The sequence below is a fragment of the Sporosarcina sp. AD_1 genome (assembly GCF_057373025.1).
Genome location: NZ_JBPVIR010000002.1, coordinates 115,344 through 173,014 on the forward strand (window position 1 = coordinate 115,344; position 57,671 = coordinate 173,014).

The 57,671-nt window shown below is 45.0% G+C and carries 59 protein-coding genes and 2 pseudogenes (2 of these 61 cut by a window edge); 59 read left to right on the forward strand and 2 right to left on the reverse strand.

Annotated elements, in window-relative coordinates:
- The 59 genes from topA to ACSW3C_RS04080 form a co-directional block, all read left to right on the forward strand.
- Positions 1 to 1,673 carry the 3' portion of a type I DNA topoisomerase gene (gene topA / locus ACSW3C_RS03790; RefSeq protein WP_486561001.1) on the forward strand. The gene continues 406 nt to the left of window position 1, outside the view, so the window shows 1,673 of its 2,079 coding nt (coding positions 407-2,079); its start codon lies off the left edge, out of view; its stop codon occupies positions 1,671 to 1,673.
- A 20-nt stretch (positions 1,674 to 1,693) separates the two neighbouring features.
- The gene (trmFO, locus tag ACSW3C_RS03795) at positions 1,694 to 3,013 is read left to right on the forward strand and encodes an FADH(2)-oxidizing methylenetetrahydrofolate--tRNA-(uracil(54)-C(5))-methyltransferase TrmFO (protein ID WP_486561002.1); all 1,320 of its coding nucleotides are present in this window, start codon (positions 1,694 to 1,696) and stop codon (positions 3,011 to 3,013) included.
- A gap of 346 nt (positions 3,014 to 3,359) precedes the next feature.
- Positions 3,360 to 4,259: a tyrosine recombinase XerC gene (gene xerC / locus ACSW3C_RS03800; RefSeq protein WP_486561003.1), complete on the forward strand. Its 900-nt coding sequence runs from the start codon at positions 3,360 to 3,362 to the stop codon at positions 4,257 to 4,259.
- Positions 4,260 to 4,272: 13 nt separating this feature from the next.
- Positions 4,273 to 4,818, forward strand: a complete 546-nt coding sequence (gene hslV, locus ACSW3C_RS03805) for an ATP-dependent protease subunit HslV (protein WP_238084092.1) — start codon at positions 4,273 to 4,275, stop codon at positions 4,816 to 4,818.
- Positions 4,818 to 6,218, forward strand: a complete 1,401-nt coding sequence (hslU, locus tag ACSW3C_RS03810; protein ID WP_486561495.1) for an ATP-dependent protease ATPase subunit HslU — start codon at positions 4,818 to 4,820, stop codon at positions 6,216 to 6,218. The genes hslV and hslU overlap by 1 nt, the downstream gene beginning before the upstream one ends.
- 86 nt (positions 6,219 to 6,304) lie before the next feature.
- Entirely contained in the window at positions 6,305 to 7,081 is a 777-nt protein-coding gene (gene codY, locus ACSW3C_RS03815; RefSeq protein WP_184206761.1) for a GTP-sensing pleiotropic transcriptional regulator CodY, read from the forward strand.
- A 295-nt stretch (positions 7,082 to 7,376) separates the two neighbouring features.
- Positions 7,377 to 7,769: a flagellar basal body rod protein FlgB gene (flgB, locus tag ACSW3C_RS03820; RefSeq protein ID WP_486561004.1), complete on the forward strand. Its 393-nt coding sequence runs from the start codon at positions 7,377 to 7,379 to the stop codon at positions 7,767 to 7,769.
- Between the two features lie 2 nt (positions 7,770 to 7,771).
- The gene (gene flgC, locus ACSW3C_RS03825) at positions 7,772 to 8,233 is read left to right on the forward strand and encodes a flagellar basal body rod protein FlgC (protein ID WP_486561005.1); all 462 of its coding nucleotides are present in this window, start codon (positions 7,772 to 7,774) and stop codon (positions 8,231 to 8,233) included.
- A gap of 70 nt (positions 8,234 to 8,303) precedes the next feature.
- Positions 8,304 to 8,561, forward strand: coding sequence for a flagellar hook-basal body complex protein FliE (gene fliE, locus ACSW3C_RS03830; RefSeq protein ID WP_486561496.1), 258 nt, complete (start codon positions 8,304 to 8,306; stop codon positions 8,559 to 8,561).
- A gap of 56 nt (positions 8,562 to 8,617) precedes the next feature.
- Positions 8,618 to 10,210: a flagellar basal-body MS-ring/collar protein FliF gene (gene fliF, locus ACSW3C_RS03835; protein ID WP_486561006.1), complete on the forward strand. Its 1,593-nt coding sequence runs from the start codon at positions 8,618 to 8,620 to the stop codon at positions 10,208 to 10,210.
- A 14-nt stretch (positions 10,211 to 10,224) separates the two neighbouring features.
- Positions 10,225 to 11,238 (forward strand): flagellar motor switch protein FliG, encoded by a 1,014-nt coding sequence (gene fliG, locus ACSW3C_RS03840; protein WP_238084082.1) that lies wholly within the window; start codon positions 10,225 to 10,227, stop codon positions 11,236 to 11,238.
- Positions 11,222 to 12,001: a flagellar assembly protein FliH gene (fliH, locus tag ACSW3C_RS03845; RefSeq protein WP_486561007.1), complete on the forward strand. Its 780-nt coding sequence runs from the start codon at positions 11,222 to 11,224 to the stop codon at positions 11,999 to 12,001. Before fliG ends, fliH begins: the two co-directional genes overlap by 17 nt.
- Before the next feature lies 1 nt (position 12,002).
- Entirely contained in the window at positions 12,003 to 13,331 is a 1,329-nt protein-coding gene (fliI, locus tag ACSW3C_RS03850; RefSeq protein ID WP_486561008.1) for a flagellar protein export ATPase FliI, read from the forward strand.
- Complete coding sequence (gene fliJ / locus ACSW3C_RS03855; protein ID WP_486561009.1) at positions 13,331 to 13,783, forward strand: flagellar export protein FliJ; 453 nt, start codon at positions 13,331 to 13,333, stop codon at positions 13,781 to 13,783. Before fliI ends, fliJ begins: the two co-directional genes overlap by 1 nt.
- Before the next feature lies 1 nt (position 13,784).
- On the forward strand, positions 13,785 to 14,390 hold the full coding sequence (locus tag ACSW3C_RS03860; RefSeq protein ID WP_486561010.1) for a MotE family protein: 606 nt from the start codon (positions 13,785 to 13,787) through the stop codon (positions 14,388 to 14,390).
- A 40-nt stretch (positions 14,391 to 14,430) separates the two neighbouring features.
- Entirely contained in the window at positions 14,431 to 15,717 is a 1,287-nt protein-coding gene (locus ACSW3C_RS03865; RefSeq protein ID WP_486561011.1) for a flagellar hook-length control protein FliK, read from the forward strand.
- Between the two features lie 2 nt (positions 15,718 to 15,719).
- A complete protein-coding gene (flgD, locus tag ACSW3C_RS03870) occupies positions 15,720 to 16,364 on the forward strand; it encodes a flagellar hook assembly protein FlgD (RefSeq protein WP_486561012.1) in 645 nt (214 codons plus the stop codon).
- Between the two features lie 15 nt (positions 16,365 to 16,379).
- Positions 16,380 to 16,760 carry a TIGR02530 family flagellar biosynthesis protein gene (locus ACSW3C_RS03875; RefSeq protein WP_238084070.1) on the forward strand — a complete coding sequence of 127 codons (381 nt, stop codon included), beginning with the start codon at positions 16,380 to 16,382 and terminating at the stop codon, positions 16,758 to 16,760.
- A gap of 84 nt (positions 16,761 to 16,844) precedes the next feature.
- Entirely contained in the window at positions 16,845 to 17,771 is a 927-nt protein-coding gene (flgG, locus tag ACSW3C_RS03880; protein ID WP_486561013.1) for a flagellar basal body rod protein FlgG, read from the forward strand.
- Positions 17,772 to 18,088: 317 nt separating this feature from the next.
- A complete protein-coding gene (locus tag ACSW3C_RS03885; protein ID WP_184207140.1) occupies positions 18,089 to 18,310 on the forward strand; it encodes a flagellar FlbD family protein in 222 nt (73 codons plus the stop codon).
- Complete coding sequence (fliL, locus tag ACSW3C_RS03890) at positions 18,300 to 18,728, forward strand: flagellar basal body-associated protein FliL (protein WP_486561014.1); 429 nt, start codon at positions 18,300 to 18,302, stop codon at positions 18,726 to 18,728. The genes ACSW3C_RS03885 and fliL overlap by 11 nt, the downstream gene beginning before the upstream one ends.
- A gap of 45 nt (positions 18,729 to 18,773) precedes the next feature.
- Positions 18,774 to 19,772: a flagellar motor switch protein FliM gene (fliM, locus tag ACSW3C_RS03895; protein ID WP_248511273.1), complete on the forward strand. Its 999-nt coding sequence runs from the start codon at positions 18,774 to 18,776 to the stop codon at positions 19,770 to 19,772.
- The gene (fliY, locus tag ACSW3C_RS03900; protein ID WP_486561015.1) at positions 19,765 to 20,973 is read left to right on the forward strand and encodes a flagellar motor switch phosphatase FliY; all 1,209 of its coding nucleotides are present in this window, start codon (positions 19,765 to 19,767) and stop codon (positions 20,971 to 20,973) included. The genes fliM and fliY overlap by 8 nt, the downstream gene beginning before the upstream one ends.
- 20 nt (positions 20,974 to 20,993) lie before the next feature.
- Positions 20,994 to 21,356, forward strand: coding sequence for a response regulator (locus tag ACSW3C_RS03905; RefSeq protein ID WP_238084060.1), 363 nt, complete (start codon positions 20,994 to 20,996; stop codon positions 21,354 to 21,356).
- 4 nt (positions 21,357 to 21,360) lie between these two features.
- Positions 21,361 to 22,050 carry a flagellar biosynthetic protein FliO gene (locus ACSW3C_RS03910; protein ID WP_486561016.1) on the forward strand — a complete coding sequence of 230 codons (690 nt, stop codon included), beginning with the start codon at positions 21,361 to 21,363 and terminating at the stop codon, positions 22,048 to 22,050.
- On the forward strand, positions 22,043 to 22,708 hold the full coding sequence (gene fliP / locus ACSW3C_RS03915; protein WP_238084056.1) for a flagellar type III secretion system pore protein FliP: 666 nt from the start codon (positions 22,043 to 22,045) through the stop codon (positions 22,706 to 22,708). Before ACSW3C_RS03910 ends, fliP begins: the two co-directional genes overlap by 8 nt.
- Positions 22,709 to 22,749: 41 nt before the next feature.
- A complete protein-coding gene (gene fliQ, locus ACSW3C_RS03920; RefSeq protein ID WP_238084055.1) occupies positions 22,750 to 23,019 on the forward strand; it encodes a flagellar biosynthesis protein FliQ in 270 nt (89 codons plus the stop codon).
- A gap of 4 nt (positions 23,020 to 23,023) precedes the next feature.
- Entirely contained in the window at positions 23,024 to 23,800 is a 777-nt protein-coding gene (gene fliR / locus ACSW3C_RS03925) for a flagellar biosynthetic protein FliR (RefSeq protein ID WP_238084053.1), read from the forward strand.
- A complete protein-coding gene (gene flhB / locus ACSW3C_RS03930) occupies positions 23,793 to 24,884 on the forward strand; it encodes a flagellar biosynthesis protein FlhB (protein ID WP_486561017.1) in 1,092 nt (363 codons plus the stop codon). Before fliR ends, flhB begins: the two co-directional genes overlap by 8 nt.
- Before the next feature lie 26 nt (positions 24,885 to 24,910).
- Entirely contained in the window at positions 24,911 to 26,941 is a 2,031-nt protein-coding gene (gene flhA, locus ACSW3C_RS03935) for a flagellar biosynthesis protein FlhA (RefSeq protein WP_486561018.1), read from the forward strand.
- Positions 26,941 to 28,056 carry a flagellar biosynthesis GTPase FlhF gene (gene flhF / locus ACSW3C_RS03940; RefSeq protein WP_486561019.1) on the forward strand — a complete coding sequence of 372 codons (1,116 nt, stop codon included), beginning with the start codon at positions 26,941 to 26,943 and terminating at the stop codon, positions 28,054 to 28,056. The genes flhA and flhF overlap by 1 nt, the downstream gene beginning before the upstream one ends.
- Positions 28,049 to 28,915 carry a MinD/ParA family protein gene (locus tag ACSW3C_RS03945; RefSeq protein ID WP_486561020.1) on the forward strand — a complete coding sequence of 289 codons (867 nt, stop codon included), beginning with the start codon at positions 28,049 to 28,051 and terminating at the stop codon, positions 28,913 to 28,915. The genes flhF and ACSW3C_RS03945 overlap by 8 nt, the downstream gene beginning before the upstream one ends.
- Position 28,916: 1 nt before the next feature.
- A complete protein-coding gene (locus ACSW3C_RS03950; protein WP_486561021.1) occupies positions 28,917 to 30,041 on the forward strand; it encodes a protein-glutamate methylesterase/protein-glutamine glutaminase in 1,125 nt (374 codons plus the stop codon).
- Positions 30,042 to 30,055: 14 nt separating this feature from the next.
- The gene (locus tag ACSW3C_RS03955) at positions 30,056 to 32,119 is read left to right on the forward strand and encodes a chemotaxis protein CheW (protein ID WP_486561022.1); all 2,064 of its coding nucleotides are present in this window, start codon (positions 30,056 to 30,058) and stop codon (positions 32,117 to 32,119) included.
- A 15-nt stretch (positions 32,120 to 32,134) separates the two neighbouring features.
- Positions 32,135 to 32,602, forward strand: coding sequence for a chemotaxis protein CheW (locus tag ACSW3C_RS03960; RefSeq protein WP_486561023.1), 468 nt, complete (start codon positions 32,135 to 32,137; stop codon positions 32,600 to 32,602).
- The gene (locus tag ACSW3C_RS03965) at positions 32,592 to 33,224 is read left to right on the forward strand and encodes a chemotaxis protein CheC (RefSeq protein WP_486561024.1); all 633 of its coding nucleotides are present in this window, start codon (positions 32,592 to 32,594) and stop codon (positions 33,222 to 33,224) included. The genes ACSW3C_RS03960 and ACSW3C_RS03965 overlap by 11 nt, the downstream gene beginning before the upstream one ends.
- 1 nt (position 33,225) lies before the next feature.
- Positions 33,226 to 33,720 carry a chemotaxis protein CheD gene (locus ACSW3C_RS03970; protein ID WP_486561025.1) on the forward strand — a complete coding sequence of 165 codons (495 nt, stop codon included), beginning with the start codon at positions 33,226 to 33,228 and terminating at the stop codon, positions 33,718 to 33,720.
- Positions 33,721 to 33,847: 127 nt separating this feature from the next.
- Positions 33,848 to 34,627 (forward strand): FliA/WhiG family RNA polymerase sigma factor, encoded by a 780-nt coding sequence (locus ACSW3C_RS03975; RefSeq protein ID WP_486561026.1) that lies wholly within the window; start codon positions 33,848 to 33,850, stop codon positions 34,625 to 34,627.
- Positions 34,624 to 34,932, forward strand: coding sequence for a hypothetical protein (locus ACSW3C_RS03980; RefSeq protein ID WP_486561027.1), 309 nt, complete (start codon positions 34,624 to 34,626; stop codon positions 34,930 to 34,932). The genes ACSW3C_RS03975 and ACSW3C_RS03980 overlap by 4 nt, the downstream gene beginning before the upstream one ends.
- A gap of 6 nt (positions 34,933 to 34,938) precedes the next feature.
- A complete protein-coding gene (locus ACSW3C_RS03985) occupies positions 34,939 to 35,430 on the forward strand; it encodes a helix-turn-helix domain-containing protein (RefSeq protein ID WP_486561028.1) in 492 nt (163 codons plus the stop codon).
- A 143-nt stretch (positions 35,431 to 35,573) separates the two neighbouring features.
- The gene (gene rpsB / locus ACSW3C_RS03990) at positions 35,574 to 36,308 is read left to right on the forward strand and encodes a 30S ribosomal protein S2 (RefSeq protein WP_238084021.1); all 735 of its coding nucleotides are present in this window, start codon (positions 35,574 to 35,576) and stop codon (positions 36,306 to 36,308) included.
- A 94-nt stretch (positions 36,309 to 36,402) separates the two neighbouring features.
- The gene (tsf, locus tag ACSW3C_RS03995; protein WP_238084019.1) at positions 36,403 to 37,287 is read left to right on the forward strand and encodes a translation elongation factor Ts; all 885 of its coding nucleotides are present in this window, start codon (positions 36,403 to 36,405) and stop codon (positions 37,285 to 37,287) included.
- 101 nt (positions 37,288 to 37,388) lie between these two features.
- Positions 37,389 to 38,114 (forward strand): UMP kinase, encoded by a 726-nt coding sequence (gene pyrH, locus ACSW3C_RS04000; protein WP_238084016.1) that lies wholly within the window; start codon positions 37,389 to 37,391, stop codon positions 38,112 to 38,114.
- On the forward strand, positions 38,114 to 38,671 hold the full coding sequence (gene frr, locus ACSW3C_RS04005; RefSeq protein ID WP_486561029.1) for a ribosome recycling factor: 558 nt from the start codon (positions 38,114 to 38,116) through the stop codon (positions 38,669 to 38,671). The genes pyrH and frr overlap by 1 nt, the downstream gene beginning before the upstream one ends.
- 379 nt (positions 38,672 to 39,050) lie before the next feature.
- The gene (uppS, locus tag ACSW3C_RS04010) at positions 39,051 to 39,845 is read left to right on the forward strand and encodes an undecaprenyl pyrophosphate synthase (RefSeq protein WP_486561030.1); all 795 of its coding nucleotides are present in this window, start codon (positions 39,051 to 39,053) and stop codon (positions 39,843 to 39,845) included.
- The gene (locus tag ACSW3C_RS04015; RefSeq protein WP_486561031.1) at positions 39,842 to 40,636 is read left to right on the forward strand and encodes a phosphatidate cytidylyltransferase; all 795 of its coding nucleotides are present in this window, start codon (positions 39,842 to 39,844) and stop codon (positions 40,634 to 40,636) included. The genes uppS and ACSW3C_RS04015 overlap by 4 nt, the downstream gene beginning before the upstream one ends.
- Positions 40,637 to 40,658: 22 nt before the next feature.
- Positions 40,659 to 41,816 (forward strand): 1-deoxy-D-xylulose-5-phosphate reductoisomerase, encoded by a 1,158-nt coding sequence (locus ACSW3C_RS04020; RefSeq protein ID WP_486561032.1) that lies wholly within the window; start codon positions 40,659 to 40,661, stop codon positions 41,814 to 41,816.
- 100 nt (positions 41,817 to 41,916) lie between these two features.
- The gene (rseP, locus tag ACSW3C_RS04025; protein WP_486561033.1) at positions 41,917 to 43,179 is read left to right on the forward strand and encodes an RIP metalloprotease RseP; all 1,263 of its coding nucleotides are present in this window, start codon (positions 41,917 to 41,919) and stop codon (positions 43,177 to 43,179) included.
- A gap of 132 nt (positions 43,180 to 43,311) precedes the next feature.
- Positions 43,312 to 44,994 (forward strand): proline--tRNA ligase, encoded by a 1,683-nt coding sequence (locus ACSW3C_RS04030; RefSeq protein WP_486561034.1) that lies wholly within the window; start codon positions 43,312 to 43,314, stop codon positions 44,992 to 44,994.
- A 278-nt stretch (positions 44,995 to 45,272) separates the two neighbouring features.
- Positions 45,273 to 49,583 carry a PolC-type DNA polymerase III gene (locus ACSW3C_RS04035; protein ID WP_486561035.1) on the forward strand — a complete coding sequence of 1,437 codons (4,311 nt, stop codon included), beginning with the start codon at positions 45,273 to 45,275 and terminating at the stop codon, positions 49,581 to 49,583.
- A gap of 260 nt (positions 49,584 to 49,843) precedes the next feature.
- The gene (rimP, locus tag ACSW3C_RS04040; RefSeq protein WP_486561036.1) at positions 49,844 to 50,320 is read left to right on the forward strand and encodes a ribosome maturation factor RimP; all 477 of its coding nucleotides are present in this window, start codon (positions 49,844 to 49,846) and stop codon (positions 50,318 to 50,320) included.
- 24 nt (positions 50,321 to 50,344) lie between these two features.
- Positions 50,345 to 51,550 carry a transcription termination factor NusA gene (nusA, locus tag ACSW3C_RS04045; protein WP_486561037.1) on the forward strand — a complete coding sequence of 402 codons (1,206 nt, stop codon included), beginning with the start codon at positions 50,345 to 50,347 and terminating at the stop codon, positions 51,548 to 51,550.
- A 19-nt stretch (positions 51,551 to 51,569) separates the two neighbouring features.
- A complete protein-coding gene (gene rnpM / locus ACSW3C_RS04050; protein ID WP_238083996.1) occupies positions 51,570 to 51,848 on the forward strand; it encodes an RNase P modulator RnpM in 279 nt (92 codons plus the stop codon).
- Positions 51,845 to 52,222: a YlxQ family RNA-binding protein gene (locus ACSW3C_RS04055; protein ID WP_486561038.1), complete on the forward strand. Its 378-nt coding sequence runs from the start codon at positions 51,845 to 51,847 to the stop codon at positions 52,220 to 52,222. Before rnpM ends, ACSW3C_RS04055 begins: the two co-directional genes overlap by 4 nt.
- Positions 52,170 to 54,614: a translation initiation factor IF-2 gene (infB, locus tag ACSW3C_RS04060; protein WP_486561039.1), complete on the forward strand. Its 2,445-nt coding sequence runs from the start codon at positions 52,170 to 52,172 to the stop codon at positions 54,612 to 54,614. Before ACSW3C_RS04055 ends, infB begins: the two co-directional genes overlap by 53 nt.
- Positions 54,611 to 54,889, forward strand: a complete 279-nt coding sequence (locus ACSW3C_RS04065; RefSeq protein ID WP_238083987.1) for a DUF503 domain-containing protein — start codon at positions 54,611 to 54,613, stop codon at positions 54,887 to 54,889. The genes infB and ACSW3C_RS04065 overlap by 4 nt, the downstream gene beginning before the upstream one ends.
- 23 nt (positions 54,890 to 54,912) lie before the next feature.
- Positions 54,913 to 55,260, forward strand: a complete 348-nt coding sequence (rbfA, locus tag ACSW3C_RS04070; RefSeq protein ID WP_238083986.1) for a 30S ribosome-binding factor RbfA — start codon at positions 54,913 to 54,915, stop codon at positions 55,258 to 55,260.
- 81 nt (positions 55,261 to 55,341) lie between these two features.
- Positions 55,342 to 56,253, forward strand: coding sequence for a tRNA pseudouridine(55) synthase TruB (truB, locus tag ACSW3C_RS04075; protein WP_486561040.1), 912 nt, complete (start codon positions 55,342 to 55,344; stop codon positions 56,251 to 56,253).
- 25 nt (positions 56,254 to 56,278) lie between these two features.
- Complete coding sequence (locus ACSW3C_RS04080) at positions 56,279 to 57,229, forward strand: bifunctional riboflavin kinase/FAD synthetase (RefSeq protein ID WP_486561041.1); 951 nt, start codon at positions 56,279 to 56,281, stop codon at positions 57,227 to 57,229.
- Positions 57,230 to 57,346: 117 nt separating this feature from the next.
- Here ACSW3C_RS04080 and ACSW3C_RS04085 read toward each other — a convergent pair.
- Both ACSW3C_RS04085 and ACSW3C_RS04090 read right to left on the reverse strand, forming a co-directional pair.
- Positions 57,347 to 57,519: pseudogene (locus ACSW3C_RS04085) on the reverse strand (transposase); the annotation flags it as partial.
- Between the two features lie 102 nt (positions 57,520 to 57,621).
- Positions 57,622 to 57,671 (reverse strand): annotated as a pseudogene (locus ACSW3C_RS04090) (transposase) (its annotated part continues 145 nt past the right edge of the window); the annotation flags it as partial.

Consider the following 57,671-nt stretch of genomic DNA (forward strand, 5'->3'; position numbering starts at 1 on the left):
AGCAGGCAAGGCGTGTATTGGATCGTCTGGTCGGTTATAACATCAGCCCGATCCTTTGGAAAAAAGTTAAAAAGGGACTATCAGCAGGTAGGGTTCAATCTGTTGCTCTCCGTTTGATTGTTGACCGGGAGAAAGAAATAAAAGCTTTCCAGCCTGAAGAGTATTGGTCCATCGGAGGTAAATTCCAAAAAGACGGCAGTTCATTTGAGGCTGCCTACTATGGCAACACCGAAGGAAAAGTTAAACTATCGACAAAGGAACAAGTCGAAGAGGCACTGAAGACTTTGAACGGGGACATTTTTGAAGTTGTAAACGTTATCAAAAAGGAACGGAAAAGAAATCCTTCGCCACCTTTTACCACATCTTCATTGCAGCAAGAGGCCGCCCGGAAATTGAACTTCCGTGCACGGAAAACGATGATGCTTGCCCAGCAGCTCTATGAAGGGATTAATGTTGGCAAGGAAGGTAGTGTCGGTCTGATCAGTTATATGCGTACGGACTCTACCCGTATTTCCGATACAGCGAGATCTGAGGCAGTTTCATTTGTTGAGACGATGTACGGCAAGGAGTTTGTCTCTGTGCCTGGAAAGCCGAAGGGCAAAGAATCAGCAAATACCCAAGATGCCCACGAGGCGGTACGTCCGACTTCTGTCATGAGGACTCCTCAATCCATGAAGGAATACCTCTCAAGAGATCAGCTTCGTCTGTATAAATTAATTTGGGAACGGTTCGTTGCCAGCCAGATGTCTCCCGCTATTTTGGATACAGTCACTGCAGACTTGCTAAACGGAGATGTGAAGTTCCGGGCGACTGGATCGGAAGTGAAATTTCCGGGGTTTATGAAAGTGTACATTGAAAGCGACGAAGACCAGGAGGAAGAGAAGGAGTCTATTCTCCCGCCGTTGGACACGGGTGAAAAGGTAAAAAGTCTCGAAATTGAGCCGAAACAACATTTTACCCAACCGCCTCCACGCTATTCAGAGGCAAGGCTCGTCAAGACGCTGGAAGAACTAGGAATAGGCAGACCATCGACATATGCGCCAACTCTTGATACAATTCAAAAGCGAGGTTACGTCACATTAGATGCCAAACGCTTCGTTCCTACCGAGTTAGGTGAGATTGTCCATCAGGCGGTCAATCAGTACTTCCCGGATATTATCGATATTGAGTTTACTGCTGAAATGGAAAAGAGCCTGGACGATGTTGAAGAAGGCGAGGTTCCGTGGAAGCAAGTCATCGATGAATTCTATCGGGATTTCGAAAAGCACGTCCAAGTGGCTGACGAAGAGATGGAGAAAATCGAAATAAAAGACGAGCCTGCCGGGGAAGATTGCGAAAAGTGCGGCTCTCCGATGGTATTTAAGATGGGTCGCTTCGGGAAATTTATGGCTTGTTCCAATTTCCCGGATTGCAGAAATACGAAAGCGATTGTTAAACCGATCGGAGTTACATGTCCTTCCTGTAAAGAAGGCCAGGTCGTTGAACGAAAGAGCAAAACAAAACGGATTTTCTATGGCTGTGACCGTTACCCTGAATGCGAATATGTATCATGGGATAAACCGATTGCACGTCCATGCCCGAAATGTCAAAATACATTAGTTGAAAAAAGATTGAAAAAAGGCATTCAGATACAATGTACGGAATGTGATTATAAAGAAAACGTGCAAGAATGATGCAGGAAAAGAGTGAGGAAATGCGACCAGTCGTAAACGTAATAGGAGCCGGCCTGGCAGGAAGTGAAGCGGCATGGCAGATTGCATCCCGGGGTGTAAATGTCCGTTTGTATGAGATGCGTCCTGTCAAACAGACACCCGCACATCATACGGATAAGTTTGCAGAACTAGTATGCAGCAATTCACTGCGTGCCAACAATTTAACGAACGCTGTCGGGATTATCAAAGAAGAGATGAGACGGCTGGGCTCCCTCATCATCGAGTCCGCCGATCAATGCGCAGTACCTGCTGGCGGGGCACTTGCTGTAGACCGACATGAATTTGCAGGCAATGTGACCGGGCAAATTAAGAATCACCCGCTGATTGAGGTGATTAACGAAGAAGTGACAGATCTCACACAACTGCTGGAAGGGATCACGGTGATTGCGACGGGGCCTCTGACATCTCCTGCATTAGCAGAGAAGATCAAGGAGCTGACCGGGGAAGAATACTTATACTTTTACGATGCGGCTGCGCCGATCATTGAAAAGGATTCCATTGATATGGAAAAGGTGTATTTGAAATCCCGGTACGATAAAGGAGAAGCGGCCTATTTAAATTGTCCTATGGACGATGAGGAATTTAAAAGGTTTTACGATGCACTCGTATCTGCTGAAGTAGCTCCATTGAAAGAGTTCGAGAAAGAAGTGTATTTTGAAGCGTGTATGCCGGTGGAAGTACTCGCCCAGCGTGGAGAAAAGACATTGTTGTTTGGGCCGCTAAAACCAGTTGGCCTGGAAGATCCTAAAACAGGGAAACGTCCAAGAGCGGTCGTCCAGCTAAGGCAGGATGATGCGGCAGGAACTCTGTACAACATCGTCGGCTTCCAGACGCACATGAAATGGGGAGCACAGAAAGAAGTCATTCAATTGATTCCCGGATTGGAGAACGTGGAGATTGTTCGTTACGGTGTCATGCATCGCAATACTTTCATCAATTCTCCAAAGGTGCTAAAATCGACATATCAATTGAGAACAAGAGAGAATTTGTTCTTCGCTGGTCAGATGACTGGTGTGGAAGGATATGTGGAATCTGCCGGTTCCGGGTTAATTGCCGGAATCAATGCCGCCATGCTGGCGCTAGGCAAGGAACCGATTCTTTTTCCTAAGGAAACGGCACTTGGTAGCATGGCACGATACATTACAGAAGCCGATCCGAGGAATTTCCAGCCGATGAATGTCAATTTTGGACTGTTTCCTGACTTGGGTGAACGCGTCAAGTCAAAAGTGGAGAGAGCTGAGAAACATGCCGGAAGGGCGCTGGAAGCGCTAGAAAGTTTCCGTGCATCCGTTACATTGTGATAGCGGGCTGCCCCTGATTACTGGGGCAGCTCTTTCCTATTGTGGAAAATTAAACAGTACAGCTTCCAGTAACAGGAAAAGGGAATTTGAATAAATTGTGACGATCCGGTGAATATGTAACATAATCCTTTTTTACTCAATACGAATTGATTGCGGCGGGAGTATTGATTGCTGTATAGTGAATCGTGGATGACTTTTGAATAGAGTAAGTAGTCGACATTTTCGAGTATTCATGTAAAAAGTTGGATTCTAAAGATTACCACAAATTACTATTTAAAAACTATTCAAATCTTTACAAACTTTGTTATAATGTATATGAGAGTGATTCATTCTGGAGGTGAATTGCTTGACCGATGTAACCAAAGAAGCTTTTGCTGCGTATATTTCCTACATTCGACTTGAGAAAAACTTTTCATCTTTCACTGTTTCGGAGTATGAAAGGGATGTCACCGAGTTTTTTGCATTCATGGATGCGGAAGGGATTTCTAATCTTTCGGATGTTACTTATCCAGTAGCGCGGTTATACGTAACGAAACTGTATGATAACGGATTTTCACGGACGACCATATCCAGAAAGATCTCCTCGCTGCGCTCGTTCTACAAGTTTGCCAATGCTCGTTACGGGGTAAACGATAATGCATTCCGATTGTTGCATCATCCGAAGAAGGAAGAGCGACTTCCGGCTTTTTTTTATGAGGAGGAAATGGGGGAACTTTTGGCTGCCTGTGGTCAGGATGACAAAAAATCATTACGCGACCGGGCGCTATTAGAGCTGCTCTATGCGACTGGAATGCGTGTCAGTGAATTGGTCGCCTTAAAAATAAAGGATATCGACCTGTCGCTTGGGATTGTTCTCGTAATGGGGAAAGGAAGAAAAGAGCGGTACATACCTTTTGGCAGTTTTGCTTTATCGGCTTTGGAAACGTATCTCGCTGATGGCAGGCCGCTGCTGATGAAAAACAGGCAGCATGAAGCTTTGTTTGTCAATATGCGAGGCGAACCGTTAACCGATCGGGGCGTACGACATGTATTGAATGAATTGATGAAGCGTGCCTCCCTCCATACGAAGATTCATCCACATATGATCCGCCACTCGTTTGCGACACATTTGCTGGCCAATGGGGCGGATATGAGAACAGTCCAAGAATTGCTTGGGCATAGCCATATATCTTCAACTCAAGTGTATACACATATTACGAAAGAGCACTTGCGGAAAACGTATATGAATACACATCCGCGTGCATAGGAGGGTGAGTGAAGTGATGGAATTCCATTCAACGACCATTTTTGCAATACGGCACAAAGGAGTATGTGCCATGTCAGGAGATGGACAAGTGACAATGGGGGAATCCGTTGTCATGAAGCATACGGCCAAAAAAGTGAGAAGGCTGTTTGGGGGCAAAATCCTGGCTGGATTTGCCGGGTCTGTCGCTGATGCATTTACGCTGTTCGATCTTTTTGAAGGGAAATTAGCCGAATTCAACGGGAATCTTGAACGTGCTGCTGTCGAGCTAGCCAAAGAATGGCGGGGAGACAGGATCCTTAGAAAGCTGGAGGCTATGCTGCTAGTGGCGGATGAGAGCCGGTTATTACTGGTATCCGGGACGGGTGAAGTCATCGAGCCTGATGATGGTATACTTGCCATCGGCTCCGGCGGTAATTATGCGCTCGCTGCTGGAAGAGCACTAGCTAAATATAGCGGAGACTCATTAACTGCTGAACAAATAGCGAAGGCTGCACTTGAAACGGCGGCTGAAATTTGTGTGTACACGAATGATCAGATCATAGTGGAGGTGCTTGATTGATGAGAAAACAAGAATTGACACCTAGGGAACTAACCGCCTATCTAGATCGTTATATTGTTGGACAGGATAATGCCAAAAAAGCGGTTGCCGTTGCGATCCGGAACAGATACCGGCGAAGCCTGCTGGATGAAGAGGAAAGACGGGAAGTTATTCCCAAAAACATTTTAATGATTGGTCCGACCGGTGTTGGGAAGACTGAAATAGCAAGAAGAATTGCGAGACTGGTCAATGCTCCGTTTGTTAAAGTGGAAGCGACAAAATTTACTGAGGTGGGATATGTCGGACGCGATGTTGAATCGATGGTTCGTGATTTGACAGAAGCGAGTGTCCGGATTGTCCGGGAACAACAGCGCGAAGCAGTAAAAGATGAAGCGGCGAAGCATGCCGAAGAGCGACTTGTGGAATTGCTTGTTCCTGAAAAGAAGAAAAAGGGGAATATGCAAAACCCTTTTGAAATGCTTTTTGGCCAAAAAGTCGAGCAAGAACAGCCAGACCAAACCGAATTAAATGAAGTAAAGCAGAAGCGATCTGATATACTGGCCCGTCTGCGAGCAGGGAGCTTGGAAGAAGAGTTAATTACAGTTGATGTAACAATGCAGCAGCCTTCCATGTTTGACGCCCTGCAAGGTTCAGGAATGGAGCAAATGGGAGCGAGCATGCAAGATGCGCTCTCCTCTCTCATGCCGAAGAAGACAGCCAAAAAGAAGATGAAAGTGAAAGATGCACGAATAGTATTAGAAGCTGAAGAAGCGGATAAGCTGATTGACCAAGATGAAATCGCCAGAAAAGCGATTGAACTGACGGAGCAATCCGGCATCATTTTTATCGATGAAATGGATAAGATCGCAAGCAAAGGCGGCAGTGGAGGCTCTTCAGCAGACGTTTCGCGGGAAGGTGTGCAGCGTGACATACTGCCCATCGTTGAAGGATCCACGGTTACGACGAAATACGGAGCGGTCAAGACAGACTTCATTTTGTTCATTGCCGCAGGTGCATTTCATATGTCGAAGCCTTCTGATATCATTCCAGAATTGCAAGGGCGTTTTCCGATCCGGGTGGAGCTTGATAAATTGTCGAAAAATGACTTTGTCAGGATTCTGAAGGAGCCTGATTTCTCTCTTATTCGACAATATGAGAAACTTCTCGCAACTGAAGAAGTCCATATTGAATTCGCCGAAGATGCAATTGAACGGGTGGCTGAGATTGCTTTTGAAGTAAACGATAATACCGAAAACATCGGGGCAAGACGCCTTCATACCATACTCGAAAAGCTGCTAGAGGATCTATCGTATGAAGCGGCCGAAATTGGACCTTCTACGATTAAGATTACAGTGGCTTATGTCGACGAAAAGTTGAAAAATATCGTAAAAAACAAAGATTTGTCACATTTTATCCTTTAAGAAGAACATTTTAGTTTATTTAATGATTAAAAAGCTTTAGAATATTCTTTAGTGGGATGTCCATAATTTTAAGGAGGAAAAGAAAAATGGCTTTATTAGCTAAAACACGTCAAATTAATGCAATGTTACAGGAATCTGCAGGGAAACCAGTCAATTTCAAAGAAATGGCGGAAAAATTGAGTTCTGTCATTGAGTGCAATGCATTTATCGTCAGCAGAAAAGGAAAATTGCTTGGTCTTGAAATTCATCAGCAAATTGAGAATGAGCGGATGAAGAAGATGTTTGAAGACCGCAAGTTCCCTGAAGAATATACAAAAAAATTATTTGAAGTAAATGAAACGTCTTCTAATATTGATGTATACAGCGAATACACAGTGTTCCCAGAAGAAGAGCGCGAACTGTTCAAAGACGGCTTGACTACAATCGTTCCGATCATCGGAGGCGGAGAGCGTCTTGGCACATTAGTCTTGGCAAGACTGAAAGAGGAGTTCACCGAAGATGATTTGATCCTTGCTGAGTATGGCGCTACAGTAGTCGGCATGGAAATCCTTCGTGAAAAGGCTGAAGAGATCGAAATCGAAGCCCGCAGCAAAGCGGTAGTTCAAATGGCGATCAATTCCTTGTCTTACAGTGAACATGAAGCAATTGAGCATATCTTTAAAGAGCTTGATGGCAATGAAGGTTTGCTTGTCGCTTCAAAGATTGCGGACCGCGTTGGTATCACTCGTTCCGTTATCGTCAATGCCCTTCGTAAATTGGAGAGCGCTGGCGTAATCGAATCCCGCTCCCTAGGAATGAAAGGAACATACATTAAAGTATTGAACAGCAAATTCCTTGAAGAGTTGGAAAAACATAAAAACTAAAATGAAGAGGCCTCATCCAATAGGGTGAGGTCTTTTTTTGTCGAAAATGTATTTGGTGGTACTTAAATACTACTAAACGATTGCTGTCTAACTTGAGTTTTTGTACCTAAGAACCATTCAAATTTGCGTTTATATAATTAAAAAGGCTGTTTGGAACCATAAGAATTTCATCATAAATTATAGACAAATTCCTTCCTTATCCGCTACAATGAATTATATGTCGTATTAAGTAGATTTATATATAAAAAAATAATTTTCTTAATAATAGTTTACTAGTATATGAAGGGGTGGCTTTATGAATTTATACGGTTCGACCATGTCGATGTTAGAACGGGGGCTGGATTTTTCTTCGACGAAAGGGAAGACGATTGCTCAAAATATCGCAAACGTTGACACGCCAAATTACAAAGCGAAAAGCGTGAGCTTTCAAGAAGTTTTCGACATAGAGAAGTCGAATGTTGTCAAAGCGTACCGAACTAATAAGCTGCATATAGAATTTGCCGAAAGAACACCCCATGCAGGCGTCTTCAATTATTCAAATTTCCGTTATCGGCAAGACGGAAACGGAGTCGATATGGATAAAGAGCAAGCGGACTTAGCTGCAAACCAAATTTATTACAATGCGCTGGTTGACAGGCTGAATGGTAAATTTAACACACTGCAAAATGTTATTAAGGGAGGACGTTGATATTGAGCATCTTTCATAGTCTGAATACATCGGCATCCGCATTGACTGCACAGCGTCTTCGGATGGATGTCATTTCATCCAATATGGCCAATATCGAGACGACGCGAGGGAAGATGGTCGATGGAGAATGGCAGCCTTACCGCCGCAAAACCGTCTCTTTCCAACCTCGTGAAGGACAATTTTCTTCCATGCTTCAAGCGGCTATGGGAAAACAGTCTAAAGGGTCAGCAGGATATGGAGTGACGGTCTCCTCTATAAAGGAAGATACTGAAACCCCCTTCCAACTTGTCTACAATCCATCCCATCCTGATGCAAATGAAGATGGCTATGTACAAATGCCAAATGTAGATCCACTTCGTGAAATGATTGACCTCATGTCCGCGACAAGATCATACGAGGCAAACGTAACCGTGTTAAACGCCAATAAAGCAATGCTGATGAAAGCCTTGGAAATCGGCAAATGAGAATAGTAGATAAGGAGATAGTGAAATGCCTGTACAATCAGTCCTGAATTCCGGGAATATCGCAAACTTAATGAAGCCGGTTGTTCAACAAACACCCCATGAGGCGGAGAAAAGCTTTGGCGCTTTTTTGAAAGATGCCATCCAGGATGTCAATAACCAGCAGATCGAATCAGATCGGCTGACACAAAAGCTGGTAATGGGACAAGAAGTCGATTTACATAACGTGATGATTGCTGCACAAAAGGCTTCTGTGGCTTTGAATGCCACGATGGAAATCCGAAATAAAGTTGTCGAAGCATACCAAGAAATCATTCGTATGCCAGTCTGATGAAGTGATAAGCAGGTACGGATTTCTTAATTATGTAAGCTGACCGGGGGATTAGAATGAAAGAAAGATTGGCGAAGATCCGAGCTGACATCAGTCAGTTCTGGTCCAGTCGGACAAAAACTCAAAAAACTGTATATATCGGCTCTGCTGTAGCGGTAATCGCACTGGCTGCATTTTTAACCTACTTTTTATCAAGAACGGAGTATGTCACGCTCTATAAAGATGTTTCTCGTGCGGAAATCGGCCGGATTAAAGAAGAATTGGATGCACAAGGGGTGCCAAACGAAATTGCGCCTGGTGGAACTTCAATTCTTGTACCAAAAGAACGAGTGGATGATTTGCTCGTTTCATTGGCCGCAGAAGGATTTCCTCATTCTGGCACGATAGACTACTCGTTTTTCTCGCAAAATGCCGGGTTTGGAACGACGGACAATGAATTTAATATGATCAAACTAAGCGCGATGCAAACGGAATTGGCCAACTTGATTAAAGGAATCCAAGGCGTTCAGGATGCCAAAGTAATGATCACGCTGCCAACTCAATCCGTCTTCTTGAATGAAAGTGTTCAAAATGCCAGTGCATCCATCGTGCTCAAAACGGAACCTGGTTATCAATTTACAGAACAGCAGATTACTGGATTATATAATTTAGTATCGAAAAGCTTACCGAATTTATCAACTGACGATATAGTCATTATGAATCAATACTTCGAATACTACGACTTGAAGTCCAATAATGTGGCGAGTGGTCCGAACGTTACGGACCAAATGGCTATTAAAAAGACCATTGAACGCGAGTTGCAGCGAAAAGTGCAGATGATGCTTGGTACGATGGTCGGACAAGATAAAGTAGTCGTCTCCGTCACGACGGATATCGATTTCAAACAGGAAAACCGGGAAGAGAATCGGGTTGAACCGATCGATGATGAGCGGGACAGCCTAGCGATCAGTATTCAGCGTGTAACAGAGACTTTCTCCGGAAATGGCACTGTGGCTGGCGGAACACCTGAAGGGGAAGATCCGACAGATAACCGCACAGGTTTTGTCGAAGGGAATATGTCGAACGGCGACTACGAACGCATGGAAGAAACCATTAACAATGAAGTGAACCGTATCAGGAAGGATATCATTGAAAGTCCATATAAAATCCGAGACATCGGTTTGCAAGTGATGGTAGAACCGCCGAATCCTGAAGATCCTGCTACGATGACGGCAGAAGTGAGAAACGACATTCAAGACATTTTGCGAACAATCATTCAAACATCGATGGACAAGGAATTGGTTCCAACTGAAGCGGATGATACTTATTGGAACAGTAAAATCGCATTGTCTGTTCAAACATTCAACGGAAAAGCGATTGCTGCTTCTGACGAGCCGGCAGGCATCCCTTGGTGGGTCTATGCAATTGGTGCTGCGCTCCTTGTAGTGATTGGCATTCTTGTTTTTGCTTACATCCGCAACCGGAGAAAAGAGCGGGAGCTGGAAGAAGAACTAATCATGGAAGAACAGCGGGAGACTTTGAATGTAGACGACATCAATGTGGAACATGAAACAGAAGCAACAGTAAGAAGAAAGCAGCTTGAAAAGATGGCAAAAGAGAAGCCGGAAGAGTTTGCAAAATTATTGCGGACTTGGATTGCCGAGGATTGATGGAGGGATGAATCGTGGTTAAGAAAGAAAAGGGTATGTCTGGTAAACAAAAAGCGGCACTCCTCCTCATATCGCTCGGTCCAGAAGTGTCTGCGGCTGTCTATAAGCATTTGAATGAGGAAGAAATTGAACGGCTAACACTCGAAATCTCCAGCGTTAAAAAAGTGGACAGTTCTGTTAAAGAAGAAATTATTGAGGAATTTCATAATATTGCACTCGCGCAAGATTACATTACACAGGGCGGTATTGGCTACGCAAAGACCGTGTTGGAAAAAGCACTCGGGAAAGAACATGCCCAAGCGATTATCAATCGTTTGACCTCTTCCTTGCAAGTTCGTCCATTCGACTTTGCAAGACGGGCGGATCCAGGACAAATACTGAACTTCATACAAAACGAGCATCCACAAACCATTGCACTGATTTTATCTTATTTAGAGGCGGAGCAGGCAGGAATGATACTGTCCTCATTGCCTCAAGAGGTACAGGCGGATATCGCCAAACGGATCGCTACGATGGATTCGACGTCACCGGAAGTCATCAGTGAAATTGAAGCGGTACTAGAAAGAAAGCTATCTTCTACAGTGACGCAGGACTTCACAGAAACAGGCGGTGTAGATGCAGTTGTTCAAGTGTTGAACGGTGTGGATCGTGCAACGGAAAAAACAATCCTCGATGCGCTTGAAATACAAGATCCGGAACTTGCAGAAGAAATTCGAAAGAGAATGTTCGTATTCGAAGATATTGTCACATTGGATAACCGGTCTATTCAGCGGATCATCCGTGAATGTGAAAATGAGGATCTCATTTTGGCAATGAAAGTATCCAGCGAAGAAGTAAAAGAGATCCTCTTCAAAAATATGTCCCAGCGCATGGCGGAATCCTTCCAGGAGGAAATGGATGTCATGGGGCCGGTTCGTTTGCGTGATGTGGAAGAAGCACAAAGCAGAATAGTTTCGATCATCCGCAGATTGGAAGACTCCGGTGAAATTATCATAGCCCGAGGCGGAGGGGATGACGTCATTGTCTAAAATCTTTCGTTCCATCAACACGAATTCCGAGGCGGCGAATGTAAAAGAGATTGCAATTCGAAATCTGCGCCCGCCTGCACCGGAAGGCGTGAAAGAAGAACTGACAATGGATGCAGTGCTGAAAGAACGGGATCTGTTATTAAGCGAAGCAAGACAAGCGATTGAACTGGAAAAGAACGTAATCGAACACATGCGTGAAATGGCTTCATCAGATATTGCCGCGATGCAGGAAGCATGGCAGCAAGAAAAGAATGTACTGCAGCAGCAAGCTTACGAGGAAGGATTCCAGGTTGGTTTTGAAGAAGGCCGGAACAAAGCGCTTGCAGAGATGCAGGGCGCAATTCATCGGGCCAACGAAGTAACCCGGATGTCCCAGGAAAATGCAGCGAAGTATTTAGAAAGCCAAGAAAGAGTCATCTTAGATCTAGCCATTTCAACAGCAGAGCGAATTTTAGGTTTAAAGCTGGAACAAGACGAGAAAGCATTTTTATCGATCGTCAAAAGAGGAATGAAGGAAGCACGGGAAATGAAAGAAGTAAAATTGTATGTGTCATCTGAGTACTACCCATTGCTTTCTGAAAACCGGACGGAACTTGCAGCGATTTTCCCTCCAGATGTCCCTTTCCTGATTTTTGCCAATGAGGATTTTGATTCCACTGAATGTACGATTGAAACGAATCACGGACGGATTGTCGTCTCTGTCGATGAACAGTTGAATGAATTAAAAGAAAAACTCGTGGAAATCTTGGAAGGCGGAGAATGAAGTGAAAAAAGCGGGAGAATTATCCGAAGTCATTCCGAAGCTGAATACGTTCAGGAAGTACGGCAGGGTAGCACGTGTCGTAGGACTGATGATTGAGTCACAAGGTCCGGAGAGTTCCATAGGGGATGTCTGTCTCATCCATTTGAATCATAAAGGAAGCGGGGAGTCCGTCATGATGGCGGAAGTTGTCGGCTTCCGCGAAGAAATCGTGATCCTCATGCCTTATTCCAATATCCATGATATTTCAAGTGGCTGCTTAGTAGAGTGCACCGGCAAACCACTGGAAGTAAAAGTCGGCATGAATTTGATCGGCAAAGTACTGGATTCCTTAGGAAGGCCGATCGATCAAAGCCCGTTGCCAAAAGGCTTGGCGACTGTAAGAACAGAACAGGAACCGCCCAATGTTTTGAGCCGGAAACCGATAGATGAAAAACTGGCGGTAGGTGTGAAAGCGATCGATTCGATGCTGACAGTCGGTAATGGGCAACGTGTAGGGATCTTTGCGGGTTCTGGTGTAGGGAAGAGTACATTACTTGGCATGATTGCGAGAAATACGACAGCTGATCTGAATGTCATCGGATTGATTGGTGAACGGGGACGGGAAGTTCGGGAATTCATTGAACGGGATTTAGGGCCGGAAGGATTGAAAAGAACAATTGTTGTGGCTGCTACCTCCGACCAACCTGCATTGATGCGAATCAAAGGAGCTTTCACTGCAACAGCCATCGCTGAATACTTCCGTGACAAAGGGATGAATGTCATGCTCATGATGGATTCGGTCACCCGCGTTGCCATGGCACAAAGGGAAATCGGTTTGGCTGTTGGAGAACCGCCTGCAACCCGAGGTTATACGCCCTCTGTTTTTTCGATTTTGCCCAAATTGCTTGAGCGGTCTGGAACAAATGATAAAGGGGCCATCACGGCGTTTTATACCGTTCTCGTGGATGGCGATGATATGAATGAACCGATTGCAGATGCGGTGCGAGGGATCCTTGATGGCCATATCGTTTTGGATCGGACACTTGCCAATAAAGGACAATATCCGGCCATTAATGTGCTCAAAAGCGTCAGCCGGTTAATGAACCATATTGCCAGCCAGGAACATGTCAAAGCGGCCGAAAAACTTCGGGAATTATATTATACGTACGATAAGTCCGAAGATCTTATCAATATTGGAGCCTATAAACGTGGAACATCGAAAGAAATTGATGATGCGATAGAATACGAGCCGCTCATCACGAAGTTCTTGAAACAAAGCTATAACGAAAACGTGCAAATGGAAGACAGCATTGACGAATTGGTTTCACTTGCTATGGGAGGCGGAATGTGATGAAACCGTATCATTATCGATTTGAAAAAGTGCTCGCATACCGTGAGCAAGAAAAAAACGAAACCGAAGGCGAATATAAGCTGGCTATTGAGGAGTTTGAAACAATAGCTACGGAGCTTTACGACTTGCTGAAGAAAAAAGAGGATATTTTGGATGAGCAGCAGGAAAAAATGGCGACAGGCTTTTTCATTACAGATATCCATCATTATGCACGCTTCATCGATAGTTTAGAAAAGCGGATTGAAACCTTGCAGCCGCTCGTCATGAAAGCCCGTTCCAAAATGGTCTGGTACGAGAACAAGTTGCTTGAGAAGACGATCGAAGTAAAGAAATACGAGAAGATGAAGGAAAAAGATCTCAATCGATATCAATTTGAAATGCAAAAATCCGAAGCAAATCGATTAGATGAACTTTCCACTCAGCAATTCACTAGAAAAGAAAATGGGTGGTAATGTGGTCAAACAAACGAAACAAAAGACAGGGGAGTTTTCCACAGGGGAAAAGAAGTCAATCGGCATTTTTCAAGTATTGCTGCTTTGGGTCTTAATCCCTCTCCTTTTCGCGTCTGCTGTTCTTCTAATCATCGCCAAAGTGGCTGATGTCAATGTGTTCGATAAAGCGGGCGAATGGACAAAATCAATTCCTTTCTTACAGAAGGATGAGGACAAAGAGCAAGCTCAGACGGATCTCGTCTTAGGTGAAAGGGTAGTTTCACTGCAAGCGGAAATTCAAAATAAAGAAGCGGAATTGACAAAAATCCAGAACGATTTGGAGAAGGCGAATAAAGATAAAGACACCTTGCTCGCAAAACAACAAGAATTGCTTGCGGAAATCGAAATGCTGAAGTCGGCAAAAAACGATTCACAAAAAGACATGAAAGAAATCGTCTCGACGTTTGAGAGCATGTCAGCCAAGTCAGCTGCACCGGTAATAACAAAAATGAGCGACGCAGAGGCAATTCAGATTTTGTCAAAACTGAAACCGGACACATTAGCGTCAATTTTAGAGAAAATGTCACCGGAAGATGCCGCAAAGTATACAAGCCTTCTAACGAAATGACGATAGTAAGGGTGGAAACCTGAAGGGAGGTGAAAAAGAATTGAATATCGGCGCATTGCAGAATCTATTGGGCGTAACGTCTCAACAAGTGACCTCATCTCCCGGAACTAGTGTCGGCCAGGGCAGCCAATTGTTTGGGTCTGTTTTTGCTAGTGCATCGTCTCTTACAATCAATAAATCGGCGAACCAACAAACAGAAGCAGGGAAACAAATCGATGCCATCCAAGCGATGTTTAACGCCTTGGATCTACCTTCACTTGGAGAAGCTTTTGAAGCGATCGATGGAACTGAATTAACATTTTCGGAAAATGGACCAGTCGTTTTTAAGACGATCAAGGAGTTTGCCGATTCGCTATCTCTTGATACAGACAGCCTAATGGAAAGCTTGAAGTCATTGTTACAAGAGGCAGGCCTTTCAAAGGAAAAGTTGGAACAACTTGATGGCGAAACACCATTATGGACGCTAATCGGATTCGTGGACGAAGTGGCTCCCCGTTTTTTTGAAAATTTATCCGACTCACTGTCTCAAACGTCAAAGAACGTGGAGGCTGCATCCTCAATTCAGGTTTTAACTCTGTTAAAAGCGTTTGAGATTGTTGCTCCGAAAACAGACATGGTTCTCTCACAAGAGCAAAAACTAGCCAGCCTGCAATTTAGTTTGTCACAATCGGGCACGCGGATTACGGAGACTTTGGAAAAAGTTTCAAACAATAAGATTGAATTCATGCATCTGATGCAAAAAACACAATCTATTCGTATCTTGACAGATTCGAGCCAAAGTGAACAACCGAAGGATCAGTCGAATTCTCAAAGCAAAACCGAGCAGCCAGTTCATTCTGCTCATCAGGCTGTACATGCAACGGTCTCCAAGAGCGAAACGGTGACAGTTCAAACTGGGCAAACGCAGGAGAATCGAAGTGAGACACTGATGAAGGAAATGCAATTACTTTTCAAGAGAGCCAACTTTGGTCAAGCCGGCGGCTCTAATAGAATGCTGATCAAGTTATATCCTGAGCATCTGGGACAAATTCGGATTGAACTACATGAAACGAATGGCATTATTTCTGCGAGAATACTTGCTTCTACAGCACTTGCTAAAGAAATGCTGGATAGCCAGATGCATCAATTGAGACATGCATTCAATCAACAGAACGTTCAAGTGGATCGTATCGATATTACTCAATCAGTTCAGGAACCGACAAAAGAACGGGAACAAGCTTTCAATGAACAGTACAAGCGTGAACAGCAAGGTGAGGATAGTAATAACGAGCAATCCACTGAAACAGAAACTTCATTTGAGGAATATTTAATCGAATTGGAGGTGTAACAGTGGTAGAACAAAAACCCATAACGGAATCGATGTTTTTAATTAACAAACAAAGAGATCAACGGAAAACAGGACCTGGTACGATGGATAAAGACGCGTTTATGAAAATCCTGATCGCACAGCTGCAAAACCAGGACCCGACCAATCCAATGAAAGATAACGAATTCATCGCTCAAATGGCTCAGTTTTCTTCATTGGAACAGACAATGAACCTGGCAAACTCATTTCAAAAATTTGCGGAAGCGCAAAATCAGTCACAGCTTATTCAATACAACGAATTTGTTGGAAAAAACGTTCGTTGGCATGAGCTGACTGATAAAAAAGACGAAGACGGCAAACTGATTGTCAATGAAGGAACAGGCGTCATCAAGTCCTTGAAATATGTCAATGGATCGGTTGTATTCACAATGGCGGACGGCAAGGAGCTGATACCTGGAAACATTTCAGAAATTATGTCTGGCGGAACTGGCAGCAATAGTTTAGTGGAAGCGAGCCTGCTAATTGGCAAGACAGTCGGATACATGGATGGGGAAGAAGAAAAGACTGGCGTTGTCACTTCTGTCTCGAATAAAGAAGGAAAACTTGAATACATTTTAGCCGATGGTAGCCGAATTGACGGAAATAGTTTCGTCTCCATCAGCCAATAGAAAAGGGGCGATCGTATGGATCAACTAAACATCCATCGCGTTCCATCTCAGCCGTTCATCCGCCAAGGAAAGTCGTTACAGCCTGCACCAAGTCCGAAGCAGTCATTCTTGGAACAGCTCAATGACGCCATTCAAGCGCAGCCGTTAAAAATTAGCAAACATGCCAGCGAAAGATTGCGTGATCGGAACATTCACATTACGGATGCCGAATGGGCGCAAGTCACTGAAAAAGTGAATGAAGCGAGGCAAAAAGGTATCAAGGACTCACTGGTTCTCATGGACAAAGCCGCGCTAATCATCAGCGCGAAAAATGCAACAGTCATCACGGCGATGGATCGCATGGAAGCGAAAAATCAACTCTTCACAAATATTGACGGCACGATTGTGCTGAACTAAGGCAGGACCTCCAAAAGAGGATGCCTTCGTACTGCCGACTGATAGAGGTAGCTACAACTTACAATCCGAGAGGGGAAAATAAAGATGTTACGATCGATGTACTCAGGGATTTCAGGGCTTAAGAATTTCCAAACGAAGCTAGATGTAATTGGTAATAATATTGCGAATGTCAATACTTATGGATTTAAAAAAGGACGGACTATCTTTAAAGACTTGATTTCTCAGACGGTTGCTGGTGCTTCAGGTTCCACCGCCACAACAGGTGGAGTTAACCCGAAACAAGTTGGATTAGGGTCCCAGATTGCAGCAATTGATACGATTCACTCTGGTGGCTCTACTCAGTTTACAGGAAATACTCTTGACCTAGCTGTTGCAGGTGATGGCTTTTTCGTTGTAGCAGACGGCAATGCTACTCCACCTACAGCATTTAGCAATCCGCAATATACAAGAGCTGGGAATTTTTATATGGATAATGATGGATTCTTGGTAAACTCTGATGGTAAATATATCTATGGTTTCGCCGATCCTGCTGCAGCTAATGCGGCTGACACAACTTTTACAAAGGCTGATAGTGCTCCTGTAGCAACAACAAATGCGACTGGTACAAAACCTACATTTAGTGGTGGAGCTGCTGAAAAGCCAATTCGGATTCCTACAAATGCTCAAAGTATGTCCGTTGGTCAAGATGGGACTGTTACATTTGTTGATTCAGCAGGTACATTGCGTTATGCCGGTCAATTAGTTATGGTAAAGTTCCCGAATCCTGGAGGTTTGGAAAAATCTGGAGCGAACTACTTTAGAGAAACCTCGAACTCCGGTACCCCATTCTATTCCGTCGCTACTGAACAAGGGATGGGTAAAATCGAATCCGGTTTCCTAGAAATGTCCAACGTCGACTTATCCGAAGAATTCACCGAAATGATCGTTGCGCAGCGTGGATTCCAGGCGAACACACGGATTATCACGACGTCCGATGAAATTCTGCAAGAGCTTGTTAACTTGAAGCGTTAATTTTCGTTAATCTACTACATTAGCATAACTTGATTGAAGCCAAAGGCGGCGGCTTTTACGGGCAGTGAGACACTTCATTGGAATCGAAAAACACGTTGTTCTGTGCCGAAAGCAACCGCCTTGCGCTGAAATCTAACAATAGAGTGTTTGCTTGGTTGAGAAAGATAGAATAAGCAAGGCTGGACCTGTTGAATTACTAATTTTTTCAAAAAGCTTCTCATTGAAATTATTTATTTTTTTATATACTACTAATCAACTAACACTTATAATAGGTATAAAAGGAGGGTCGGGCCGGCTCTGCGCCCGGCCCCTTACATATGATTCAAGTTACACGATTGAACGGCACGACGTTTACGTTGAATGCATTGTACATAGAAAAAGTCGAATCGTTCCCCGATACGACGATTACGTTGACGACTGGCTCCAAATATGTCGTCCTCGATCCGATAGACGAAGTCAATCGCCGTATCATCGCATTTTATCAGTCGGTTCAGCTCTTATCGAATCCGCACATCCGGGGGGAAGAAGATGAAGAATAAAGCACTTACGATCACCTTGATCATTTTAGTTGTTATTACACTTGTTGGGATTGTCGGTCTCATTCTCGCTTTGCAATTTAATAAAGGCGCGAACGGACCAAACGAACCATCAATTGATCAAATTATTGAAGCGTCTGTCGATGTACCTGAAATTACGACGAATTTAGCTGGCAGCAAGTTTATCCGCATTTCATTGAAAATCCAAACGGATAACAAAAAAGCCGCGGAAGAATTAGCAAAACGTGATTTCCAAGTGAACAACATCGTCATTCAGGAACTCTCTGAAATGACTCCTAAAGATCTAGAAGGCAAAGCCGGGAAACAGGCTTTTGAGGACTCGATCAAGTCGCAATTGAACCCGCTTATGCAATCGGGGGAAATTGAAAAAGTATATATCGTTTCTTATATCATCCAGTAAATGTAGGGTGGATTTGTTTAAGTAAGTACCGGGGGAGGTGACCTTATGTCGGGAGATATTTTATCCCAAAGTGAAATTGATGCTCTGTTGTCCGCGTTGTCAACAGGGGAAATGTCGGCGGAAGACATGAAGAAAGACGAAGAGACCCGCAAAGTGAAAGTTTATGACTTCAAGCGTGCTCTTCGGTTCTCTAAGGATCAGATCCGCAGTTTAACGAGAATTCACGAGAATTTCGCCCGGTTGTTGACGACATATTTTTCTGCACAGCTTCGGACGTATATTCAAATTAATGTCGCCTCTGTCGATCAGATCCCTTTTGAGGAGTTCATCCGTTCGATTCCGAACATGACGCTGATCAATATTTTTGAAGTTCCCCCTTTGGAAGGGAATATCCTTATGGAGGTCAATCCGAATGTCGCCTATTCCATGCTGGACCGATTAATGGGAGGCATGGGTGAAGGACCGGGCAAAGTGGATAATATGACTGAGATTGAAACAAAGATTTTGACGAATCTATTTGAACGGTCATTTGACAATCTGCGGGAAGCCTGGTCAGGCATTATCGAAATTGATCCATATTTGACCGAAATGGAAGTGAATCCTCAATTCCTTCAAATGATCTCGCCGAATGAAACAGTCGTGGTCATCTCGTTCAATATCCAAATCGGTGAATCTAGCGGAATGATTAATATTTGTATTCCGCACGTTGTCTTGGAACCGATCGTGCCAAATTTATCGGTTCGTTATTGGATGCAGACAAATAAGAAAGAACCGTCACCGGAACAGAGCCAGCGTCTGGAGAAACGGTTGAAGCAGGCGACATTGCCTGTCATTACCGAGCTGGGCCAAGGAACAATCTCTGTTGAAGACTTCCTTTATTTACAGCAGGGTGATGTCATTTCGCTGAATAGCAAAATTGATGATCCACTTACGATAAAGGTTGGCGATTTGCCAAAGTTCATTGGACAACCGGGGCATTTACGGAACCGTATGGCTGTTCAAATAATAGATACATGGAATGGAGGGGATGAAGATGATGAGTGATAATATTCTTTCCCAGGAAGAAATCGAAGCTCTGCTCAGGGGAGAGCCCTTGCCGTCTGCAGACGAGACAAAGGACTCCCCGGCAGACATACGTACCGAAGATCATTTAAGTGCAATTGAACAAGATGCGTTAGGCGAAATCGGAAATATTTCATTCGGCAGTTCTGCTACCGCACTTTCCTCATTGTTAGGACAGAAGGTAGAGATTACAACGCCTTCTATTTCCGTAATCGACCGTTCCATTTTGGAATCGGAATTTATTCATCCTTATGTTGCAATCCAAGTGGAGTATACAGAAGGCTTGAATGGTATCAATCTACTTGTCATTAAACAAAGTGATGCGGCTATCATTGCTGATTTGATGCTGGGTGGAGATGGTCTCAGCCCGCAGGAAGAACTGAATGAGATCCATTTAAGCGCGGTGCAAGAAGCGATGAATCAAATGATGGGATCAGCCGCGACTTCTATGTCGACAGTTTTCAATAAAAAAGTAGATATTTCCCCGCCAACTATCGATCTGATGGATGTTCAGGCGGAAGAGGGGATGGAACATATCCCAGATGAGAATCCACTCATTAAAGTTTCATTCGAATTAAAAGTCGGCACTTTAATTGACTCTAATATTATGCAATTATTCCCACTCGATTTCGGAAAGAAATTAGTAGGTTCCTTGCTGGGCGACAGTTCGGATGATGAGGCGGCTGCAGCGGTGGAAGCACCGGCAAGACCAGTACAAAATGAACAGCCGTATGTTCAGCAACAGCCGGCGTATGAGACAGCTCATGACCCGTTTCCATACCAGCAGGAACAGCAAAGCATGCCTAGTTTTGGACAGCCCGCAACACAATTGCCGCCACGGCAGCATAGCCCACAGCCGCAAGTCCATGTCCAACAGGCACAATTCGCGAATTTCGAGACGCCTTCGTTAAGCCAATCGGAATCGAACAATTTGAATATGTTGCTTGATATTCCGCTAAATGTGACGGTCGAACTAGGCCGCACGAAGCGCTCTGTGAAGGAGATTCTGGAATTGTCGAGCGGTTCCATTATCGAGCTGGATAAGCTGGCTGGAGAACCGGTTGATATTCTTGTTAACAACCGGCATGTTGCCAGAGGAGAAGTCGTTGTCATCGATGAAAACTTTGGCGTGCGGATCACAGATATTTTAAGTCAAACAGAACGATTGAATAATTTACGATAGAATCTAGGAGGCTCCCTTACATGAGTAAACGAATTTTAATAGTAGACGACGCAGCTTTCATGCGCATGATGATTAAAGATATTTTAACGAAAAACAATTTTGAAGTTGTCGGTGAAGCAGCTGATGGCGCACAAGCAGTTGAAAAATATTTTGAACTAAAACCGGATCTTGTCACGATGGATATTACAATGCCTGAAATGGACGGAATCGCAGCGTTAAAGGAAATTAAAGCAAAGGATCCGTCTGCTACCATCATCATGTGCTCAGCTATGGGCCAGCAGGCGATGGTTATTGATGCAATCCAAGCGGGTGCCAAAGACTTTATCGTTAAACCGTTCCAGGCAGACCGAGTAGTCGAAGCCATTCAAAAAGCCCTAGGATAAACGAATGAAGAAATCAGTCATTTTCCGTTTGTTATCAGCGCTCTTGCTTGTTGCCATAGTCTACATTCATGACGAATCAACCACTGTCATAGCGGCGTCCGATTCAAGCAAATTTGTCTCGGATTACTATGGTAAAAATACCGGACAAGACGAAAAACCTGATACCGAAAATGAGAAGCCAGCTGCTGACCGTCCGGACGACGGGGCAGCTGTCGATTTGTCTTGGCTCGATTATGGCAAGACGCTATTGGCCTTTGTTTTCGTTATCGGGCTGTTATTCGCCTTGTTGAAATTCATTAACCGCAAAAATAAAGCCTACCAATCAAATAAACTAATGAAAAACTTAGGTGGCTTGGCATTAGGTCAGCAAAAATCCATCCAACTTGTAACCATCGGAGATGCCTTCTATATCGTAGGTGTTGGCGAAAATGTTGAGTTGCTCAAGGAGATAACAGATCCTAATGAGATTAAACGTCTTCAACAATTCTTCGAGGAAAGTGATGATTTGCCGACTGATGGATTATTGGACCGCCTCTTCTCAAAGACATTTAAGAAGGTGGCACCATCAACTTCAAAAGAGGCGGACGCAAGTCAGTTTGGACAGCTTTTTTCTGAGCGGATTGAGCAAATGAAGGCGGAAAGAAAGCATCATATCAAGCGGTTTGAGGAAAAGGAGAGCAGAAAAGATGAATGAGTTTGTACAATTCTTCTCGGATAGTAATCCGGAAAATGTTTCAACATCCATCAAAATGCTCCTTTTGCTCACAGTTCTGTCTTTAGCGCCGGCTATTCTTATTCTAATGACATCATTTGCAAGGATCATTATCGTGCTGTCGTTTGTCAGAACGGCACTGGCCACGCAGCAGATGCCTCCGAATCAGGTGCTTGTCGGTCTGGCCATGTTTTTAACTTTCTTCATCATGGCACCGACTTTTCAGCAGGTGAATGAAACCGCCTTGACTCCACTGTTCAATGAGGAAATTACATTGGACGAAGCATATGAAAATGCGAGCTTGCCTTTTAAGGAGTTCATGAGCAAGCATACAAGGCAAAAGGATCTGGAGCTTTTCCTCCGATACAATGAAGCGGAACGTCCGGAAAAGATGGAAGACATCCCGCTTACTATGCTCGTTCCTGCATTTGCGCTTAGTGAACTGAAGACGGCATTCCAAATGGGATTCATGATATTTATTCCTTTTCTAGTGATTGACATGATTGTGGCGAGTGTATTGATGTCCATGGGTATGATGATGTTGCCGCCTGTCATGATTTCTCTTCCTTTTAAAATATTGCTTTTCGTCTTAGTCGATGGTTGGTATTTAATCATAAAATCCTTATTGCAAAGTTTTTAGCGAAATGAACTGATAATACAGGAGTAGTCAGGAGGGTCCATATGTCGGGAGAAATGGTCATTTCCATCGCCGAACGCTCGGTTTGGGTCATCCTATTGGCTTCAGGCCCATTATTAATAGTCGCGCTAGTGACGGGTTTGCTCGTCAGTATTTTCCAGGCGACGACACAAATACAGGAACAGACCTTGGCGTTTGTCCCCAAAATCATAGCAGTCCTTGTCGCCATTATCTTTTTCGGCCCATGGATGTTATCACGCGTTACCTCGTTCGCTTCCGATATTTTTGATAACCTGACTCGGTTTATCGGGTGATTGAATGGAACAATTTTTACCATCCATCCCGTTGTATCTGCTAATTTTGACGAGAGTATCAGCATTTATCTTAACCGTTCCGTTATTTTCATATCGTGCGATTCCCGCTACGCACCGCATTATTTTTGCAGCGCTGCTCGCATGGATGATTGTCTTTACGATGGATGTTCCGCCGATTGAAATCGATGGGGCCTATTTTCTCCTCGTTATGAAAGAAGCAATGGTCGGTCTGTTTATCGGGATGATCGCCTATATCGTCATCTCTGCCATCCAGATTGCCGGAGGGTTCATCGACTTTCAAATGGGGTTTGCCATCGCAAACGTTATCGACCCTCAAACCGGCGCCCAGTCGCCGTTACTCGGGCAGTTTTTCAACGCACTTGCGCTGCTGTTGTTGCTGACGCTGAATGGCCATCATATGCTGCTGGATGGCATTTTTTATAGCTATCAATTCATCGCGGTAGATCATCTGGTACCAGCATTTGGGGATGAACGATTAATCGAATTCGTTGTCAAAACGTTTGCCATGACCTTTGCCATCGCTTTTCAAATGTCCATCCCGATTGTCGCCACTCTTTTTTTAGTGGATTTGGCACTTGGTATTACGGCACGGACGGTTCCCCAATTAAATATTTTCGTCGTCGGTTTTCCAATCAAGATCGGGGTCAGTTTTCTAGTTCTTGCTACTATGGCTGGGGTGATGATTGCCGTCATGCAGAAGTTGTTTGAAGTGATGATGTCCTCCATGCGTGGGTTGATGATCATTTTAGGAGGTGGCTGATTTGTTACTGCGGCTCGATTTGCAATTTTTTGCCGGTGAAAAAACAGAAAAAGCCACGCCGAAGAAACGTCAAGACTCACGAAAAAAGGGACAAGTTTTAAAAAGCCAAGATGTGACAAGTGCCATCGTATTGCTGTTTGTCTTTCTCTTTTTGTTTTTTGCTGCCGGCTTCATGAGAGACCATTTTTTTGTCTTTTTTGAACACACCTTCAATGAATATCTATCCATTGATCAACTCGATCATGAGGGTGTCATGCTCATCTACTTGCAAATGGTAAAGCAAATGGCTTACATTCTCCTGCCTGTCATGTTGATTGCCGTGATCGCAGCGGTCGCAGGTAACCTGATCCAATTCGGTTTGCTTTTTACTGGGGAACCGTTAAAGTTTGACCTAAAAAAGATTGATCCGATTAAAGGGTTGAAACGAATTTTTTCCGTCCGAGCATTAGTTGAACTACTGAAGTCGTTATTAAAAATAACATTTATCGGCTCGGTCACCACCTTCATTGTCATGATGAATATTGACAAAGTCCTTGGGCTTGCATTCAAGACGCCCCACGATACACTCGTGACAGTCGGACAACTAGTCGCTCTTATGGGGATCGTCGCATCATTTGTTTTATTATTCATATCGGTTTTGGACTATTTCTATCAAAAATATGACTACGAAAAAAACCTTCGCATGTCCAAACAAGACATCAAGGATGAATATAAAAATACGGAAGGCGATCCCATTATCAAGTCTCGCATCAAGCAGCGACAGCGTGAAATGGCGATGAGGCGTATGATGCAGGAAGTTCCAAAAGCGGACGTCGTCATTACGAACCCGACCCATTACGCGATTGCCTTGAAGTATGATGACAAGGATATGGACGCACCGGTCATCGTAGCAAAAGGCGTCGATTTTGTTGCCCAAAAGATCAAATTGATTGCCAAAGAGCATGATATTGTCATGGTCGAGAACAGGCCATTGGCACGGGCTCTTTACGATGAAACAGAGATCGGGGACCGCATTCCGGAACAATTTTTTAAGACGGTCGCCGAAATATTGGCCTATGTATACCGGATACAACGCAAAATATGAAATTATTTTGAGAAAGTGGGGATGACATGCAGTTCAAAGATATCGGAGTGTTAGCAGCGGTCATTATGATTGTTGCTATGCTCGTCATCCCGTTGCCCCCTTGGCTTCTTAGTTTTCTGATCATTATTAATATCACATTAGCCTTGCTTGTCCTGCTGACAGCGATGAATATGCAAGAGGCATTGCAGTTTTCGATATTCCCCTCGCTTTTACTATTGCTGACCCTCTTCCGTCTAGGCCTGAATGTGTCGACGACGCGGGCCATTTTGTCCGAAGGAGATGCCGGCGGGGTTGTAGATACATTTGGAACATTCGTAACAGGCGGCAATATTGTAGTCGGGCTCGTCGTCTTCGTCATATTGATCATCATTCAGTTTATCGTTATTACGAAAGGGTCTGAACGGGTTTCGGAAGTGGCTGCCCGTTTCACACTCGATGCGATGCCTGGTAAACAAATGAGTATTGATGCAGATTTGAACGCAGGTATGATTTCAGAAGTCGAGGCACGTATGCGAAGAGAAAAGGTCAGTAATGAAGCGGATTTCTACGGAGCGATGGACGGTGCCACCAAATTCGTAAAAGGGGATGCGATAGCAGGGATCATCATCGTAATGATCAACTTGCTTGTGGGGATGATTATCGGAGTTGCCCAAATGGGATTGCCATTTGCCGAAGCGGCTACTCAATTTTCTCGTCTGACGGTTGGTGATGGGATCGTGTCACAGATTCCGGCGCTTCTTATTTCCACTGCGACTGGTATTGTAGTTACCCGAGCGGCTTCCGAAGGCAATCTTGGTATGGATATTACAAAGCAGCTTTTGGGGCAGCCGAAATTGCTCTATGTCGCTGCAGCTACCATCGCATTACTCGGATTGGCTACGCCGATTAATGATGTTGTGACGATTCCAATCGCTGCGGCATTAGCTGCAGGTGCTTATTTCATGTCACGCAAGCCTAAGGAAGATCCGGAAGAACTTTTCGAGATGGAAGAAGAAGTCGAGACGGAAGGGATGAAGAGTCCTGAGAATGTCGTGAACTTGTTGAATGTCGACCCGATTGAATTCGAATTTGGGTACGGACTTATCCCTCTCGTGGATGCGCAGCAAGGCGGGGATCTTCTCGACCGGGTCGTCATGATCCGTAGACAGCTGGCGCTGGAACTCGGGCTCGTTATCCCGGTTGTTCGAATTCGAGATAATATTCAACTGCAGCCTAACGAATATCGGATCAAAATTAAGGGAAATGAGATGGCGCGTGGAGAATTGCTGTTGGATCATTACTTGGCCATGAGCCCTGGTGGAGATGACTCCATTGAAGGCATCGATACAATTGAACCGTCATTCGGCCTTCCGGCAAAGTGGATCACTGAATCTGTTAAAGAAGACGCAGAAATTATGGGATATACAGTTGTAGACCCGCCAAGTGTCGTCTCCACTCATTTGACGGAAGTAATCCGGGCGAATGCGGCAGATCTCATCGGACGGCAAGAAACCAAGCAGCTTGTTGACCATGTTCGTGAAACGTACCCGATTCTTGTGGATGAACTCACACCTACTCCGTTATCCATTGGAGAGATTCAAAAAGTGCTGGCTAAGTTATTAAATGAACATGTATCGATCCGTAATTTACCGATCATCTTTGAAACATTAGCCGACTATTCGAAATACACATCAGACGTGGATCTTTTGACAGAGTACGTACGGCAGTCGTTGGCAAGGCAAATAACAAATCAATATTCGACAGCTGACCAATCATTGAAAGTTTTGACGGTCTCAGGAAAGGTAGAAAAGCTGATTGCGGACCATATCCAACAAACGGAACAGGGGAATTATCTTTCGATCGACCCTTCCGTTTCCCAAAACATTTTGGAGTCGATTGCCCGGGAAGTGGAGAGGGTTGCTTTGTTAGATCAATCGCCGATCATTCTATGTTCTCCGGCAATCCGTATGTATTTAAGGCAAATCACGGAAAGATACTTTCCGCAAATTCCAGTCCTATCCTACAATGAGCTGGAGGCTTCAATAGAAGTACAAAGTGTTGGGGTGGTGGATATTTAATGAAAATGAAAAAGTATACTGCCAATACAATGGTTGAAGCGATGAAGAAAGTCAGGACGGACTTTGGAGAGGATGCGGTCATCCTGAGTTCGACTGTTGTGAAGTCGAAAGGCTTCTTAGGGCTGTTTCAAAAAAAATCGGTGGAAGTGGTAGCGGGCTTTGATGAGCCTGCTGCGAAACCGGTTCAGCCAGCAGTTTCGATTGTTCCGCAACCGGTTTCCGAGATGGCGTCTAAACCTGATCTCGATTTATCGAAAGAAATGAAAGAAATGAAACGGCTGCTGAAGCAAATGCAGCAAATGAGTAGCATGGATCAGTATCCGGATGATCTTAAACCACTGCTATCCCATTTGGAAAGTCAAAGCGTAGACCGTAGTTTGATTGATCGGATTGGAAATGAAATTTTCTCGAGAATGAAAGCTGAGAAAAGGGATTTTTCCCTTACTGAGCAGGTCGAAGCTACAAAAGCGATTCTTCGTGAGGAGTTTGGAATGCTGCCATTCGGCGGCACGGATTTTTCAAAGAAATATGTGAATGTATTGGGCCCGACAGGTGTTGGCAAGACCACAACGATTGCAAAAATTGCAGCCCGGGCTTTATTGGAACGCAAGAAGAAAATAGGCTTTATTACGACGGATACATATCGGATTGCTGCGATCGAGCAATTGCGCACATATGCAAATCTACTACAAGCGCCAGTGGAGGTTGCTTATAACGCTAGTGATTTTCAATCGGCAGTTGAAAAACTGAATGACCGCGATTTGTTATTTATTGATACAGCGGGCCGGAATTACAAGGAAGAGAAATTTGTCCGTGATCTTCAGTCACTTGTCGATTTCTCCTTGGAGATGGAATTGTACCTGGTCCTTTCTGTTACTTCAAAAGAGGAAGACATGAAAGCGATCATTGATCAATTTAAATCATTGCCGATCCAGCGTTTCATCTTTACCAAAGTAGATGAGACAGGCTCCATCGGCCCGATTTTTAACTTAATGAAAGAATATCAGATGGGCGTTGCGTACTTTACGGACGGTCAGGAAGTGCCCGAGGATCTTGTAGAAGCTAACTTGGATTCTCTCATTTCCCTGCTGATGAAAGGTGTTTCCCATGCGTGATCAAGCTGAAGCATTGCGACTTAAAATGTTGAGAGCCCAGGGCGGTTTGGCACGATCCATTGCAGTTGTCAGCGGCAAGGGCGGTGTCGGCAAGTCAAATTTCTCGACTAACTTTGCCTATGCCCTTCAAAATTGCGGGAAAAAAGTAATCATTGTCGATATGGATATCGGAATGGGCAATATTCATATTTTGCTTGGCGCTTCACCTGCCTACAGCTTGAAAGACTATGTCAGCGGCCAGAAAACCCTTCAAGAAGTCATCACGATGGATACGGAAGGGCTTGCTTTTATCTCGGGAGGTTCCGGACTTGATAGCGTGCTGGACTGGTCAGAGGATATGTTTAACCGGTTGCTGGAAGCTTTTGGTCAATTGCAGCAAGAATATGACTTCATACTATTCGATATGGGCGCCGGAGCGACCCAAAGTTCGATAGACTTGATTATTGCTGTTGATGAGGTCATTGTCATTTCGACTACAGAACCTACTTCCATCACGGATGCCTATTCCATGATGAAATTCATTTATTTAAAGGATCCGGAGAAGCGTTTCCACTTAGTAAGCAATCGCGCGGCTAAACAGGAAGAAGGGTTAGAAGCTGCTAGAAGACTGCAGTTTGCAATGACGAAATTTTTAAATAAAGAAACAACCATTTTAGGTTTCTTGCCGGAGGACCCGGCTGTTCATACATCTGTTGTTGCCCAAAAGCCATTTCTTCTTTACTATCCGGATGCCCCGGTATCCAGAAAGATGAAAACGATCGCGACTGCATTTGCTGGGATTTCAAGGGAGCTAGAGACTTCAAGGGAGCAAAGTTTTCTAGGAAGATTAAAAAGTCTTTTTTCGAGAGGGCGTGGATAGAATGCGAGACGTTCGGAAAAAAGTGCTCGTTGTCGATGATTCCGCTTTTATGAGGAAATTGATATCAGAAATGCTTTCTTCCCATCCAGATCTCGAAGTAATCGCAACTGCCCGAAATGGCAAGGACGCGTTGGAAAAAGTTCAATTATTGAAACCTGATGTCGTATCCATGGACATAGAAATGCCCGTCCTGAATGGTTTGGAAGCGTTGAAACGGATTATGGAAACGAATCCGGTACCGATTGTCATGCTTTCCAGTACGACAGAAATAGGGGCGGCCAACACGATGACAGCTATGGAATACGGAGCTGTCGACTTTGTTGCCAAACCTGGCGGTCCAATTTCTTTGAATTTAAAAGATGTTGAGAGAGAAATTGTCGAAAAAGTCGTAGCCGCTTCAAAGGTGAAAATCACCACATTGACCCAAAAGGCAGGCGGCAGCCAGCAGGTGTCGCCGGAAACGGTTCCCCCGCTTGCACTGGAGGCACATGTTACTAAAGAAGAGCAGTGGAATTCGGCAGTACTAAAGAAAAAGATTACCAAACCAACTAATACTTTTGTTATAATAGGTACATCAACCGGTGGGCCGAGAGCCCTACAAGAAGTTCTGACAAAACTCCCATCCGATATAGGTGTGCCTATTTTAGTAGTGCAGCATATGCCACCCGGATTTACGAAGTCTTTAGCAGATCGATTGGATGGCCTCAGCGGCATTCACGTCAAAGAGGCTGCAGACGGAGAGTTGCTTTCTGCAGGGACGGCTTATATTGCTCCCGGTGGTAAACATTTAAAAATCGTAAAAGTTGGTACCGCTTTTTGTGTCCGTCTTGATTCTGAGGAACTGCCGAGAATGGGACATCGTCCATCCGTGGATGTTTTGTTCGAATCAGCCGCCGCAATCCAGGATGCCCGATTTGTCGCCGTCGTTATGACAGGCATGGGCCATGATGGAAAAGCAGGCATGCAAACATTGAAAAAGAGCAGGAATGCTATTTGCATAGCCGAGTCAGAGAAAACTTCCGTCATTTATGGGATGCCAAAAGCGATCATTGAATCAGGACTTGCCGATCAAGTCGTTGATTTACAAGACATTGCATCGACAATCGTGGAAAGCCTAAAACAATAAGGGGGCATTTAGTGATGGAAACGAATCAATATTTGGAAATGTTTCTGGACGAAAGTAAAGAGCATCTTCAATCATGCAACGAACATTTGCTGGAACTCGAGAACAATCCTCAAGATTTGGCGATTGTAAATGAAGTCTTCCGATCTGCTCATACATTGAAAGGCATGTCTGCAACAATGGGATACGAAGACATTGCCGATTTGACACATAAAATGGAAAACGTCTTGGATGCAATTCGGAATTCTAAAATTGAAGTGACGACGGAAATCTTAGATGTTGTGTTTAAAGCAGTTGATTATCTAGAAGAAATGGTGCTGGATATTGAAGCTGGCGGTACAGGCAAGAAGGATGTATCGGAGCTCGTCTCTATACTCAATCGCATCGAAGCTGGAGAAAATGCTGTTGAAGCGTCTTCAGCCGCTGAAACTGCAGCCGCTGTTTTAGAGGAAGCAACGGATATTCTGGCTGCTCCTGCTATGGATTATGATGAATTCGAATTAACTGTTATCGGGCAATCGGCGGAACAAGGATTTACAGCGTATGAAGTAACAGTTGAATTGCGGGAAGACTGCCTTCTCAAAGCCGCACGTGTATTTATGGTCTTCGAAATATTGGAAAAGTCCGGTGAAGTAATCAAGTCAATTCCGAATGTCGAGCAATTGGAGAATGAAGATTTTGATGAGAAATTCACGGTTGTTTTATTGACAAAAGAAGATGTAGGTTCCATTTCTGCCAAAGTCATGAAAGTGTCTGAGGTTGAACATGTGCAGGTGTTGCCAATTTATGTGGATGCCGTAAAAGAGGAAAAGCGGGCCAAAGAAGAGAAAGCTTCCAACGTCATCGCTGCTGAGAATGAAACTACTCAAAAGCCGGCGAAAGAAGAAGCAACTAAACAGCAAAGCAAAAGAAACGCTGCTGCGAGCCATTCAAATAAAACAATTCGTGTGAACATCGACCGCCTGGATATATTGATGAACCTATTCGAAGAATTGGTCATTGACCGTGGGCGTCTGCAGTCCATTGCAACTGAACTGCATAATCCGGATTTAAATGAAACAGTGGAAAGAATGACACGGGTGTCCGGAGATCTCCAAAATATCATTTTGAATATGCGGATGATCCCGGTGGAAACGGTATTTAATCGATTCCCTAAAATGGTTAGACAATTGGCAAGGGACTTGGACAAAAAGATCAAATTAGAAATCATCGGCGCAGAAACGGAATTGGATCGAACGGTAATCGACGAAATCGGCGATCCGCTCGTCCATCTGATCCGTAATGCTTTGGACCATGGAATTGAAAGTCCCGCAGAACGTATTGCAAAAGGCAAGCCTGAAGAGGGAACTGTCACGCTGCGTGCCTACCATTCAGGAAACCATGTCTTTATCGAACTGGAAGATGACGGCGCTGGCGTTAATCGTGAGCGTGTCCTTGCCAAAGCGTTGGAGAGAGGCATTATTACAGAAGAATCCGCAGCAACTATGACGGATAAACAAGTGGCTGAACTAATTTTGGCTTCTGGTTTTTCCACTGCAGACAAGATTACTGATGTGTCAGGCCGAGGCGTCGGTCTCGATGTTGTAAAGAGTACAATCGAATCGCTTGGCGGCTATATTACCATCGATTCTAAAGAGGGGCAAGGTTCCCTTTTCCAAGTGCAGCTGCCATTGACGTTGTCGATTATTTCGGTCATGTTGGTAGAATTGGATAATGATATTTATGCGATTCCGTTGTCATCGATCATCGAAACAGCAATCATCCAAACATCGGATATTATGAATGCGCATAATCAAAAAGTCATTGACTTCCGAGGCAATATTGTCCCGTTGGTCAACCTGAAGGATATTTTTGAAATGGAAGACGGAGACGTTCGTTCAGATGGCTTCCAGTCTGTCGTCATTGTCCGAAAAGGAGAGAAGCTGGCTGGATTGGTCGTAGACTCCTTTATTGGCCAGCAGGAAATTGTATTAAAATCCCTGGGCAACTACTTGCAGAGTGTCTTCGCGATTTCAGGAGCCACTATTCTCGGAAATGGCCAAGTCGCCCTGATCGTAGATTGCAATGCACTAATAAAATAGGAAGGGGAGACTGAAATGCCAGAGTTAGTCGGACAAGATACTGTAAAATCCATCGTGTTTCAATTGTTGAATAAGGAATATGCGATGGAAGTCGATGTCGTGGAAGGTATTGAAAAATTGATGTCCATTACCCGCGTGCCGAAAACACCCTCTTATGTAAAGGGAGTTATCAATCTGCGCGGTGTCGTCACACCGATTGTGGATTTGCGGGAACGATTCGGTCTGGAAACTAAAGAGATGGACGATAATAACCGGATCATTATTGTCTCCTTGCAGGATTTTGAAGTGGGCTTGATTGTAGATGCGGCGAACGATGTCATCGATATCCCTCTTCATTCCATCGAACCGCAGCCAGAAGTTGTCGGATCGGTAGAGTCTGAATTTATTTCCGGCGTGGTGAAATTAGATAAACGCCTTTTAGTTATGCTGAATCTCGATAAAGTGCTGCAGCCGTTGAAACGGGTGTCTTCTGATGAATACTAATAATCCGATTACAGACATGCATCTGGATGTTCTAAAGGAAATTGGGAATATTGGAGCAGCCCATGCGGCTACTTCCTTATCCCAATTGCTTGGCAGGAAAATTGATATGCACGTGCCGAATGTGCGGCTCGTGTCTTTTGATGACATGTTTGAAATGGCAGGTGGATCCGAAAAGATTGTCGCGGGCATCTATTTGCGAATCGAAGGCGATTTATCGGGCAGTATGTTTTTCGTTCTGCCCATCGAATCGGCCAACCACTTTATTCGAAGGCTCATTGGAGACGACTCATTTCATTTCAATCAAAATCCCATTCCTGAAATGGGCGTTTCCGCTATGCAGGAATTAGGCAACATTCTGTCCGGTTCCTATTTGTCAGCATTATCGGATTTCACCGGGCTGAATATCTACCCGACCGTACCGTCACTAAGTGTCGACATGGTTGGTGCCATAGTCAGCTTTGGGCTTATTGAAGTTTCACAGTACAGTGATGAAGTCATTGTCATTAATACGAAACTGCAAGAGGAGGACGAGGATGGATCCACGAGTGTGGACGGGCATTTCTTCTTGATGCCGGACCCTCCATCCTATTTGACTATCTTCCGTTCGTTAGGTGTGTTGTAACATGGAGGCGTTAAAACATGTTGTCCGGGTCGGCATTGCCGATCTGAACATTGCGAAGGAACCGGAAACGATCCGGACGTCAGGACTCGGTTCATGTGTCGGTGTCGTGTTATATGATGAGAAAAAGAAGATTGCCGGCCTGCTGCATGTCATGCTGCCTGATTCCAGCCTGGGCAAATCGGACAAGATCAATATGGCGAAATTTGCAGATACCGGAATTTATGCGCTCATGGAAGCACTGAAAGCGGAAGGTGTGCGCCCGCTGTCATTGAAAGCGAAAATAGCCGGAGGTGCCCAGATGTTTCAATTCGGATCCAGTGATACGATCCGGATTGGTCCGCGTAATGTGGAAGCTGTAAAAAAAGAACTTAGCCGACTATCTATTCCGCTTGTCGCAGAAGATACAGGCGGGTCCAGCGGCCGGACGATTGAATTCGATCCAGCTACTAGCATCCTGAGCATTCGGACAGTGAACGCCGGCACTCATGAGATCTGATTGGATCATTTATATCGTAAGTGGCGGCTGAACGATTCAGTCGCCTTTTTTCGCTATGATTTGATATACTTAATACATAAAATATGTTGTGATATTAATAGATTCATTCTGGAAAGCGAGGGGTTCGATGTCCAGCCAGAGTATGACAGAAGAAGAATGTTGGAGGCAATGGTTAACGAATAGGGATGCCGAGGCGGGCGATGTGCTCGTTCGGAAGTATACCCCTCTCGTTAATTACCATGTGCAGCGAATCAGCTCAGGGCTTCCGCGGAATGTTTCGCGAGACGACATTAAAAGTTTGGGATTTCAAGGCCTGTTCGATGCTTTGACAAAGTTCGATCCGGGACGCGATCTGAAATTTGATACGTATGCCTCTTTTCGAATACGCGGTACGATCATCGATGGCCTGCGGAAAGAAGATTGGCTGCCCCGTTCCGCGAGAGAGAAATCGAAGAAGATGGAAGAGGAAATCATCAGGCTGGAACAGAAGCTGCTTCGGCATGCGACACCGGAAGAGGTGGCTCAGCATCTGGGATTGACGGTTGAAGATGTTTACCAAACTGTCCATGAAAATTACTTTTCCAATATCTTATCGATCGATGAAAGGATGAGCGATGAGGATGAGGATAGCCAAAAGTCGTTTGTCATTAAGGATGAGACGCAAAGAACACCCGAGCAAAGTGCCATGATGAATGAGCTGGTTGGAGATCTGGCTTTGAAAATCAAGCAGCTGAACAAAAATGAGCAACTCGTCTTAAGCTTGTTTTATACCGAAGAGATGACCTTGACAGAAATAGGTGAAATTCTTAATCTCTCGACTTCGCGAATTTCTCAAATCCATTCCAAGGCATTATTCAAACTGCGGAAATTGCTGTCGCCAGAAATTATTGACGGGGGGATCCTATGAGCCTGAAAGGCATAGAACTTCAAATCGCGATTCCTAAAACCTTCGACGCCGGCAAAATGGCAGAGCAAAAGCAGCAGCTGATTCAAGCAGGACAAGACCATGCAGGTGTATTAACGGAAAAAGAGCAAGCCAAAAATCGGGAAACGGTAATAAAATCAGATCGCTCCGCCAAAACCGATTCCGAGTCCAAAAACAGGGACTCGGAACAAACACCAAGGGAACAGTCCCAACAGAAGAAAAACAACAACAATGAAAGTGAGATGGCGCATCCATATAAAGGTGCTTTCGTCGACTTTACGGGGTAATCAAACATGGTCATCTTTTTAATTATTTTATTCATCCTACAGCTTATCACTTTTTATTTTATTGCTCTCCTTTTCATGCGCATGTCCAAATTCGACAAACTTGAAACAAAGCAACAAAAGCTGATGTCTGAAATGGATGATGCCATAGCAGCCTATTTATCTGAATTAAAGGATGAGAATGACCGGCTGATCCGACTGTTGGAAAAACGGATGGATGAGGAGTCGGAGCCGCCTGAAAAGAATAGCGGGAAAGAAAAGGTGCACACGGATCCTGCTCCATCGGAATTGATCCAAAATCAAAAGCCTGTCATTCCGGTACAAGTGGCTCTTCAGTCCTATAAATCCTTCTCGATGCCATCGGATGCTGACGGCAAAGACGAAGACAACGATCGGGCAAGAGCACTAAAGCTCCAAAAGAATGGCTGGTCTGTGGAAGAAATCGCGCGCGAGCTCGGAAAAGGAAAGACGGAAATTGAATTGATATTAAAATTCAAGTGAACCGAGTTGCATTCGACAAAAGCTTATGGTATATTATCAAATGGTGTTACTACACACGTATGTGGATGGCGAAGAGGGTGCCGGAAGGTAGCTTCGCTGGATGAAGCATGCGGAGGAAACTAACCAAATAGGAGGAAGAACAAATGTCTGTAATTTCAATGAAGCAATTGCTTGAAGCAGGTGTACATTTCGGACACCAAACACGCCGTTGGAACCCAAAAATGAAGAAATACATTTTCCAAGAGCGTAACGGTATCTACATCATCGACTTGCAAAAAACTGTAAAGAAACTTGAAGAAGCATATGACTTTATGCGTCAAGTAGGTGCTGACGGCGGGAAAGTTCTATTCGTCGGTACGAAAAAACAAGCGCAGGAAGCGATCAAAGAAGAAGCAGAACGCGCTGGCATGTACTACATCAACCAACGCTGGCTTGGTGGTACACTTACAAACTTCGGCACAATCCAAAAGCGGGTTGCTCGCATGAAGAAAATCGAAGCTATGGAAGAAGACGGCACATTCGCAGTACTTCCTAAAAAAGAAGTGTCTCAACTTAGAAAAGAACACGAACGCCTTGTTAAATTCCTTGGCGGTATCCGTGACATGAAATCTTTACCGGATGTCATCTTTGTTGTAGACCCACGCAAAGAGCGCATCGCGGTTGCTGAAGCGATCAAATTGAACATTCCGCTAGTTGGTATTGTCGACACAAACTGCGATCCTGATGAAATCGATTATGTCATCCCTGCGAACGACGATGCAATCCGTGCAGTTCGTCTTCTTACAAGCAAAATGGCTGACGCGTTGATCGAATCAAGACAAGGCGCAGACGAAGAAGTAACGGCAGAAGAAGAAGCAGAAACAGTAGCTGCAGAGTAATAGTTCAAATGAAGAGACGATAAGCGGCCAATCCACTTATCGTCTTTTTTAAAGAGCAACTGCAAGATAATCTTACTATCAGGAGGAATGGAAAATGGCAATTACAGCTCAAATGGTAAAAGAATTGCGTGAAAAAACAGGCGCAGGTATGATGGACTGCAAAAAAGCACTTACTGAAGTGAATGGTGACATGGATGCTGCAGTAGACTTCCTTCGTGAAAAAGGTCTTTCCAGCGCTGCTAAAAAAGCAGACCGTATCGCTGCTGAAGGTACAACTTATATCTTAGTAGATGGTAACGACGCTGTCATTCTTGAAGTGAATGCAGAAACTGACTTTGTTGCGAAAAACGAAGCTTTCCAAACACTTGTTAAAGAACTTGCTGAGCACCTATTGGCTGCAAAACCTGCATCCATTGAGGAAGCAATCGAATCAAAAATGTCCAATGGCTCATCTGTAGCAGACCACATTTCTAATGCGGTTGCAAAAATCGGAGAAAAAATTACGCTTCGCCGTTTTGAAGTGCGCACTAAAACAGACAGCGATGCTTTCGGTCCATATCTTCACATGGGCGGACGGATTGCAGTTCTTACAGTTCTTGAAGGAACTACAGATGCAGAAGCGGCAAAAGACGTTGCTATGCATATCGCTGCATTGAACCCTAAATACATTTCCCGCGACCAAGTTTCTGAAGAAGAAGTTGAGCATGAGCGCAAAATCTTGACAGAACAAGCTTTGAACGAAGGCAAGCCTGAAAACATCGTTGCGAAAATGGTAGAAGGCCGTCTTGGCAAGTACTTCGAAGAAATCTGTGTTCTTGATCAAGCGTTTGTTAAAAACTCAGACCAAAAAGTTGGCGATTTCGTAAAATCAACTGGCGGCACATTGAAAGAATTCATCCGCTATGCAGTTGGTGAAGGAATCGAAAAACGCGAAGATAACTTTGCAGATGAAGTAATGAGCCAAGTAAAAGGCAACTAAGCTGTCTAAAAATCCTTTGAAACGCAATATACTATATAGAGTAGGGAACACTTCGATGTGTTCCCTATTTTTCGAGAAAACTGAGTAGATGGAGGGTACATATGAACGTCCCAAAATATAAACGGATTGTCTTGAAACTTAGCGGAGAGGCACTCGCGGGAGATAAAGGCTACGGTCTTTCCCCAGAAATCGTGAAATCTGTTGCATCACAAGTGAAAGAAGTCGTCGATCTAGGTGTTGAAGTTGCAGTTGTTGTTGGCGGCGGCAATTATTGGCGAGGCAAGGTCGGTAGCGAAATGGGAATGGATCGGACCACTGCTGATTATATGGGTATGCTCGCGACAGTCATGAATTCATTGGCGCTTCAAGACTCGTTGGAAAAGTTGGGAGTTGAAACACGTGTTTCTTCTTCAATCGATATGAGACAGGTAGCTGAACCGTATATTCGACGCAAGGCGATCCGGCATCTGGAGAAAAAGCGTGTTGTCATTTTTGCAGCAGGCACCGGGAACCCGTATTTCTCGACAGACACGACTGCTGCATTGCGTGCAGCCGAAATAGAGGCAGATGTCATTTTGATGGCGAAAAACAATGTGGATGGTGTGTATTCAGCTGACCCGATGAAAGATGAGACAGCTGTGAAGTATACTGAACTCTCCTACTTGGAAGTGATTAGCCAAGGACTGGAAGTAATGGATTCCACTGCGTCGACCCTATGTATGGACAATGATATCCCTCTCGTAGTATTCTCGATTATGGATAATGGAAATATTAAAAAAGCCGTACTCGGTGAACCGATTGGTACGGTTGTCAGGAGGAAAGGGTAATGCCGAAAGCAGTTTTGGATCAAACGAAGGACCGCATGGATAAGGCGATCGCTGCTCTGACTAGAGAGCTGGCATCCATTCGTGCAGGACGTGCGAACGCATCTTTGTTAGACAGAATTACAGTCGATTACTATGGAGCCCCAACACCGTTGAACCAAATGGCAGGAATTTCAACGCCGGAACCTAGATTGCTCGTTATTCAGCCGTATGACAAGTCAATCCTGGGCGACATCGAGAAAGCGATCATGAAGTCGGATATTGGAATTACACCATCAAACGACGGTTCGATCATTCGTCTCGCTGTACCTGCCTTAACGGAAGAACGTCGTAAAGAACTCGTCAAATTGGTGAAAAAAGAAGGAGAAGACTCCAAAGTCGCAATCCGAAATATTCGCCGTGATGGGAACGATGAATTGAAAAAGCTTGAAAAAGCCGGTGACATCACAGAAGATGAACTTCGCCGTGAAAGTGATGAAATTCAAAAATTGACTGATTCATTCATCGAAAAGATCGACAGCATTACAAAAGATAAAGAAAATGAAATTATGGAAATCTGATAGAAGAACTTTCTATATTCCGGGACGTCCTACTTTCAGGACGTCCCTTTCACTTGTTTATATGGCCGTGAGACATACAGGCTAAGTGCGGTATATAAGAAAGCAGAACCTGCTTTTAAAGCTGCACATTCATTGCTCCTATTGTTATGATTTTGTGCATACGATAAGAGTAACGATAATAGGGCGAGAACTTGAAATACATAATTGAAAATGAATCATTCCGACTATAAATGGCTATATCTCAGCAGTGAGGAAACGGCGGAAGTGTATTACGATCAAAAACGGTGGCACAATCAGTTTTAATAAATGAATTTTCCTATCCAGTTTGATACGATAGAATGTGTACTTGCTCAAAAAGTTGCCGAGTGGAGGAAACGAGATGCTTGATAAATTATTGCGAAAGAAAACGGTTGAGGTGGATGCTTCGCTTACGGATCGATTGCAAGCCATAAGAAGCAGGCAGATACCTGCGCATGTCGCAATCATCATGGACGGCAACGGGAGATGGGCAAAGCAACGAAATCTACCTCGTATTGCGGGCCATCATGAAGGAATGAAGACAGTCCGGAAGATCACCCGTATTGCGAATGAAATCGGAATAAAAGTACTGACCCTTTATGCTTTTTCAACAGAAAATTGGAAACGTCCCAAGATGGAAATCGATTTTTTGATGAAGTTGCCAGGCGAATTTTTAAGTACATATTTACCCGAGCTGATCGAGCAGAATGTGAAAGTGGAGATGATCGGCAACTTTGATGCTCTGCCGGATCATACGAAGAAAGCGATTATGACAGCTGTCGAAAAAACTTCGAACAATACAGGTCTCATACTTAATTTTGCAATGAATTATGGTAGTAGATTGGAACTTGTCAACGCGGTGAAGGAGATTGCCGATTTGATTAAGAATGATAAGATGGGAATCGAAGATATTAACGAGTCATTGATCAATTCCCATTTGATGACGGCACATCTGCCGGAGCCGGACCTGCTGATCAGGACGAGTGGCGAAGTGCGATTATCCAACTTCATGCTATGGCAGCTGGCTTATGCTGAATTCTCCTTCACCGATGTGCTTTGGCCGGATTTCGATGAATCATGTATGCTGCATTCCATCGAAGAATTTCAAATGAGAAACCGCCGTTTTGGAAGTGTGGAAGGAGAACGGGAAAAGTGAAACAGAGAATTTTAACAGCCATCGTTGCGTTAGCCCTATTCGTTCCTCTCGTGTGGCTTGGAGGATTCCCATTCACGATCGCGATCTATGTAATCGCGACAGTAGGGCTATATGAGTTATTCAAGATGAAAGAGATGAATTTACTCTCGGTGGAAGGTTTGATCACATGGCTAGCGATGGCCATTTTGCTAATCCCGTCGGAATGGGCGGCGGACGTAGAGCAGGCAATCGGTCTTACAAAAACGGAAATGACCTTTGCCCTCGTCCTGCTATTGCTTGTGTTTACAGTCATTGCTAAAAATCGTTATACTTTTGACGATGCCTCTTTTTCTGTACTCGGTGCGTTGTACGTAGGCATTGGATTTTATTATCTGATTGAAACCCGCTTTTTTGGACTGGAGTATGTCATGTATGCACTGCTCGTCATCTGGTCCACTGATTCGGGGGCTTATTTTATCGGCAGGAAAATAGGCAAACGGAAACTATGGCCTGAAATTTCCCCAAATAAAACCGTAGAAGGTTTTATCGGCGGAATCATCTGCGCCATCGTTTTCGCCTGCATATTACAAGCGATTTATCCAATCGCCCCGTCTTATGTGTCCCTGATCCTCATCACCATTGTGGCTTCGATCGTCGGGCAGTTGGGGGATTTAGTCGAATCCGCATTAAAGCGGCATTATCAAGTAAAAGACTCAGGAAAGATCCTCCCGGGCCATGGGGGGATTTTGGACCGGTTTGACAGTCTCCTGTTCGTGTTGCCGCTCCTGCATTTCCTACATCTAGTCGGTTAACTGAAAGGATGACAATAGTGACATGGTAAAACGTATTAGTTTACTTGGGGCAACGGGTTCCATCGGCGTCCAAACATTAGATATCATTGAATCAAATACGGACAAGTTCCAGCTGGTCTCATTTTCTGCTGGGACAAACATTGCGAAAGTAAGGGAAATTGTACGAAACCACCAGCCAGAAATCGTGTCCGTCCTGCGGGCGGAAGACGCGGAATCATTGCAGCGTGATTTTCCGAAAATCCGTATCATGCACGGAAAAGAAGGGCTGATGGCCGTTGCATGCGAAGCGGGTCCGGATTTATTAGTGAACGCCGTCATCGGCAGTGTGGGACTAGAGCCTACTTTGAAAGCGATTCAATCTCAAATTCCAATTGCCATTGCAAATAAAGAAACACTTGTTGCAGCAGGTGAAATTGTCATGAGGGAGGCTGCGGAGCGCAATGTTCCGATCTTGCCTGTCGACAGTGAACACTCCGCGTTGTTCCAGTCCTTGAACGGGGAAAACCCGAAGCGGATCACACGTTTGATTCTTACGGCTTCTGGTGGCAGTTTCCGGGATCGGTCACGTGACGAATTAGCGGGCGTCACGGTGGAACAGGCACTGGCTCACCCGAACTGGTCGATGGGGAACAAGCTGACGATCGATTCAGCCACCATGATGAATAAGGGGCTGGAAGTAATTGAGGCCCATCATCTATTTAACATGCCGTTCGATCAAATCGATTGTCTGCTTCATAAAGAGAGCATCATTCACTCGATGGTCGAATTTGAAGATACAAGCATTATGGCGCAACTTGGCTCTCCTGATATGAGAGTCCCGATTCAATATGCGATGACATATCCGGATAGAATACCGATGAAAAATGCAAAACGGCTTCGTCTGGAGGAGATTGGGCTTCTTCATTTTGAAAAAATGGATTTTGAACGTTTTAAAGCATTGGCCCTCGCATATGATGCAGGGAGAGAAGGCGGCACTATGCCTGCTGCGATGAATGCGGCAAACGAAGTGGCGGTCCAATTATTCATGGAAGGCAGGATCTCCTTCCTTCAAATAGAGGAGCTAGTAGAAACTGTCATGGAGAAGCATCAGAAAATCTCTCATCCCGATTTGGAGACGATACTTCAGACAGATGCCGCCTCCCGAAAAATGGTGTATGATATAGTTACGAGACTGCAGTAAACTTTTACATTTCTTTAGGAAAAGCAAGCGGGAACTCTCTGTGCTTTTAGAAGGTTGCCCGCAGATTAAAAGGCCAGCTTGGCCAGTAAGGTGGTTTTACATGGAAACCGTTATTGCGTTTATCGTCATTTTTGGATCGCTCGTCTTTTTTCATGAATTGGGGCACTTTTTATTTGCGAAAAAATCGGGCATCATGGTCCGGGAATTTGCAATCGGTTTTGGTCCTAAAATCTTTTATTCAAAAAAAGGTGAAACATTATATACGATCCGTCTGTTGCCGCTTGGCGGCTATGTGCGTATGGCTGGCCAGGATTTCGACACGGTTGAACTTCAGCCGGGCTACCGCGTCGGACTGCTTCTAAATGACAAAGATGAAGTAGAAAAGATTTATTTGAACCGCAATGTTTCGGATCCAAATATTATGTTCCTTGAAACGGAATCAGCCGACTTATCAGAGAAGCTTTATATCGAAGGTTATAATGATTCAGAGGAACTCGTCAGATTCCCGATTGCACGAAATGCTGTCATACTGGAGAAAGGGCAGGAAACATTAATTGCCCCATATGATCGGCAATTCGAATCTAAGCCGCTCGGCAGCCGGGCGATGACCATTTTTGCAGGTCCTTTGTTCAACTTTATCCTGTCTTTCTTCCTTTTCATTGCGATCGCTTTGCTGATTGGGGTTCCGACAAACGAACCGCGAATCAATGAAGTCTTACCGAATTCCGCAGCAGAAAGTGGCGGAATGCAAGCAGGAGACCTGGTGATCGGCATTAATGGGAAGAAGATTGAAAAATGGACAGCGTTTACCGATATCGTTCAAAAGAACCCGGGCAAGGAGCTCGAGCTCACTGTACTGCGTAATGGCCAGCAAGAGACTTTGCGTGTTACACCGTCTGTCATTGAAGACTCCGGAATGGAATTCGGCCAGCTCGGAGTAAGCACAGAGCCTGTTTATGAAAAAAGTGTGGGCAAGTCGGTTGTTTACGGAGCGGAGCAGACATATTACTGGATCAAACGGATATTTGAGCTGCTAGGTCAGCTCGTAACGGGGAAATTCAGCATCGATGCGTTATCGGGACCCGTCGGTATTTATAAAACGACCGAATCCGTCGCACAATTCGGGATTTACAGCCTGATGAATTTTGCAGCAATCTTGAGCATTAATCTCGGTATCATGAACTTGCTTCCTTTGCCGGCTCTAGACGGCGGACGGCTGCTGTTCTTCCTGTTCGAAGGGCTACGCGGCAAACCAGTCGATAAACAGAAGGAAGGCATGGTTCATTTTGTCGGCATCATGCTTCTGATGGTTCTCATGCTCGTCGTAACTTGGAACGATATCCAGAAATTTTTCTTCAACTGATATCGAAAGTGGTGGAGTCTCGGATTTCCGGGACTCCATTACTCGCTTATAGAGCAACTTGCATTTATTGACCAAACAAGCGATTTATTGGAACAAGACAACTCAAAGTTATTGGTGAAAAGGTGGGGTACAATGAAACAATCACGAACGTTCATACCGACAATGAGGCAAACACCTGCTGACATCGATGCCATTTCACATCAGCTGTTAGTAAAAGCAGGCTATATCCGTACGAATGCAAGTGGTGTTTTTACATTTCTGCCTTTAGCCCAAAAGGTATTACGCAAGATCGAAAATGTAATTCATGAAGAAATGGAAAAGATAGAGGCTGCAGAAATGGTTATGCCGATCCTGCAACATCTTGACGAGGCCCTTGGTGATGATGATTTTACTCTGCAAGATCACCAAGGGAGGGGGTATGCTCTTCGTTCGTCTGACGAAAATTCAATCACTGCACTCATTCAGGATCATATTGCCTCCTACAAGCAGCTCCCTGTAACGCTTTATCAAATTCAAAAGCAGTTTCGAGATATTCAGCGTCCGAGATTCGGGTTGCTGCAAAGCAGGGAATTCGTTTCGCTGGACGCTTACTCCTTTCATGCGGAACATACTAGTTTGCATGACATGTATGAGCAATTTAATCAGGCATACTCAAACATTTTCACTAGATTGGGATTGAACTACAGAGTAGTGAATGCCCAAATAAAGGTGGATGCGGAACAGGGCAGTTCCCTTGAATTCATTGCGATGTCACCCATAGGAGACGATATTATTGCTTACAGTGATTCCTCTTCTTATGCTGCAAGTTTAGAATGGGCAGAAACGAAGCCTGAAGAACAGACGGGTGAGATTCGGATGAAGGAGATGGAAAGAGTCGCTACGCCGAATGTGCATACAGTACGTGAAGTGGCCGATTTCCTTCAAGTTCTGCCATCCCATATTATTAAAACATTACTTTATACAATTGATGACGAAATGGTAGCCGTGCTATGCAGAGGAGATCACGAAATTAATGATCGGAAATTGAAACATCATATGCAGGCCATGCGAGTCAGTCTGGCCACACCGGAGGAAGTGCAGCATCTTTTTTCGGCTGAACCGGGATCAATCGGCCCAGTCAAACTGCCAGTTGGTGTGAAAGTTATCGCGGATCTGGCAGTCGGCTCGATCGTTAATGGTGTTTGTGGAGCCAATGAGACAGGCTTCCATTTCATGCATGCGAATCCGGAGAGGGACTTTGCGGTCGATTCGTACTTAGATTTGCGTTTTGTCCAGGAAGGCGATCCCTCTCCTGATGGATTAGGAACCATCCAATTTGCCAAAGGAATAAAAATTGGCCGTATCTCCAAAGAAGGAATAGCAACAAGCCAACTTGCCAAAGCCGAGTTTCAAAACAACGAAGGTGAATTCCAGCCTTATCTCTTGGGCGCCTATCACATCGGTGTATCGCGCTTGCTTGCTGCACTCGTCGAACAATTTCATGATGATAATGGAATAAAATGGCCAAAGCAGCTTGCTCCATTTGACATCCATTTACTCACCGTAAATGACGAGGATGAGACACAGCATCAATTGTCTGAAGAACTTTACTATCTCTTGAGAACCTATCGATACGAAGTATTGTATGATGATCGGCAAGAACGGCCCGGTGTGAAATTTGCAGATGCCGATCTGATCGGTGTTCCGATTCGCCTGACCGTTGGAAAGAGAGCAGCAGAAGGAATAATTGAAATCAAGTTCCGCGAGACAGGAGAAACAGTAGAATGGCAGAAGGAAGAAGTGACGGAAAAATTGCAGTCGTTCTTCCATGTTTGATTCGTCACAAGGGAAGGTTGCGAAACAGCACTTCCCTTGTTTTCGACTGGCCGAATTAGTTGAGGTTCCGGATCGTCTTTCTACATAATAAGAAGTGGATAAGGAATATACTGTCGGAAGCACTAGAACTAGAGAGTCAAAAAAGCATGCTGTGTCAATTCATGGATTGGACAGGCACATCTAGAAAGCCACTAGGTAGGAATCGATTGTTTGCTGGCGGTTTCCTTTTACGTTTTGCTTCATGCATAACAAGATGCAGGCAGAAAGGAGGATGTCCCATGGACGGAAAAATGAAATTGATGACTTTGTTGCAACAAATTAATATGACCGACGATCAGTTTGTCGTGCATTTTGAGAATGCCACGTTAGAGCGATTGGCGATTCATAAAAAATCGAGAATATGGCGGTTTGAAATTGTAAATGACCAGCCATTGCCGATTGCTGTCTACAAAACTTTCAAACAGCGTGTAATGGATGCTTTTGCATCGATTGCGACAATTCAGCTCCACGTTACATGCCGAGAGAGAAGGATGGATCAAGAGCTGATCACCAGCTATTGGCCGTTGATTCTGGAAGAAATACAAGATATGTCGCCTCCGATTCGGGAGCGCCTCAGCAATCAACGTCCAGAAGTCAAAGGAGAAAAGCTCATGCTCGGTTCGGGTACTGAGTTTGAAATGCAGACATTGAAGAATAAATACGCAAAATTGCTAGCGGACGTCTATGGCACTTTCGGGTTTCCTTCCCTGTTATTCGATTTTCATTTGCAAGAAGAAAACAAGGAGGAAGAAGAAGCGCGCCTCGCATTCATGGCAGCCCGGCAAGCGGAAGAAGAGGCTTATGCCCTGAAAGCGCTGGCTTCTATGCAAGAACGTGACACGACTAAGAAGGACAGCCCTGAAAACAACAGGCCGTTTATCCTTGGTGTGCCAATCAAACCGGATGAACCGATCCTTGACATTAAGACCATACAAGACGAAGAACGCCGCGTAACAATCGAAGGGTACGTGTTTGATGCCGAAGTGAGAGAGCTTCGAAGCGGACGTTCATTGCTGACAATTAAAGTAACAGATTACACCGATTCCATCCTCGTCAAAATGTTCTCCAGGGACAATGAGGATGCCGAATTGATGAAAACGATGAAAAAAGGCGCGTGGGTCCGGGCGAGAGGAAGTATACAAAATGATACGTTTGTGCGGGATCTGATCATGATGGCACAAGATATCATGGAAGTTCCGCCCCTTGTCAGAAAGGACAAAGCGCCTGACGATCGTAAACGGATTGAATTGCATGCCCATACGAATATGAGCCAAATGGATGGAGTAACATCCGCCTCCGCACTCGTAGCCCAGGCAGCGAAATGGGGTCATCCTGCTGTTGCCATAACGGATCACGCCAATGTCCAATCGTTCCCTGAAGCGTATTCGGCCGGGAAAAAGCATGGCATTAAAGTCCTCTTCGGTTTGGAGGCCAATTTGGTCGATGATGGGGTTCCAATCGTATATGATGAACAGCATCGCAAGCTGGAAGACGATACATATGTTGTGTTTGACGTGGAAACAACAGGACTTTCTGCTGTATATGACACAATCATCGAACTCGCTGCGGTAAGAGTGCAGAATGGTGAAATTACCGAACGGTTTGAACGATTTGCCAATCCGCATCATCCGTTGTCTTCTACGACAACAGAATTGACGGGAATTACAGATGACATGGTGAAAGATGCACCGGAAGTGGAAGAAGTTATCCGTGACTTCAAAGCGTTTATCGGGGATTCCATACTCGTTGCGCATAATGCCTCTTTCGATATGGGCTTCTTTTATGAAGCGAGCAAAAAGTCAGGTGTCCATGACAAGAACTATCCAGTTATCGATACGCTGGAACTGGCCCGCTTCCTGTATCCGGAATTACGAAATCATCGGCTCAACACCTTGGCCAAGAAATTCGATATTGAATTGACACAGCATCACCGTGCCATCTATGACACGGAGGCAACAGCATACTTATTCGTGAAGCTTATGAAGGATGCCGCTGAAAAAGGAATTGAGTGGCTCGACGACTTCAATAAGAACATCGGAGAAGGGGACGCCTATAAGCGATCCCGGCCATCCCATTGCACCTTGTTAGTTGCCAACGATACAGGCTTGAAAAATTTGTTCAAACTCGTTTCCTACTCGCATCTTAACTATTTCTATCGGGTGCCCCGGATTCCACGCTCGCTATTGTTGAAACACCGTGAAGGCCTGCTGGTCGGATCCGGCTGTGATAAGGGAGAGGTTTTTGAAGGGCTGATGCAGAAGTCGCTTGAAGAAGTAGAGGAAATCGCAAAGTTTTATGATTACCTTGAACTGCATCCGAAGCCGGTGTATTCCCATTTGGTCGAACTGGAATTGATCCGCGATGAATGGAATATGGAAGACATCATGCGGAAAATGATTAAATTGGGCAAAAAGACGGGCCTTCCGGTTTGTGCGACAGGAAATGTGCATTACATTGACGAAAACGATGGGATGTATCGGCAGGTTCTTGTTCGTTCCCAAGGCGGCGCAAATCCATTAAACCGCCACTCCTTGCCGGCGGTCCACTTCAGGACGACGAATGAAATGCTTGAAGAGTTTTCTTTCCTGGGTGATGAGATAGCCCAGCAGATCGTTATTGATAATCCTAAGGCCATAATGGAACGCATTGGGGACGTAAAGGTTATTAAAGACGATCTCTATCCGCCTGCTATTGAAGGGGCAGATGAGGAAGTACGCCAGCTAACATACGATATGGCCCATAAAATATATGGTGAAGAGCTCCCTGAAATTATTGAGGCGCGAATAGAGAAGGAATTGACTTCGATTATCGGTAATGGATTTGCGGTAATTTATCTTATTTCACATAAACTGGTTAAGAAATCATTGGATGACGGGTACCTGGTCGGTTCCCGTGGATCGGTCGGTTCTTCTCTAGTAGCGACCATGATGGAAATCACAGAAGTGAATCCGATGCCGCCGCACTATATTTGTCCGTCTTGTAAAACTTCCGAGTTCTTTGATGACGGATCGGTCGGGTCTGGTTTTGACTTGCCGGATAAAGCCTGCCCGTCGTGTGGAACGATGTTCAAAAAAGATGGCCAGGATATTCCGTTTGAAACGTTCCTCGGATTCAACGGTGACAAAGTTCCCGACATCGATTTGAACTTTAGTGGAGAATACCAAGCGCATGCACATAATTATACAAAGGTGCTATTTGGTGAGGATTATGTGTATCGTGCCGGTACAATCGGAACGGTTGCCGAAAAAACTGCATATGGGTATGTCAGAGGTTATATGAACGACAATAATCTTCACCTCCGCGGTGCCGAAATCGATCGCCTTGTGCAAGGCTGTACCGGTGTAAAACGTAATACGGGGCAGCACCCGGGCGGAATCATTGTTGTGCCGGACCATATGGAGATTTTCGATTTCACGCCAATCCAGTATCCTGCTGATGATACAGGCTCGAGCTGGCGGACAACGCATTTCGACTTCCACTCCATTGATAACAACTTGTTGAAACTGGATATTCTCGGGCACGATGATCCGACGATGATCAAGATGCTGGAGGATTTATCAGGCATCGACCCGAAAACGATACCGCCGGATGACAAAGGGGTTATGGCACTCTTCAGCGGCACTTCGTCACTCGGCGTCACGGAAGAGCAGATCGACTGCAAGACAGGGACACTTGGCGTGCCGGAGTTTGGTACCCGATTTGTTCGACAAATGTTGGAAGAGACGAAGCCGTCGACATTTTCAGAGCTCATTCAAATTTCCGGCCTGTCGCATGGTACGGATGTATGGCTCGGCAATGCACAAGAGTTAATTCAAAATAAAATCTGTGAATTGTCTGATGTAATCGGCTGCCGTGATGATATTATGGTGTACTTGATTTACCAGGGGCTGGAACCGTCCATCGCCTTTAAGATCATGGAATCGGTGCGGAAGGGGAAAGGGCTGACGCCTGAATTCGAAGCGGAAATGAAAGCGAATAACGTGCCGGATTGGTATATCGATTCATGCAAGAAAATCAAGTACATGTTCCCGAAAGCCCATGCGGCCGCCTACGTTCTCATGGCGCTCCGAATTGCCTATTTCAAGGTGCATCACCCGATCATGTATTATGCAGCGTACTTTACGGTTCGTGCGACTGATTATGACCTGGTGACCATGACCAAGGGACCGGCTTCTATCCGTGCGAAAATCAAAGAGATTAACGACAAGGGATTGGAAGCCTCGCCGAAAGAGAAAAGCTTATTGACCGTGTTGGAAATTTCACTTGAAATGTGTGAAAGAGGATTTTCCTTCGCGAAACCAGATCTGTACAAGTCAGATGCCACGGATTTCATTATCGAGGATAATAAACTCATCCCGCCGTTCAACTCAATTCCTTCGCTCGGGACGAACGTCGCCAAAATGATTGTTGAAGCCCGAAAAGATGGGATTTTCCTTTCGAAAGAGGATTTACAGCAGCGAGGGAGAGTATCGAAGACAGTCGTGGAATACATGGATACCCTTGGTTGTTTGGAAGGGATGCCAGACACGAACCAGCTGTCACTGTTTTAATTTGCAGACAGGAAAGCGCGTTACAATTCACCAGCCATGCACATTATTTGCATAGAAGTGCACCAGGTGGTATAATTGTAGCAACTTTTGCTATAAGTCTCGCGTAAAAAGAGTGGGGTTTCCCGCTCTTTTCTGTTGTCTATACTTATTTTACCTCGCTCGGCTGAATTTGACCTATCCATGTATCAGGTACAAAAGCCGGAGAGTCGGCAGGTGCGCCGGGGCGATAGCGATTAGAATTCACGTTCGGGAGGTTTAAAATGAGTAAAATAACAGAAGAAGTCGAACAGCTTGTCAAGCCGATTGTAGAGGATTTCAAATTGGAGCTGATCGATGTCGAGTTTGTGAAAGAAGGAAAAGACTGGTTTTTACGTGTCTATATTGATACCCCAGAAGGGAATATCGATATCGAACAATGTGCGCTCGTCAGTGAAAGGCTGAGCGAAGAGTTGGACCGGACCGATCCAATCCCACAAAACTATTTCCTTGAAGTTTCTTCACCCGGGGCTGAGCGTCCTCTCAAAAAAGAAGAGGATTTTCAAAGAGCTGTCGGCCAATATGTGTTCGTGAAAACATACGAGCCGGTGAATGGCATGAAAGAGTTTGAAGGCTATCTGCTTTCATACACTCCCGAAAAAGTGGAGATCCAAATGCGAATAAAAACGAGAAAACTAACAGTGGAAATTGAAAAGGAAAAGATTGCATTCGCACGTCTGGCGATCGATTTTTCTGCATAATTGAATTTAGGGGAGTGAAGAACAATGAGTAGTGATCTACTCGATGCACTGACAGCTCTTGAGAAACAGAAAGGCATTTCAAGGGATGTATTAGTGGAAGCAATTGAAGCGGCACTTGTGACTGCTTATAAACGCAATTTTAACCAAGCGCAAAATGTCCGGGTTGACTTGAACCTTGAAAAAGGGACGATGAAAGTCTACTCCCGCAAAGATGTTGTGGAAGAAGTCGAAGACGAAAGACTTGAAATTGCGCTGGAAGATGCACATATGATCAACCCTGCTTATGAAATCGGCGATATTGTCGAGGAAGAAGTGACGCCGCGTGATTTCGGTCGAATTGCAGCGCAAACAGCGAAACAAGTTGTCACGCAGCGTGTCCGTGAAGCGGAACGCGGGTTAATCTACGATGAGTATGTGGACCGTGAAGATGATATTGTCAACGGAATTGTAGAACGGCTTGATCAGCGTAATATTTATGTTGGGCTAGGCAAAGTGGAGGCTGTCCTTCCTGTAGCAGAGCAGATTCAATCGGAATCCTACCAGCCCCATGACCGGATCAAAGTCTACATCACAAAAGTGGAACGCACATCACGCGGTCCACAAGTATTCGTATCCCGTACACATCCGGGATTGCTTCGCAGACTTTTTGAAATGGAAGTGCCTGAAATCTATGACGGCACAGTGGAAATCAAATCCATCGCACGGGAAGCAGGAGACCGCTCGAAAATTTCGGTCCATACGAATAACGAAGAAGTCGATCCTGTCGGCTCATGCGTAGGATCAAGAGGCGCCCGCGTCCAATCCATTTCAAACGAATTGAACGGCGAGAAAATCGATATCGTCGAGTGGTCTGAAGACCCTGTTGTGTTCGTTGCGAATGCATTGAGCCCTTCAAAAGTGCTGGATGTCCAAGTGAATGAAGAAGAGAAATCCACAACTGTTGTCGTTCCTGACTATCAATTGTCTCTTGCAATCGGGAAGAGAGGTCAAAATGCCCGTCTAGCAGCTAAGCTGACTGGCTGGAAAATTGATATCAAGAGTGAAACAGATGCACGAGAAATGGGAATCTATCCTTCTATCGGCCAAAACATCTTATTCCAAGAAGAAGTGGACGTATATAGCGCGGAAGAAGATGGCGACGATGTGTATAACGATGATCCATACAGCATGGAAGAGCCGGAAACGGACGAAACGATCGATTTATACGCAGATACAAATGATGACAATTGATATGGGAGGCTGACTTCTCATGACGAATAATCGTAAAGTGCCTTTGCGCAAATGTGCGGCGACTGGAGACATGTTTCCTAAAAAGGAAATGATCCGGATCGTACGTACGAAGGAAGGCGAAGTCTCGGTCGATTTGACCGGAAAGAAATCAGGTAGAGGCACCTATGTGTCGAAGACGGAATCCGCTGTTGAGGCGGCACGCCGTAACCATTCAATTGAAAAGCAATTGGGCGTGGCAGTCCCTGAGCAGGTCTATGAGGATTTACTGCATGCCATTCGCCGAGAGGCTCTAAAATGAGTCACTCAGCGGCCATCTATCAAACATTGGGCATGGCGGCACGGGCCAGGAAAATCGTCACAGGCGAAGAGCTGGTCGTACGTGAAATCAGAAGCGGCAAAGCCAAACTGGTGATCGTGTCGAATGATGCTTCAAAGAATACAATGAAAAAAATTACGGATAAATGTAATTCTTATAACGTTGAGAAGCATGTCCTAGGTTCCAGAGAAGAACTCGGGCATGCTATCGGTAAAGAGTCGCGGGTCGTTCTCGCGTTAACGGATGCCGGTTTTGCCGGGAAACTATCCGGGCTCCTCAACGAATCTAACCGGGGGTGGGCTAATGACGAAGATACGTGTACACGAATACGCGAAGAAAGTGAATCGGACGAGTAAAGAAGTGATTGAGGAATTAGGAAAAATTAATGTGAATGTTTCCAATCACATGTCTATGCTGGATCATGATGCAACTGTTAAATTGGATGCGAAGTTCGGCAAAAAGAATGAAGGACAGCCTGCAAATGGCGCTCCTGCAAGAAATAAGCAGCCGAACGCACAGCGTCCTGCAAACCGAGGCGATCAAAAGCAGGGCCGCAACTCAAATGAGAACCGGTCAGGCCAACGCACCGGTTCGAATGGCCAAGGAAGACCAAACCAAGGCCAGAACCAAAACCAAAACCAAAGTCAAAACCAGAATCAAAATAAACCTCGTCAAGGTCAAGGCGGTCCGCAACGCCCGGCCGGCCAAGGTAACGGCAATAAACAAGGCCAAGGCCAAGCTAGACCAGGCGGCCAAGGCGGCCAAGGTGGCAATCGTCCGCAATCCGGCCAGCAGCGTCCGAATAACCAGGGCGGAGGCAATCGTACTCAAGGTCAAGGCGGCAACCGCAACCAGGCGCAAGGCGGCCAGGGCGGCCAGGGTGGCAATCGCCAAGGCGGCAGAGGCGGTCGTCCACCAGCAAAAGGTATCAACCAAGGAAGACGGAGATACCGTCCAACGACTCCGATGCCAAAGGTTGAAAAACCATTGCCGGAGAAAATTACGTTCTATGAATCGCTTTCTGTTGGCGAGCTAGCACAAAAATTAGGCAAGGAACCATCTGAAATCATTAAGAAGTTATTCATGCTTGGGGTAATGGCAACTATTAACCAAGAGCTGGATAAGGATGCAATCGAATTGATCTGCGCAGACTATGGTGTGGGGGTTGAGGAAGAAATCCGCATCGATGTGACGGATCTAGAAATTTACTTTGAAGAAAATGAGGAAGTGGAATCCGGTGAAACGGAACGCCCTCCTGTCGTTACAATCATGGGGCACGTCGACCATGGTAAAACAACATTATTGGACTCTATCCGGGATACGAAAGTGACACAGGGAGAAGCGGGAGGCATCACGCAGCATATTGGTGCTTACCAAATCGAGGAAGCAGGGAAGAAAATTACATTCCTTGATACTCCTGGTCACGAAGCCTTCACAACGATGCGTGCACGCGGTGCCAGCGTGACGGATATAACAATCCTTGTTGTTGCAGCGGATGACGGCGTTATGCCTCAAACCATTGAGGCGATCAACCATGCTAAAGCTGCCGAAGTTCCAATCATCGTCGCAGTAAATAAAATGGATAAGCCAAGTGCTAACCCGGATCGTGTTATGCAAGAGCTTACCGAGCATGGCCTCGTCGCGGAAGATTGGGGAGGCGACACAATCTTCGTTCCAATTTCTGCTTTAAAAGGCGAAGGAATTGAACAGTTGCTTGAAATGGTTCTCCTTGTCTCTGAGGTGGCAGAATTGAAAGCAAATCCTGGAATCCGTGCGCGTGGTTCAGTCATCGAAGCTCAATTGGATCGTGGACGCGGCTCTGTTGCAACCTTACTAGTACAAAATGGTACGTTGCGTGTAGGAGATCCAATTGTTGTCGGAAATACATTCGGCCGTGTTCGGGCGATGATTAATGATGTAGGACGCCGGGTAAAAGAAGCGGGACCATCGACTCCAGTCGAAATTACTGGCTTGAACGATGTACCGCAGGCAGGTGACCGTTTTGTCGTCTTCGAAGACGAGAAGACAGCCCGTCAAATCGGGGAGTCGAGAGCGGGAGACGCGCTTCAAGAGCAGCGTGTTGAAAAAACGCGTGTTACACTCGATAACTTATTCGATCAAATGAAACAAGGCGAAATGAAAGAGCTTAACCTAATTGTCAAAGCGGACGTCCAAGGTACGGTCGAAGCAATGGCGGCTTCATTGATGAAAATCGATGTAGAAGGGGTTAACGTCAAGATCATCCATACGGGTGCAGGTGCTATTAATGAATCTGACATTTCACTTGCTGCGGCATCCAATGCCATCGTCATCGGATTTAATGTCCGTCCTGACGTCAATGCGAAGCGTGCAGCGGAAGAGGAAGGCGTCGACATTCGATTGCACCGCGTCATTTATAAAGTGATCGAGGAAATCGAAGCAGCCATGAAAGGTATGCTGGATCCGGAATATGTGGAAAAAGTCATTGGTCAGGCAGAAGTGCGTGAGACTTTCAAAGTATCGAAAATCGGAACGATTGCCGGCAGCTATGTCATTGACGGCAAAATCACAAGAGATTCTGGTGTACGTATTGTCCGTGACAACATTGTTGTCTTTGAAGGTGAATTGGACACATTGAAACGCTTCAAGGACGATGTGAAAGAAGTTGCGAAAGGCTACGAATGCGGTATTACGATTAAGAACTTTAATGACATTAAAGAAGGCGACATCATCGAAGCCTACGTAATGGAGGAAGTCAAACGGGTATGATTGTCTATGCGGAATGTTCATTCTTCATTCCTGACATCAGCTCGCTGAAGGGAAAGCGCTCTGTCCTGCAACGCATGATGGAACGTGTGAAAAATGATTTCAATGTATCCGTCGCAGAAGTAGATTATCAAGATCTATGGCAGCGGACGGTCATTGCACTCGTTTGTGTCGCTTCAGCAAAAGAACCTGCAGAGGGAGAAGTCAGGAGAGCCATACGTTTCTTGGAATCCAATCCGGAATGGGAACTGACAGATCTTCAGCTGGAATACTATTGAATTTAGAATCGGGGTGAGCGTGCATGACAATGCGATCGAACCGAGTTGCTGAGCAGATGAAGAAGGAACTTGGCGAAATCATCGGCCAAAAATTGAAGGATCCGAGAATCGGATTTGTGACTGTCACAGACGTCGATGTTACTGGTGATCTTCAACAAGCGACTGTATTCATCTCTGTACTAGGCAGCGATTATAAAAAGGAAGAAACGTTAAAAGGTCTTTCTAAAGCAAAGGGATTCATTCGTTCGGAGATCGGACAGAGGATCCGGCTACGGAAAACACCTGAAATCGAATTTGCGTTTGACGATTCTGTAGAATACGGAAATCGGATTGAATCTTTGCTCCGCCAAGTGCGGGATGACGAACAATAATTGAGTGGAGGAAGTCGTCGCCATTGAGGCTTTCGACTTCCTCTATTTACTACATACGAGCTGTTGGCGAGGAGGAACGTCATGGATGGAATTCTTCCATTGTGGAAAGAAAAAGGGATGACGTCTCATGACTGCGTATTTAAATTGCGCAAAATACTGGGCATGAAGCGGATCGGCCATACGGGAACGCTGGATCCGAGTGTGGAAGGCGTCCTTCCTATTTGTCTTGGACAGGCGACGAAAGTGGCCGAATATATTACAGATGCCGGGAAGGAATATATTGCTGAGGTGAGTATCGGCTCCTCAACGGAAACAGAGGACGCAGACGGAGAGAAAGTAGCAGTGGACAGCTCTTTTAAATCCATTTCAAGAGCATCCGTAGAGCACGCCTTGAAGCAACTGACCGGTGAGATTACCCAGGTGCCCCCGATGTATTCTGCCGTCAAGGTGAATGGCCGCAGACTGTATGAATATGCCCGAAAAGGTCTTGAAGTGGAACGACCCGAGCGGAGAGTCATGATATATGACATTGAACTGCTGGATGAACGTGCGCAATTTCACGGGGAAGAGATTACATTCATGATTAAGGTTGCATGCGGAAAGGGTACGTATATTCGTACACTTGCTGTTCAGATCGGCGAGCTGCTCGGATATCCCGCTCATATGTCTTCACTCGTGCGTACCATGTCGGGAACTTTTACAAAGTCTGAATGTTTGACGCTGGAAGAGACGAGAGAACAATTCCTCAAAGGGTCGCTTGATGCATTCATCAGACCTCTTGAAGATGCCTTGGCTGAGTTTCCTACTGTTGAACTGGATGCCGGCTTGCTCGGCAATATTAGGAACGGTCAAGTATTACAGCGCATAGCATTGCTTGAAGATCATGAGAGAGTTGTTTTTACGTATGAAGGAAAAGCTGTGGCCGTCTATAAAAATCATCCGGCAAAAGCCGGCATGATGAAACCGGAAAAGATGTTTGCTTTTCAATCGTAATACCTATCCAGAAAGGAGGATCGAAATGGAAATCTTTGAGTTGGACTATCCTAACAATACAGCAGTAGACGGGCAGGATGAATACTCCTTAGCCATCGGTTTTTTTGATGGTCTGCACAAAGGACATCAGCAGGTCATTGAGAGTGCGGTTCAAAAAGCAAAGGAACTAGGTATCCGTTCTGCAGTCATGACATTCAATCCACATCCATCCCATCTTTTTGGCAAAGGGAATGATAAAGTCGGTTACATAACACCTTATGAAGAAAAAGTGAAAGTGCTGGAAACTTTGGGGGTAGACACCTTATTCATCGTCCGATTTGATTGGGAATTGGCATCCTTATCACCTGAGCAATTTGTAAATATTTTCATAAAAGGTTTACATGTCAAACATGTCACGGCCGGATTTGATTTCACATTTGGCTCAAAAGGCGCCGGAACGATGGAGCATATGGCTCTTCTCTCCGAAGGCTCATATGGCACTACAGTAATCGAAAGAGTGGAAGAGGCGAACGAGAAAATCTCTTCTACCCGCATACGAACACTGCTTGCGGAAGGAAATGTCGAAAAGACGGCGGAATTGCTTGGGCGTCCTTTCCGTACAACAGGGAAAGTGATCCATGGTGAAAAGAGGGGACGGCTTCTAGGTTTCCCGACTGCCAATATTGAAACAGACGAAGAAACGATCCTGCCTAAAAATGGGGTATATGCTGTATTTTTTACCGTTCAATCAGAGAAACACCTTGGCGTTTGCAATGTCGGCATTAAGCCCACCTTTAAAAATCCTGGTGAAATGAAACCGCTTATTGAAGTGCATGTGTTAGATTTTGATGGCGATTTATATGATCAGGTTGGCTCGGTCGATTGGATTGCTGCGATTCGCAATGAACAAAAATTTGCTTCTGTCGACGAACTAGTCGCGCAAATAGGGCGGGATAAGGAAACGGCACGCAAGTTATTGGGAAACATCACAACCTGATCAGATGTGCCTACGAAAATCAACATGTGCTCGCAGTCATTCCTTTGTAATAGATGTTGAATGATATCATAGAGTGTAGACAAAAGGAGACCTTTCTCCTTTCTGTTCTTGCTTATTTCAAGCAACAGTTGACGCTTGCCTTGTCCGACTGGACAGTTTCTTCAAATTCATGGCAGCAAAAGTCAGCATCGCCTGCATGGACAATTTTTTTAATAACCTAAGTGTCGCCCATCTCATACCATGCTTTTCTTTCGCATCGGCATAACACATTCAATCGTCTCTTTGCGCTTTCTTGTCAGAAAGGGCAGGAAGCAAGCTTCTGATTTTCAAGCAGAAAGTTTGCGATTGCCGGTGTTTTATAAGCAGCATCGGCAGCGACGGCAACCGGTCGTCATGTTCGTTTCAATCTCTTTCATCGTTTGACGCATGGATCGGATGCCGA

Excerpts from the sequence above, each read along its gene's own strand:
- codY (WP_184206761.1), top strand. The coding sequence starts at position 6,305 with ATGGCTTTATTAGCTAAAACACGTCAAATTAATGCAATGTTACAGGAA.
- fliJ (WP_486561009.1), top strand. The coding sequence starts at position 13,331 with ATGAAACCGTATCATTATCGATTTGAAAAAGTGCTCGCATACCGTGAG.
- ACSW3C_RS03875 (WP_238084070.1), top strand. The coding sequence starts at position 16,380 with ATGGATCAACTAAACATCCATCGCGTTCCATCTCAGCCGTTCATCCGC.
- flhA (WP_486561018.1), top strand. The coding sequence starts at position 24,911 with ATGCAGTTCAAAGATATCGGAGTGTTAGCAGCGGTCATTATGATTGTT.
- hslU (WP_486561495.1), top strand. The coding sequence starts at position 4,818 with ATGAGAAAACAAGAATTGACACCTAGGGAACTAACCGCCTATCTAGAT.
- fliF (WP_486561006.1), top strand. The coding sequence starts at position 8,618 with ATGAAAGAAAGATTGGCGAAGATCCGAGCTGACATCAGTCAGTTCTGG.
- fliQ (WP_238084055.1), top strand. The coding sequence starts at position 22,750 with ATGTCGGGAGAAATGGTCATTTCCATCGCCGAACGCTCGGTTTGGGTC.
- ACSW3C_RS03885 (WP_184207140.1), top strand. The coding sequence starts at position 18,089 with ATGATTCAAGTTACACGATTGAACGGCACGACGTTTACGTTGAATGCA.
- ACSW3C_RS03970 (WP_486561025.1), top strand. The coding sequence starts at position 33,226 with ATGGAGGCGTTAAAACATGTTGTCCGGGTCGGCATTGCCGATCTGAAC.
- flhF (WP_486561019.1), top strand. The coding sequence starts at position 26,941 with ATGAAAATGAAAAAGTATACTGCCAATACAATGGTTGAAGCGATGAAG.
- ACSW3C_RS03965 (WP_486561024.1), top strand. The coding sequence starts at position 32,592 with ATGAATACTAATAATCCGATTACAGACATGCATCTGGATGTTCTAAAG.
- uppS (WP_486561030.1), top strand. The coding sequence starts at position 39,051 with ATGCTTGATAAATTATTGCGAAAGAAAACGGTTGAGGTGGATGCTTCG.
- trmFO (WP_486561002.1), top strand. The coding sequence starts at position 1,694 with ATGCGACCAGTCGTAAACGTAATAGGAGCCGGCCTGGCAGGAAGTGAA.
- frr (WP_486561029.1), top strand. The coding sequence starts at position 38,114 with ATGCCGAAAGCAGTTTTGGATCAAACGAAGGACCGCATGGATAAGGCG.
- flgB (WP_486561004.1), top strand. The coding sequence starts at position 7,377 with ATGAATTTATACGGTTCGACCATGTCGATGTTAGAACGGGGGCTGGAT.
- tsf (WP_238084019.1), top strand. The coding sequence starts at position 36,403 with ATGGCAATTACAGCTCAAATGGTAAAAGAATTGCGTGAAAAAACAGGC.
- fliP (WP_238084056.1), top strand. The coding sequence starts at position 22,043 with ATGAATGAGTTTGTACAATTCTTCTCGGATAGTAATCCGGAAAATGTT.
- rbfA (WP_238083986.1), top strand. The coding sequence starts at position 54,913 with ATGACAATGCGATCGAACCGAGTTGCTGAGCAGATGAAGAAGGAACTT.
- fliM (WP_248511273.1), top strand. The coding sequence starts at position 18,774 with ATGTCGGGAGATATTTTATCCCAAAGTGAAATTGATGCTCTGTTGTCC.
- ACSW3C_RS03950 (WP_486561021.1), top strand. The coding sequence starts at position 28,917 with ATGCGAGACGTTCGGAAAAAAGTGCTCGTTGTCGATGATTCCGCTTTT.
- ACSW3C_RS04030 (WP_486561034.1), top strand. The coding sequence starts at position 43,312 with ATGAAACAATCACGAACGTTCATACCGACAATGAGGCAAACACCTGCT.
- ACSW3C_RS03975 (WP_486561026.1), top strand. The coding sequence starts at position 33,848 with ATGTCCAGCCAGAGTATGACAGAAGAAGAATGTTGGAGGCAATGGTTA.
- rpsB (WP_238084021.1), top strand. The coding sequence starts at position 35,574 with ATGTCTGTAATTTCAATGAAGCAATTGCTTGAAGCAGGTGTACATTTC.
- rseP (WP_486561033.1), top strand. The coding sequence starts at position 41,917 with ATGGAAACCGTTATTGCGTTTATCGTCATTTTTGGATCGCTCGTCTTT.
- pyrH (WP_238084016.1), top strand. The coding sequence starts at position 37,389 with ATGAACGTCCCAAAATATAAACGGATTGTCTTGAAACTTAGCGGAGAG.
- truB (WP_486561040.1), top strand. The coding sequence starts at position 55,342 with ATGGATGGAATTCTTCCATTGTGGAAAGAAAAAGGGATGACGTCTCAT.
- ACSW3C_RS03960 (WP_486561023.1), top strand. The coding sequence starts at position 32,135 with ATGCCAGAGTTAGTCGGACAAGATACTGTAAAATCCATCGTGTTTCAA.
- nusA (WP_486561037.1), top strand. The coding sequence starts at position 50,345 with ATGAGTAGTGATCTACTCGATGCACTGACAGCTCTTGAGAAACAGAAA.
- rnpM (WP_238083996.1), top strand. The coding sequence starts at position 51,570 with ATGACGAATAATCGTAAAGTGCCTTTGCGCAAATGTGCGGCGACTGGA.
- fliR (WP_238084053.1), top strand. The coding sequence starts at position 23,024 with ATGGAACAATTTTTACCATCCATCCCGTTGTATCTGCTAATTTTGACG.
- ACSW3C_RS03910 (WP_486561016.1), top strand. The coding sequence starts at position 21,361 with ATGAAGAAATCAGTCATTTTCCGTTTGTTATCAGCGCTCTTGCTTGTT.
- ACSW3C_RS03905 (WP_238084060.1), top strand. The coding sequence starts at position 20,994 with ATGAGTAAACGAATTTTAATAGTAGACGACGCAGCTTTCATGCGCATG.
- rimP (WP_486561036.1), top strand. The coding sequence starts at position 49,844 with ATGAGTAAAATAACAGAAGAAGTCGAACAGCTTGTCAAGCCGATTGTA.
- ACSW3C_RS04080 (WP_486561041.1), top strand. The coding sequence starts at position 56,279 with ATGGAAATCTTTGAGTTGGACTATCCTAACAATACAGCAGTAGACGGG.
- flgG (WP_486561013.1), top strand. The coding sequence starts at position 16,845 with ATGTTACGATCGATGTACTCAGGGATTTCAGGGCTTAAGAATTTCCAA.
- fliE (WP_486561496.1), top strand. The coding sequence starts at position 8,304 with ATGAAGCCGGTTGTTCAACAAACACCCCATGAGGCGGAGAAAAGCTTT.
- ACSW3C_RS03985 (WP_486561028.1), top strand. The coding sequence starts at position 34,939 with ATGGTCATCTTTTTAATTATTTTATTCATCCTACAGCTTATCACTTTT.
- ACSW3C_RS04065 (WP_238083987.1), top strand. The coding sequence starts at position 54,611 with ATGATTGTCTATGCGGAATGTTCATTCTTCATTCCTGACATCAGCTCG.
- fliL (WP_486561014.1), top strand. The coding sequence starts at position 18,300 with ATGAAGAATAAAGCACTTACGATCACCTTGATCATTTTAGTTGTTATT.
- fliY (WP_486561015.1), top strand. The coding sequence starts at position 19,765 with ATGAGTGATAATATTCTTTCCCAGGAAGAAATCGAAGCTCTGCTCAGG.
- ACSW3C_RS03945 (WP_486561020.1), top strand. The coding sequence starts at position 28,049 with ATGCGTGATCAAGCTGAAGCATTGCGACTTAAAATGTTGAGAGCCCAG.
- ACSW3C_RS04055 (WP_486561038.1), top strand. The coding sequence starts at position 51,845 with ATGAGTCACTCAGCGGCCATCTATCAAACATTGGGCATGGCGGCACGG.
- ACSW3C_RS03980 (WP_486561027.1), top strand. The coding sequence starts at position 34,624 with ATGAGCCTGAAAGGCATAGAACTTCAAATCGCGATTCCTAAAACCTTC.
- infB (WP_486561039.1), top strand. The coding sequence starts at position 52,170 with ATGACGAAGATACGTGTACACGAATACGCGAAGAAAGTGAATCGGACG.
- ACSW3C_RS03955 (WP_486561022.1), top strand. The coding sequence starts at position 30,056 with ATGGAAACGAATCAATATTTGGAAATGTTTCTGGACGAAAGTAAAGAG.
- ACSW3C_RS04020 (WP_486561032.1), top strand. The coding sequence starts at position 40,659 with ATGGTAAAACGTATTAGTTTACTTGGGGCAACGGGTTCCATCGGCGTC.
- ACSW3C_RS04035 (WP_486561035.1), top strand. The coding sequence starts at position 45,273 with ATGGACGGAAAAATGAAATTGATGACTTTGTTGCAACAAATTAATATG.
- fliH (WP_486561007.1), top strand. The coding sequence starts at position 11,222 with ATGACGTCATTGTCTAAAATCTTTCGTTCCATCAACACGAATTCCGAG.